This is a genomic window from Mesorhizobium sp. BH1-1-5 (genome assembly GCF_020165615.1).
Taxonomy (GTDB): domain Bacteria; phylum Pseudomonadota; class Alphaproteobacteria; order Rhizobiales; family Rhizobiaceae; genus Mesorhizobium.
In genome coordinates, this window is sequence record NZ_JAIUIM010000008.1 from 1 (window position 1) to 57,201 (window position 57,201).

Annotated in this window: 54 protein-coding genes (1 of these 54 only partly in view); 27 read left to right on the plus strand and 27 right to left on the minus strand. The window is 64.3% G+C overall.

Features of this window, described 5'->3' with window-relative positions:
• Positions 1-99: 99 nt before the first annotated feature.
• From LB572_RS12550 to LB572_RS12570, 5 genes are all read right to left on the minus strand, one after another.
• Positions 100-951 carry a tetratricopeptide repeat protein gene (locus tag LB572_RS12550; protein WP_224667918.1) on the minus strand — a complete coding sequence of 284 codons (852 nt, stop codon included), beginning with the start codon at positions 949-951 and terminating at the stop codon, positions 100-102.
• 132 nt (positions 952-1,083) lie between these two features.
• Entirely contained in the window at positions 1,084-1,350 is a 267-nt protein-coding gene (gene rpsU / locus LB572_RS12555) for a 30S ribosomal protein S21 (RefSeq protein ID WP_027165252.1), read from the minus strand.
• Between the two features lie 179 nt (positions 1,351-1,529).
• Positions 1,530-1,916 carry an SET domain-containing protein gene (locus LB572_RS12560; RefSeq protein ID WP_140808287.1) on the minus strand — a complete coding sequence of 129 codons (387 nt, stop codon included), beginning with the start codon at positions 1,914-1,916 and terminating at the stop codon, positions 1,530-1,532.
• A 109-nt stretch (positions 1,917-2,025) separates the two neighbouring features.
• Positions 2,026-2,784: an SDR family oxidoreductase gene (locus tag LB572_RS12565; RefSeq protein ID WP_224667919.1), complete on the minus strand. Its 759-nt coding sequence runs from the start codon at positions 2,782-2,784 to the stop codon at positions 2,026-2,028.
• A gap of 100 nt (positions 2,785-2,884) precedes the next feature.
• The gene (locus LB572_RS12570) at positions 2,885-3,253 is read right to left on the minus strand and encodes a DUF2568 domain-containing protein (protein WP_224667920.1); all 369 of its coding nucleotides are present in this window, start codon (positions 3,251-3,253) and stop codon (positions 2,885-2,887) included.
• A gap of 220 nt (positions 3,254-3,473) precedes the next feature.
• Here LB572_RS12570 and LB572_RS12575 point away from each other — a divergent pair, with 220 nt between their 5' ends.
• The 6 genes from LB572_RS12575 (at position 3,474) to LB572_RS12600 (ending at position 9,840) form a co-directional block, all read left to right on the plus strand.
• Positions 3,474-4,259, plus strand: a complete 786-nt coding sequence (locus tag LB572_RS12575) for a hypothetical protein (protein WP_224667921.1) — start codon at positions 3,474-3,476, stop codon at positions 4,257-4,259.
• An 81-nt stretch (positions 4,260-4,340) separates the two neighbouring features.
• Entirely contained in the window at positions 4,341-5,594 is a 1,254-nt protein-coding gene (locus tag LB572_RS12580) for a sarcosine oxidase subunit beta (RefSeq protein ID WP_224667922.1), read from the plus strand.
• A 72-nt stretch (positions 5,595-5,666) separates the two neighbouring features.
• Positions 5,667-5,963: a sarcosine oxidase subunit delta gene (locus LB572_RS12585; RefSeq protein WP_224667923.1), complete on the plus strand. Its 297-nt coding sequence runs from the start codon at positions 5,667-5,669 to the stop codon at positions 5,961-5,963.
• Positions 5,960-8,953, plus strand: coding sequence for a sarcosine oxidase subunit alpha (locus LB572_RS12590; protein ID WP_224667924.1), 2,994 nt, complete (start codon positions 5,960-5,962; stop codon positions 8,951-8,953). The genes LB572_RS12585 and LB572_RS12590 overlap by 4 nt, the downstream gene beginning before the upstream one ends.
• Entirely contained in the window at positions 8,946-9,530 is a 585-nt protein-coding gene (locus tag LB572_RS12595) for a sarcosine oxidase subunit gamma (RefSeq protein WP_224667925.1), read from the plus strand. The genes LB572_RS12590 and LB572_RS12595 overlap by 8 nt, the downstream gene beginning before the upstream one ends.
• 85 nt (positions 9,531-9,615) lie before the next feature.
• On the plus strand, positions 9,616-9,840 hold the full coding sequence (locus tag LB572_RS12600) for a hypothetical protein (protein WP_140806045.1): 225 nt from the start codon (positions 9,616-9,618) through the stop codon (positions 9,838-9,840).
• An 86-nt stretch (positions 9,841-9,926) separates the two neighbouring features.
• Here LB572_RS12600 and LB572_RS12605 read toward each other — a convergent pair whose 3' ends face one another.
• The 6 genes from LB572_RS12605 to LB572_RS12630 all read right to left on the minus strand — a co-directional run bounded on the left by LB572_RS12605 (position 9,927) and on the right by LB572_RS12630 (position 14,401).
• Positions 9,927-10,160 carry a DUF680 domain-containing protein gene (locus tag LB572_RS12605; RefSeq protein ID WP_140827253.1) on the minus strand — a complete coding sequence of 78 codons (234 nt, stop codon included), beginning with the start codon at positions 10,158-10,160 and terminating at the stop codon, positions 9,927-9,929.
• A 236-nt stretch (positions 10,161-10,396) separates the two neighbouring features.
• Positions 10,397-11,041 carry a TetR/AcrR family transcriptional regulator gene (locus tag LB572_RS12610; protein ID WP_224667926.1) on the minus strand — a complete coding sequence of 215 codons (645 nt, stop codon included), beginning with the start codon at positions 11,039-11,041 and terminating at the stop codon, positions 10,397-10,399.
• Positions 11,042-11,183: 142 nt separating this feature from the next.
• Entirely contained in the window at positions 11,184-11,960 is a 777-nt protein-coding gene (locus tag LB572_RS12615; RefSeq protein WP_224667927.1) for an SDR family NAD(P)-dependent oxidoreductase, read from the minus strand.
• 18 nt (positions 11,961-11,978) lie between these two features.
• Positions 11,979-13,016 carry a phosphotransferase family protein gene (locus LB572_RS12620; RefSeq protein WP_224667928.1) on the minus strand — a complete coding sequence of 346 codons (1,038 nt, stop codon included), beginning with the start codon at positions 13,014-13,016 and terminating at the stop codon, positions 11,979-11,981.
• Entirely contained in the window at positions 13,013-13,492 is a 480-nt protein-coding gene (locus LB572_RS12625) for a MaoC family dehydratase (protein WP_140806055.1), read from the minus strand. Before LB572_RS12625 ends, LB572_RS12620 begins: the two co-directional genes overlap by 4 nt.
• Positions 13,493-13,585: 93 nt before the next feature.
• The gene (locus LB572_RS12630; protein WP_140806057.1) at positions 13,586-14,401 is read right to left on the minus strand and encodes an SDR family oxidoreductase; all 816 of its coding nucleotides are present in this window, start codon (positions 14,399-14,401) and stop codon (positions 13,586-13,588) included.
• Positions 14,402-14,515: 114 nt separating this feature from the next.
• Between LB572_RS12630 and LB572_RS12635 the strand changes: the two genes are divergently transcribed.
• The 6 genes from LB572_RS12635 (at position 14,516) to LB572_RS12660 (ending at position 20,373) form a co-directional block, all read left to right on the plus strand.
• The gene (locus LB572_RS12635; protein WP_224667929.1) at positions 14,516-15,757 is read left to right on the plus strand and encodes an acyl-CoA dehydrogenase family protein; all 1,242 of its coding nucleotides are present in this window, start codon (positions 14,516-14,518) and stop codon (positions 15,755-15,757) included.
• A gap of 5 nt (positions 15,758-15,762) precedes the next feature.
• Entirely contained in the window at positions 15,763-16,800 is a 1,038-nt protein-coding gene (locus LB572_RS12640; protein ID WP_224667930.1) for a zinc-binding dehydrogenase, read from the plus strand.
• Between the two features lie 61 nt (positions 16,801-16,861).
• On the plus strand, positions 16,862-18,196 hold the full coding sequence (locus tag LB572_RS12645; protein ID WP_224667931.1) for a glycosyltransferase 87 family protein: 1,335 nt from the start codon (positions 16,862-16,864) through the stop codon (positions 18,194-18,196).
• The gene (locus tag LB572_RS12650) at positions 18,189-19,157 is read left to right on the plus strand and encodes a glycosyltransferase family 2 protein (RefSeq protein WP_224667932.1); all 969 of its coding nucleotides are present in this window, start codon (positions 18,189-18,191) and stop codon (positions 19,155-19,157) included. Before LB572_RS12645 ends, LB572_RS12650 begins: the two co-directional genes overlap by 8 nt.
• Positions 19,154-19,966, plus strand: a complete 813-nt coding sequence (locus LB572_RS12655) for a ChbG/HpnK family deacetylase (RefSeq protein ID WP_224667933.1) — start codon at positions 19,154-19,156, stop codon at positions 19,964-19,966. The genes LB572_RS12650 and LB572_RS12655 overlap by 4 nt, the downstream gene beginning before the upstream one ends.
• Entirely contained in the window at positions 19,963-20,373 is a 411-nt protein-coding gene (locus LB572_RS12660) for a GtrA family protein (RefSeq protein ID WP_224667934.1), read from the plus strand. Before LB572_RS12655 ends, LB572_RS12660 begins: the two co-directional genes overlap by 4 nt.
• 1 nt (position 20,374) lies before the next feature.
• Here LB572_RS12660 and LB572_RS12665 read toward each other — a convergent pair whose 3' ends face one another.
• The 3 genes from LB572_RS12665 to LB572_RS12675 all read right to left on the minus strand — a co-directional run bounded on the left by LB572_RS12665 (position 20,375) and on the right by LB572_RS12675 (position 25,804).
• Positions 20,375-23,503, minus strand: a complete 3,129-nt coding sequence (locus LB572_RS12665) for an efflux RND transporter permease subunit (RefSeq protein WP_224667935.1) — start codon at positions 23,501-23,503, stop codon at positions 20,375-20,377.
• Positions 23,500-24,654, minus strand: coding sequence for an efflux RND transporter periplasmic adaptor subunit (locus LB572_RS12670; RefSeq protein WP_224667936.1), 1,155 nt, complete (start codon positions 24,652-24,654; stop codon positions 23,500-23,502). Before LB572_RS12670 ends, LB572_RS12665 begins: the two co-directional genes overlap by 4 nt.
• 325 nt (positions 24,655-24,979) lie before the next feature.
• Positions 24,980-25,804: a MurR/RpiR family transcriptional regulator gene (locus LB572_RS12675; RefSeq protein ID WP_140806074.1), complete on the minus strand. Its 825-nt coding sequence runs from the start codon at positions 25,802-25,804 to the stop codon at positions 24,980-24,982.
• Positions 25,805-25,946: 142 nt separating this feature from the next.
• Here LB572_RS12675 and LB572_RS12680 point away from each other — a divergent pair, with 142 nt between their 5' ends.
• The 15 genes from LB572_RS12680 to LB572_RS12750 all read left to right on the plus strand — a co-directional run bounded on the left by LB572_RS12680 (position 25,947) and on the right by LB572_RS12750 (position 42,912).
• Positions 25,947-26,765: an N-formylglutamate amidohydrolase gene (locus LB572_RS12680; RefSeq protein ID WP_224667937.1), complete on the plus strand. Its 819-nt coding sequence runs from the start codon at positions 25,947-25,949 to the stop codon at positions 26,763-26,765.
• A 20-nt stretch (positions 26,766-26,785) separates the two neighbouring features.
• A complete protein-coding gene (locus LB572_RS12685; RefSeq protein ID WP_224667938.1) occupies positions 26,786-28,327 on the plus strand; it encodes an amino acid permease in 1,542 nt (513 codons plus the stop codon).
• 88 nt (positions 28,328-28,415) lie between these two features.
• Positions 28,416-29,972, plus strand: coding sequence for an amino acid permease (locus LB572_RS12690; protein ID WP_224667939.1), 1,557 nt, complete (start codon positions 28,416-28,418; stop codon positions 29,970-29,972).
• 87 nt (positions 29,973-30,059) lie between these two features.
• A complete protein-coding gene (locus LB572_RS12695; RefSeq protein ID WP_224667940.1) occupies positions 30,060-31,430 on the plus strand; it encodes a glutamine synthetase family protein in 1,371 nt (456 codons plus the stop codon).
• Between the two features lie 68 nt (positions 31,431-31,498).
• The gene (locus tag LB572_RS12700; RefSeq protein WP_181179595.1) at positions 31,499-31,999 is read left to right on the plus strand and encodes a hypothetical protein; all 501 of its coding nucleotides are present in this window, start codon (positions 31,499-31,501) and stop codon (positions 31,997-31,999) included.
• Positions 31,989-32,408 (plus strand): type II toxin-antitoxin system VapC family toxin, encoded by a 420-nt coding sequence (locus tag LB572_RS12705; protein WP_140806085.1) that lies wholly within the window; start codon positions 31,989-31,991, stop codon positions 32,406-32,408. Before LB572_RS12700 ends, LB572_RS12705 begins: the two co-directional genes overlap by 11 nt.
• 15 nt (positions 32,409-32,423) lie before the next feature.
• Positions 32,424-33,809, plus strand: a complete 1,386-nt coding sequence (locus tag LB572_RS12710) for an aldehyde dehydrogenase family protein (RefSeq protein ID WP_224667941.1) — start codon at positions 32,424-32,426, stop codon at positions 33,807-33,809.
• Positions 33,810-33,827: 18 nt separating this feature from the next.
• Entirely contained in the window at positions 33,828-35,000 is a 1,173-nt protein-coding gene (locus LB572_RS12715) for an iron-containing alcohol dehydrogenase (protein ID WP_224667942.1), read from the plus strand.
• Between the two features lie 246 nt (positions 35,001-35,246).
• On the plus strand, positions 35,247-36,353 hold the full coding sequence (locus tag LB572_RS12720; RefSeq protein ID WP_140806089.1) for an ABC transporter substrate-binding protein: 1,107 nt from the start codon (positions 35,247-35,249) through the stop codon (positions 36,351-36,353).
• Between the two features lie 64 nt (positions 36,354-36,417).
• The gene (locus LB572_RS12725) at positions 36,418-37,335 is read left to right on the plus strand and encodes an ABC transporter permease (protein WP_412033557.1); all 918 of its coding nucleotides are present in this window, start codon (positions 36,418-36,420) and stop codon (positions 37,333-37,335) included.
• Complete coding sequence (locus LB572_RS12730; RefSeq protein WP_224667943.1) at positions 37,332-38,123, plus strand: ABC transporter permease; 792 nt, start codon at positions 37,332-37,334, stop codon at positions 38,121-38,123. The genes LB572_RS12725 and LB572_RS12730 overlap by 4 nt, the downstream gene beginning before the upstream one ends.
• Positions 38,124-38,138: 15 nt before the next feature.
• A complete protein-coding gene (locus tag LB572_RS12735; protein ID WP_224667944.1) occupies positions 38,139-39,203 on the plus strand; it encodes an ABC transporter ATP-binding protein in 1,065 nt (354 codons plus the stop codon).
• A 268-nt stretch (positions 39,204-39,471) separates the two neighbouring features.
• Positions 39,472-41,025: a cation:proton antiporter gene (locus tag LB572_RS12740; RefSeq protein ID WP_224667945.1), complete on the plus strand. Its 1,554-nt coding sequence runs from the start codon at positions 39,472-39,474 to the stop codon at positions 41,023-41,025.
• Between the two features lie 109 nt (positions 41,026-41,134).
• Positions 41,135-42,070: an endonuclease/exonuclease/phosphatase family protein gene (locus LB572_RS12745; RefSeq protein ID WP_224667946.1), complete on the plus strand. Its 936-nt coding sequence runs from the start codon at positions 41,135-41,137 to the stop codon at positions 42,068-42,070.
• Positions 42,067-42,912 carry an EamA family transporter gene (locus LB572_RS12750; protein ID WP_224667947.1) on the plus strand — a complete coding sequence of 282 codons (846 nt, stop codon included), beginning with the start codon at positions 42,067-42,069 and terminating at the stop codon, positions 42,910-42,912. Before LB572_RS12745 ends, LB572_RS12750 begins: the two co-directional genes overlap by 4 nt.
• A 26-nt stretch (positions 42,913-42,938) precedes the next feature.
• On the opposite strand, the gene LB572_RS12755 is transcribed toward LB572_RS12750, so the two are convergent.
• The 13 genes from LB572_RS12755 to LB572_RS12815 all read right to left on the minus strand — a co-directional run.
• The gene (locus LB572_RS12755; protein ID WP_224667948.1) at positions 42,939-44,186 is read right to left on the minus strand and encodes an MFS transporter; all 1,248 of its coding nucleotides are present in this window, start codon (positions 44,184-44,186) and stop codon (positions 42,939-42,941) included.
• Positions 44,187-44,278: 92 nt separating this feature from the next.
• On the minus strand, positions 44,279-44,599 hold the full coding sequence (locus tag LB572_RS12760; protein WP_224667949.1) for a Dabb family protein: 321 nt from the start codon (positions 44,597-44,599) through the stop codon (positions 44,279-44,281).
• Positions 44,600-44,606: 7 nt separating this feature from the next.
• Entirely contained in the window at positions 44,607-46,235 is a 1,629-nt protein-coding gene (locus LB572_RS12765) for a GMC family oxidoreductase (RefSeq protein WP_224667950.1), read from the minus strand.
• A 6-nt stretch (positions 46,236-46,241) separates the two neighbouring features.
• Positions 46,242-47,003 carry a 3-ketoacyl-ACP reductase gene (locus LB572_RS12770; RefSeq protein ID WP_224667951.1) on the minus strand — a complete coding sequence of 254 codons (762 nt, stop codon included), beginning with the start codon at positions 47,001-47,003 and terminating at the stop codon, positions 46,242-46,244.
• Positions 47,000-48,502, minus strand: coding sequence for an FAD-dependent oxidoreductase (locus tag LB572_RS12775; RefSeq protein WP_224667952.1), 1,503 nt, complete (start codon positions 48,500-48,502; stop codon positions 47,000-47,002). The genes LB572_RS12770 and LB572_RS12775 overlap by 4 nt, the downstream gene beginning before the upstream one ends.
• Before the next feature lie 68 nt (positions 48,503-48,570).
• Positions 48,571-49,686, minus strand: coding sequence for an ABC transporter ATP-binding protein (locus tag LB572_RS12780; RefSeq protein WP_140806111.1), 1,116 nt, complete (start codon positions 49,684-49,686; stop codon positions 48,571-48,573).
• A gap of 23 nt (positions 49,687-49,709) precedes the next feature.
• Positions 49,710-50,654, minus strand: a complete 945-nt coding sequence (locus LB572_RS12785) for a carbohydrate ABC transporter permease (RefSeq protein WP_224667953.1) — start codon at positions 50,652-50,654, stop codon at positions 49,710-49,712.
• Positions 50,651-51,610 (minus strand): carbohydrate ABC transporter permease, encoded by a 960-nt coding sequence (locus tag LB572_RS12790; RefSeq protein ID WP_140806115.1) that lies wholly within the window; start codon positions 51,608-51,610, stop codon positions 50,651-50,653. The genes LB572_RS12785 and LB572_RS12790 overlap by 4 nt, the downstream gene beginning before the upstream one ends.
• Positions 51,611-51,737: 127 nt before the next feature.
• Positions 51,738-52,991 (minus strand): ABC transporter substrate-binding protein, encoded by a 1,254-nt coding sequence (locus LB572_RS12795; protein WP_224667954.1) that lies wholly within the window; start codon positions 52,989-52,991, stop codon positions 51,738-51,740.
• A gap of 58 nt (positions 52,992-53,049) precedes the next feature.
• Positions 53,050-54,561, minus strand: coding sequence for an aldehyde dehydrogenase family protein (locus LB572_RS12800; RefSeq protein WP_224668073.1), 1,512 nt, complete (start codon positions 54,559-54,561; stop codon positions 53,050-53,052).
• A gap of 10 nt (positions 54,562-54,571) precedes the next feature.
• Positions 54,572-55,348, minus strand: a complete 777-nt coding sequence (locus tag LB572_RS12805) for an enoyl-CoA hydratase/isomerase family protein (protein WP_224667955.1) — start codon at positions 55,346-55,348, stop codon at positions 54,572-54,574.
• On the minus strand, positions 55,341-56,942 hold the full coding sequence (locus LB572_RS12810; protein ID WP_224667956.1) for an acyl CoA:acetate/3-ketoacid CoA transferase: 1,602 nt from the start codon (positions 56,940-56,942) through the stop codon (positions 55,341-55,343). The genes LB572_RS12805 and LB572_RS12810 overlap by 8 nt, the downstream gene beginning before the upstream one ends.
• Positions 56,939-57,201, minus strand: the final stretch of a protein-coding gene (locus LB572_RS12815; RefSeq protein WP_224667957.1) for a Gfo/Idh/MocA family protein. The gene runs 754 nt beyond the window's last position; the window shows 263 of its 1,017 coding nt (coding positions 755-1,017); the start codon falls outside the window, past its right edge; its stop codon occupies positions 56,939-56,941. The genes LB572_RS12810 and LB572_RS12815 overlap by 4 nt, the downstream gene beginning before the upstream one ends.

The following is a 57,201-nucleotide window of genomic DNA, read 5'->3' on the forward strand; positions in this document are numbered from 1 at the left end:
GGGGTGCCCGGGGCCCAACCGGGCGCTCGCGGGCGGACCCGTCCGATCGGGACGACGCCTAAGCGTCTTGCAAGATACCCTTGCGGCGCCAGCTTCCGATCAGCTGGCGTTGCCGCCGGTGCGCGACAGGCCGTCCTTGGCCGGCTGGTAGTTCGGGTCGAGATGGATAGCCTCGCGGTAGGACTTGGCCGCCCTTACCTTGTCGCCGCGCTTTTCGTAGATCAGCGCCTGGTTGCCCCACGCCTCGGCGTTCTTGCCGTCGAGCTTGATGGCCATGTTGAAGTCGCTGAAGGCGTTGTCCTCGTCGCCTGTCGCCAGATAGGAGAGGCCGCGGCCGTTGTAAGGCTCGGCGGCGTCCGGCGCCAGCGAGATCGCGGTCGAGAAATCCTCGATGGCGAATTTGTGCTGGCCCTGGCTCTGATAGATCAGGCCGCGATTGTGGTAGGCGCGGGCATCGGTGGTGTCGAGCTGGATCGCCTTCTGGAAGTCGTTGAAGGCATCCTGGGTGCGGCCCGCCTTGCGATAGAGATTGCCGCGGCCGATATAGGCGGCGTCATAATTGGCGTTGATCTGGATCGAGCGGTTGTAGTCGGCTAAAGCGGCATCCTGGTTTCCGAGGAAGCGCTGGATCAGCGCGCGGTTCGAATAGGCCTGGAAGAAGTTCGGGTTGAGCTGGATGGCCTGATTGAAGTCCTTGAGCGCAGCCTGGTATTGGCCGCCGCGGCCATAGGCCGAGCCGCGCACATTGTAGCCTTCGGGGTCCTGCGGATTGCGCTGGATGACCGCCGAAAGCGAGGAGATGTTCTCGCTCGACCCCTGTGCCTTGTCGATCGAGTTGAACTCACCTGTCGGGGACGTCTGGCATGCTGCAAGCACCAGACCCGAAAGCAGGGCCGCCGTCAGGGCGAAGCCGCGAAAGGCGGTTCCGCGCTCTACGGTAATTGCGTTCATCTTTGTCCTCACTGCCGCAACGCCGTCAGTCCGTTCCCTCTCCGAACCGGCTCGAATCTATAAACAAAAAGGTGGCGGCGATTTCGCATCGCGCCACCTTCGGTATCCTTCGAAAAGGACGAAAAATAGGCGTTATGACCGCGGCGAGCGCGATGCGCCGGCAGCACCAGCCGGAGCCGGGCGCGGGGTCATCGGCAGCAGGCCTTCGCGCTGTGCGCGCTTGCGAGCCAGCTTGCGGGCGCGGCGCACGGCTTCAGCCTTCTCGCGGGCACGCTTCTCGGACGGCTTCTCGTAGTGACCGCGCATCTTCATTTCGCGGAAAATACCTTCGCGCTGCATCTTCTTCTTCAGCGCGCGAAGCGCCTGATCAACGTTGTTGTCGCGGACGAGTACCTGCACGGGCAATCCTGTCTTCGGGTTTGAAATCGTTAGGCAAACAGCCATAGCTGAGATGCCTCCGCGGCGAATTGCACCGCGAATTGTGGCGGCTGATAGCAGAATCAGGCTGGGATGTCCACCTCTGATTGCGGGAAACAGCGATCAAAAACCCGAGCGCTGCGCCTGGACCTTGGCCTGGCTTACGCGGTCGCCAGATGGAGGCGCGCAAAGTCCTCGAAAAACTCGCCATAGTCGCAGGTGATTTCCTCGCCGGCGGCGATGTCGCGGGTGGCGGTGGCGCCGCCATATTGCGAGAAATCCGTGTTCGGCCGCTCGGAATGGTTCATGAAGCGGCCATTGTCGACCTCATAGACCATGAAGCCGGGCTTGTCCGGGCTCGGATAGGCGTAGCGGTCGAGCAGTTCCTTGAGATGCGGGGATGCGGCTTCATATTTTTCCATCGGGATCAGCCGGTCGAAATCCGGATCGAGGCGCCAGATCGAAGCGCCTTTGCGGATCGGCTCGGCGGCGAAGACGCCGACGCCTTCGATGGCGCTCTGGGCGACGTAGGTTCTGATCAGCAGCATCGTTCCGGTCCGATTTTCGACGGGAAACCAAATCGTCAAATCGGACCGGAATGCAAGGCCGCATAGCGAGATTTTCGGCGATGAGCACGTCCGCTGTCCGCTAGCCGGATCACGTCCGGTTGATCGATACGCCGCCATCGGCAAACAGGGCCGTGCCGGTGGTGAAGCTCGATGCATCCGAGGCGAGATAAAGCGCCGAGCGGGCGATCTCTTCCGGCTGAGCCATGCGCTTCAGCGCGTGAATGCCTTCGACGAAAGCGCGCGCCTCGGGCGTGGTCGTGGTCGCACCGGGTGTGTCGGTGCCGCCGGGCAGCAGCGCGTTGACGCGCAGACCCTTGGGCCCGTATTCGGCGGCGAGCACCTGCGTCAGCCCGATCAGACCGGCCTTGGCCGCGGCATAGGCCGCCATGCCCGGCATGCCGGCGGTGTAGCCAACGAAGCTCGAGGTGAAGACAAGCGAGCCGCCGCCGCGCTCCAGCATCGCCGGTATCTGATGTCTCGCGGCGAGATAGGCGCTGGTCAGGTTGGTGTCCATCGTCTCATGCCAGGTCGCCGGTGCCATGTCGGGCACCTGTCCCATCGCGCCGACGGCGCCGGCATTGTTGAAGGCGATGTCGAGGCCGCCGAAGCGGGCCATAGCGAGTTCCACCAACGCCTGGGCATGAGCTTCGTCCCTGACATCGCCCGCAAGCGCGGCCGCCGTACCGCCGGCATCCTCGATCTCGCCGACGAGCGCGTCGAGCTCGGCCTGACGCCGGGCCGCGACGACCAGGCTTGCGCCCTGCCCGGCAAACAGTTTGGCGGTGGCGCGGCCGATGCCGGAGCTTGCGCCGGTGACGATCGCGACCTTGTTTGTCAGGGTAAACATGTCTCAGCATCCTTCCTTCGTGCCGACTTGCGGCGGATGGATGCTTGGTCGCAGATGCGGATTGCCGCGGCCACCCGAAACCGGCAACGGCCCTATTGCCCTACTGCCGCAACAGCCAAGCCAGCCGGTCCAGCGAGAAGGCGTAGCTGAGGGCAATCAGCAGAGCCATGGCGATGCCGATGGCCGCGTGGCCGGCCAGATAAAATCCAGCGGCACCGCCGAACAGTACGACGAGTTCCAACACCAGCCGCACCGCGCCTGGCACCGGAACCGGCGCGCGGCCTGAGCGGCTTGGGTCGTCAGGAACCGCGAAGATTCCCCACAGCGCGGCTGCAATAAGTGGCAAGGCCAAGGCGAAGAGCCAGCGCCACCACCCTTCGGACAGGCTCCAGCCTGCCATGCCGAGCCCGAGCAGTGCCGCAAGTTCTAGCAGAAAGCGCAAGGTCAGATTCCACCAGGTGCTGCTCAAGTTCCTGCCTCTTCCTGCCTCCGAAGTTGACGGACGTCAGCGATAGCGATCGAAAGCGCTCCTATCAACCAGCCGGGATGCGTTCTTTGACCTAGCGCAAGCAGGAGGGCTCGCAAATTATCTTGTGCTGTTGACGCGCCACGACAGGCAGGCTACCCAAACAATTATTGAAATTTTGCGGGTGGACGCGCCACCCATACCTATGACCCCCCAAGACATAGTGAGCAAGTTGCTGGAGCCCGGCTTCGAGGGCGACAGCGAGTTGACGTTCGCCCTTCAATCGGAATTTCACAAAGGCTTTCCGCTTGAAAACCTCAGGCCGCTGCTAACGTCCGCCAACCTCTTTACGCAGGCCGCTGCCGTTTATTTGGTCTCCGAAAGCCCCAGGCTAAGCTACAAGATGAATTGCGTGGTCGCGGAGATCGCCGATCTGCTCGACAACGCAGTTTCGGGCATCCGGTTCGACGCAATCGAGGCGCTTCTGGGATGCACGACACCTGCGGATGGGGCTATTCTCGGCCGCCTCATGCTGCGGCTCGATGACGAACATGCCGGCGTTCGCTGGAGGGTTGTCCAGTTCATCCGCCTTGCGCAGCGCTGGCAGCTAAGGCTTGCGGTGGAAAATGCCGCCGCACTGCGCCCGGAATCGGCTTTCAAGGCGCTGGTCGATAGCTATGGTCACTATTTGATGCCGAGTTCCAAGGACCTGCCACGGTTGCTCGACCATCCGGATGCGGTGTTACGACGCTTTGCGGCGGCCGTGGCCATCAGGCCGCGCGAAGTGATCGTCGAGCGCTTCGTGGCCATGGTGGAGCAGTCAGACGATGCGGAAGTTCGCAAAATCGCCGCCGACTGCCGCCAGGGTTATTTGCGGCCGACCTATGCGATCGGGCCGTCTATCTTAAAGCGTGCGTCGGCCGAAACATCGACGGACGGAGCTCAAAACAGCAGTCGTTTTGACCACGGCGCAAAACGGCAAGCGCCGTCGCAAACAGCGCAAGGATGACATCGCCGTTTCGCTAGTGATAAACCTCGCGTGACGGGAGAGGCCCGGACGACATCCGCGATTTTTGGCGCGAGGCTTAACGTGAAGAAATACTCCGTATTCGCCATTGCCCGCGAGGCGATGCGCGGCCACAAGGGCTGGGAAGAGCAGTGGACCTCGCCCGAGCCGAAGAAGGAATACGACGTCATCATCGTCGGCGCCGGCGGGCATGGCCTGGCGACGGCCTATTATCTGGCGAGCGAGCACGGCATCACCAACATCGCGGTGCTGGAAAAAGGCTGGCTCGGCGGCGGCAACACCGGCCGCAACACCACCATCATCCGCTCCAACTACCTCTATGACGAAAGCGCCGGCATCTACGACCATGCGCTGAAGCTGTGGGACGGGCTTAGCCAGGAGCTCAACTATAACGTCATGTATTCGGCGCGCGGCGTCATGATGCTGGCGCACAACGTGCATGACGTCCAGGTCTTCAAGCGCCATATCCATGCCAACCGCCTCAACGGCATCGACAATGAATGGCTGACGCCGGAGCAGGCGAAGGAATTCTGTCCGCCGCTCAATATCTCCAGGGAAGCGCGCTATCCGGTGATGGGCGCGGCGTTGCAGCGGCGCGGCGGCACGGCGCGCCACGATGCGGTCGCCTGGGGCTATGCGCGCGGCGCTTCGGCGCGCGGCGTGCACATCATCCAGAACTGCGAGGTCACCGGCATCAAGCGCGCGGCCAATGGCGCGGTCAGCGGCGTCGAGACGACGCGAGGCTTCATCGGCGCCAAGAAGGTCGGTGTGGTCGCGGCCGGCCATTCATCGGTCATCATGGACATGGCCGGCGTGCGCATGCCGCTCGAAAGCTATCCGCTGCAGGCGCTGGTGTCGGAGCCGATCAAGCCGGTCGTGCCCTGCGTGGTGATGTCGAACACGGTGCACGCCTATATCTCGCAGTCCGACAAGGGCGAGCTCGTCATCGGCGCCGGCACCGACCAGTATATCTCCTATTCGCAGACCGGCGGCCTGCACATATTGCAGCACACGCTCGACGCCATCTGCGAGATGTTCCCGATCTTCACCCGCATGAAGATGCTGCGCTCCTGGGGCGGCATCGTCGACGTGACGCCCGACCGCTCGCCGATCCTGGCCAAGACGCCGGTCAAGGGCCTCTACGTCAATTGCGGCTGGGGCACGGGCGGCTTCAAGGCGACCCCCGGTTCGGGCAATGTCTTTGCCCACACCATCGCCAGGGACGAGCCGCATCCGATCAACGCGCCCTTCACGCTGGAGCGCTTCCGCACCGGCCGTCTCATCGACGAGGCCGCGGCGGCGGCGGTGGCGCATTGATGATGGCTCAGCCGCTTTGCTTTCACCCGGCCGGCGCGCGCGTCGGTCACGGCAAGTTTTAGGATCACCCAGATGCTTCTCATCCGCTGCCCCTATTGCGAGGAAGAGCGCCCGGAACTCGAGTTCCGCAATGCCGGCGAGGCGCATATCGCCCGCTCCACCAACATTGCCGGCGAGAGCGACGACGATTTCGAGAAATTCTTCTTCATCCGCGCCAACCCGAAGGGCGTCATCTATGAGCGCTGGCGGCACATCCACGGCTGCGCGCGCTTCTTCAACGCGGTGCGCGACACCGTCACCGACAAGTTCATCATGACCTACAAGGTCGGCGAGCCGAAGCCCGCGAAATTGCCTGGAGCCGCGAAATGAGCGCCGCATTCCGCATTTCCGGCGCCGGTCGCCTCAGCCAGGCGAAGACCGCCTCGTTCAGCTTCGACGACAAGTCCTACAGCGGCATCGAGGGCGACACGCTCGCCTCGGCGCTGCTCGCCAATGGCGTGCATCTGGTCGGCCGCTCGTTCAAATATCACCGGCCGCGCGGCTTCCTGTCGGCAGGCGCGGAAGAGCCCAACGCGCTGGTGCAGGTCGTGCGCGACGACGCGCGCAAGACGCCGAATGTGCGCGCGACCGTGCAGGAGCTCTATGACGGCTTGACGGCCAATTCGCAGAACCGCTGGCCGTCGCTCGCCTTCGACGTCGGCGCGGTCAACGACATCGCCTCGCCGCTGTTTTCGGCCGGCTTCTACTACAAGACCTTCATGTGGCCGAAATGGGCCTGGAAGGATCTCTACGAGCCGAAGATCCGCGCTGCCGCAGGCCTCGGCGTTTCGCCCGAGAAACCGGATCCGGACCATTATGCCTCCCGCTACGCGCATTGCGAGGTGCTGGTGCTGGGCGGCGGCGCCGCCGGCATTGCCGCGGCGCTCGCAGCGGCCGAAACGGGCGTGCGGGTGATCCTCGCCGACGAGCAGGCCGAGTTCGGCGGTAGCCTGCGCTTCGAGAGCGGCGCGAAGATCGATGGCCAGGACGGCTACGCATGGGCTCAAGGCGCGATCGCCAGGCTCAAGGCGATGGGCAATGTGCGCGTGCTGTCGCGCGCGACAGCCTTCGGCTATTACGCGCAGAACTTCGTCGGCCTGGTCGAGCGGGTCAGCGACCACATTAAAAACCCTGGTCGCGAGCTGGCGCGCGATCGCCTTTGGCAGGTCCGCGCCAATCGCGTGGTCATCGCCACCGGCGCCATCGAGCGCCACATGGTGTTCGCCAACAACGACCGTCCGGGCGTCATGCTGGCTTCGGCGGCGCGCACCTATCTCAACCACTATGGCGTGGCGGTCGGCAGGAATGTCGGCGTCTATACGGCGAATGATTCCGCCTATGCCGCCGCGATCGACCTCAAGAAGGCGGGCGTCAATGTCGCGGCCATCGTCGACCTGCGCGACAATCCGTCGGGACCGGTGATCGACGAGGCGCGGGCGCTCGGCATCGAGATCAATTTCGGTCGCGCCGTGGTCAGCGCCGGCGGCAAATTGCGCGTGTCGTCCATGACCGTGCAGCCGAAGAACGGTGGCGGTGAGCGGACCATCCCGGTCGACGCAATCCTGATGTCGGCGGGCTGGACGCCGTCGGTGCATCTGTTCTCGCAGTCGCGCGGCAAGGTCGCCTTCAACGACGAGACCAGGCGCTTCGTGCCTGGCACCTATGCGCAGGACTGCGTCTCGGTCGGCGCATGCAACGGCACCGATGGGCTCGACGCGACGATCGACGAGGCTTACGCGGCCGGCGCCAAGGCGGCGAAGGAGGCCGGCGGCAAAGTTGGCAAGGGCGCCAAGCCGAAGGTCGACGCCAGCGAGAGCTGGTCGCGCGGCATGCTGGGCGCAGGCCCCGGCGCCGGGCCGGGCACCACGGTCAAGGCCTTCGTCGACTTCCAGAACGACGTCACCGCCAAGGATATCCGCCAGGCGGTGCATGAAGGCATGCACTCGATCGAGCACGTCAAGCGCTTCACCACCAACGGCATGGCGACCGACCAGGGCAAGACGTCGAACATGCACGGCCTGGCGATCGCCGCCGAGGAACTCGGCAAGCCGATCCCGCAGGTCGGCCTCACTACCTTCCGCGCGCCCTACACGCCGGTGACCTTCGGCTCGATCGTCGGCCATGCACGCGGCGCGCTGTTCGACCCGACCCGCCGCACGGCGACGCATGGCTGGGCGGCGTCGCAAGGTGCTGTGTTCGAGGATGTCGGCCACTGGAAGCGCGCCTGGTATTTCCCGAAAGCCGGCGAGGACATGCACAAGGCGGTCGACCGCGAATGCGTGACGGTGCGCAAGGTCGGCGGCCTGTTCGACGCCTCGACGCTCGGCAAGATCGAGGTGGTCGGGCCGGACGCGGCGAAGTTCATGGAGCTGCTCTACACCAACCCGTGGGAGAAGCTGGAAGCCGGCCGCTGCCGCTATGGCATCATGCTGCGCGAGGACGGCTTCATCTATGACGACGGTGTCGTCGGCAGGCTTGCGCCGGATCGCTTCCACGTGACGACGACGACCGGTGGCGCGCCGCGCGTCATGAACCACATGGAGGACTACCTCCAGACCGAGTTCCCGCATCTCAATGTGTGGCTGACCTCGATCACCGAGCAATGGGCGGTGATCGCCGTGCAGGGGCCCAAGTCGCGCGACATCATCGCGCCGCTGGTCGAAGGCATCGACATGTCGGACGAGGGAATGCCGCATATGTCGGTGCGCGAAGGCAGGATCTGCGGTGTGCCGACAAGGCTGTTTCGCATGTCCTTCACCGGCGAGCGTGGTTTTGAAGTCAACGTGCCGGCCGATTACGGCGAGGCGGTCTGGGAAGCGCTGTGGGCCGAAGGCCAGAAGCATGGCGCGACTGCCTACGGAACCGAGGCGATGCACGTGCTGCGCGCCGAAAAGGGCTACATCATCGTCGGCCAGGACACGGACGGCACGGTGACGCCGAACGATGCCGGGCTCGACTGGGCGGTCGGCAAGAAGAAGACCGATTTCGTCGGCATTCGTGGCCTGACCCGCTCGGATCTGGTTGCCAAGGGCCGCAAGCAGCTCGTCGGCCTGAAGACCAAGGACCCGAAGGTGGTGCTGGAAGAGGGTGCGCAGATCGTCGCCGATCCCAAGCAGCCGATCCCGATGAAGATGATCGGCCACGTCACCTCAAGCTACTGGTCGGAAAATTGCGGACGCTCGATCGCGCTGGCGCTGGTCGCCGGCGGCCGCGACCGCATGGGTGAGACGCTCTATGTGCCGATGCCGAACGGCACGATCGAGGTGGAGGTCACCGGCATGGTGTTCGTCGACGAGAAGGGAGAACGCCTCAATGGCTAAGGCCGCCGCCAAGACAAAAGCCGCTGCCGCCGCGCCTTCCGTCGAGCGCCGGCCGGCACTCGCCGGCCGCACGGTTACGGCGCCGGGCGTGAAGGTGGAGATGCTGCCGCCGGCGGAGCGCATCTCGCTGCGCGCGCCGCAGGCTTCGCTCGCCGCGCTTTCCAAGGCGCTCGGCGTGACACTGCCGGTCAAGCCGAAGACTTCGGCGACAAAGGACGGGCGCACGGCGCTGTGGCTCGGACCGGACGAATGGCTGATCATCGACGAGGCCGGCAACGATCCGCTCGCCGACTGCGCCAAGGTGACCGTGCTGCATTCGGCGGTCGGCATCTCGCATCGCAATGTCGGGATTTCGGTTGCCGGACCCGCGGCCGCCGTGACGGTCAATTCGGGCTGTCCGCAGGACCTGTCGCTCGAGGCTTTCCCGGTCGGAGCGGCCTCGCGCACCATTCTCGGCAAATCCGAGATCGTGCTGTTGCGCAGCGCGGCCGATGCGTTCCGGGTGGAATGCTGGCGTTCCTTCTCGGACTATGTCTTTACTCTGCTGTCGGAAGCGGCGAGCGACGCGGCGAACTGATCTCCACACTGCGCCGTCGCAAAGCCGCGCGCCAGGAACCATCGCCGGCCCTGTCCGTTTCCGCAGCTTGCGAGGGAGATTGCCGATGCCGTCCAGAACCGCGCCGAAGTCGCCCAAGAAGACAGCGGCAGTCCGTTCGCTGGAGCACGAAAGGCATCGCGAGGTCGAGGAAGAGGAACTCGAGGAAGGCCTCGAGGACACGTTTCCGGCCAGCGATCCGGTGTCGATCACCAGCAGCGCCATCCCCGGCTCGCCGGCGAAACCGGGCAAGGCCAAGACCGTGGCGGGAACGAAACAGCGCAAGAAATAGGTTTTGGGCAGGCCTCAAGGCGACAAAGCTGGAACGAAAAAGGGCGGCCAAGTGCCGCCCGTTTTCGTTGATTGTGCCGATAGCTGTTACAGGCCGGGCACGAACCACGGGCTGACGTCGATGCCGAGGCGTGGGCTCTTGGTCTGGGTCTTGGAGGCGTCCGCCTTCTCGACCGAGCCGGTCGCGGTGCAATCAAGAACCACATTGGCGTTGGTCTGGGCGCAGGCGGCCGGGGCATGCTTGACCGGCTGGTTCGTGCCGGCAAAAGCGGCGCCCGAGAAAGCCAGCACGGCGGCGAGGGTGAGGATGGTCTTCTTCATTTTCCGTCTCCAGTCATCTCTTTTCGTACATGTACGACTCAACGTACAAATACGGCCACCGGAAACGGAATTCAAGAGAAAATCTGTACGTGTACGACAAATTTTTTTGAACGTAGGAACGCGCCGCCGCGAATCAAGCCGACGGTGGCGCGAGAACGGCGAACCGCTCTAGCCGTTGTTTCACGGAATTCCGGACGGAAAACCGCTCACACTTTTCCTGGAATTGCTCCAGGGGATCAGCAGTCGACCGGGGTTTCGGTGAGCGGCGGGATGTCCTGCTCGGACAGCGAGGCCATCACGAAGTTGCACATGCGCTTCACGTAAGCCTCGGGGTCGCCGAAAGGATAGAAGGGAAAGGTGATCAGCAGCGAAATCGTGCCGTGGCCGACCGTCCATAGCATGGTCGCGATGGCGCGCGGATCGCCCTTGAGCCTGCCGGCGGCGACGCAGGCCTCGACCCTGCTGATCAGCACCTTCATGGCCGGATTGCTCTCTTCCATGTCCTCATAGCTGCGGCCTTCCGGCAGCCGCGTTTTCTCGGTCATGAAGACGGTGCGGTACTCATTGGGATTGCCAAGCCCGAAGGCGGCATATTCGGTCATCACCGCCTTGAGCGCCTCGACCGGGTCGTCGGCGGGATGCTCCTCGATGCGCCGCGCGAGCGTCTCGAAGGCGTCTTCGGCCAGCGCGAAGAGGATGTCCTGCTTGTCGGCGAAATAGGAATAAACCGACATCGGCGCGTAGCCGACCCGCTTGGCCAGCTTGCGGATGGTGAGGCCCTCGTAGCCCTCTTCCTGCACCAGCTTGTGAGCCGCCGCGACCAGTTCTGAGCGAAGCTCTGCCTTCTGTTTTTCGCGGCGTTTCTGAACGCTCAGCGTCAATGTCCGCTGCCTTTTTGTCGTTGGTTGCCTGACGAAATTATATACGCTGTACGGAAACGGACAAGAGAGCGTTCCGGTTCCGCAACGTCCGCTCAAACTCTTCGGTTAACGCGATTGCGGGTGCAAGCCGCTCCCGGCATGCTCAGATCGCGCCAATGCCGCCGTCGAGCGCCAGCGCATGGCCGGTCATGAACGAATTGGCGGGGTCGGCGAGGAACAGGATGCCGGTCGTGATCTCGTCGACCTCGCCGACACGCTTCATCGGCACGCCGCGGGTGAGCTCGGCAAGCGCTTCGGCTTCGGGCGCTCCTGTGTGACGCACGAAGCCATCGACCATCGCCGTGCGGGTGTGGGCCGGGCAGACCGCGTTGATGCGTATCCCCTTGCTGGCATATTCCACGGCCGCCGAGCGCGTCAGTCCAACCACGCCATGCTTGGCGGCGGCATAGACCGAGAGCTTCGGCGCGCCGGAGAGGCCGGCGACCGAGGCGATGTTGACGATGATGCCGCCCTTGCCGCTTTCCTTGAATTGCCGCTCCATGCGCGGGATCTGGTGCTTCATGGCGTAGAAGACGCCGAGCAGGTCGACTTCCACCACGCGGCGCGCCTCTTCAGAGCTTACCTGCGGCAGGCGCACGAAGCTATGCACGATGCCGGCATTGTTGACGGCGATGTCGAGCCGGCCGAATTTCTCGACGGCCAGTTGCACCAGATCCTCCGAGAGCTTTTCGTCGGCAATGTTGCCGGCAAGGTGGACTGTCTCTGCGTCCAGCGTTGCGGCGAAACCGCCGAGCGCAGCCTCGTCGAGATCGGAGAGCACCAGCCGCGCGCCTTCGGCGGCGAAGGCCTTTGCCGCGCCGCTGCCGAGACCACCGGTCGCGCCGGTGATCAGCACCGTCATCCCATCGAAACGGCCCATGGCTCAGCTTTCCTTTCTTCAGTTCTTCCTGCCGATCAGCTCCGCAGCGCGTATCGCGATCAGCTTCACCGCCTGGCCGTAGGTCTTCGCCTTTTCCGGATTGGAAGCATTGCCGTCCAGCGCGCGGCGATAGACGCCCTGGCAGATCGCCGCCAGCCGGAAAAAGGCAAAGGCCAGGAAAAAGGGCCAGTTGTCGATCGCCTCGATGCCGCGCCTGCGGCAGTAAGCGGCGACATAGGCTTCCTCGGAAGGCAGGCCGGCAGCGGCGCGGTCGACACCGCCCAGACCGCGAAAGCCCGAGGCATGCGGCAGACGCCATTGCATGCATTGATAGGCGAGGTCGGCGAAGGGGTGGCCGAGCGTCGACAGTTCCCAGTCGAGCACAGCGATGACTTTCGGCGCGCCCGGGGCGAACATCATATTGTCCACCCGGTAGTCGCCATGGACAAGCGAAACGCGGCCATCATCGGCCGGAATATGCGTTTCGAGCCACGCAATCAGCCCGTCGATATCGGTTATGGTTTCGGTTTCGGAGGCGCGGTACTGGCCGGTCCAGCGCGCGAGCTGGCGCTCGAAATAGCTGCCGGGCTTGCCGAAGTCGCCAAGGCCGACGGCGTCGACATCGACATCGTGCAGGGCGGCAAGCGTCGCGTTCATCGCGTCGTAGATCGCGGCGCGCTCCTCATTGCCGGAAACGTCCGGCAGCGACGGATCCCAGAAGATGCGGCCGTCGAGATATTCCATGACATAGAACATGCGGCCGATCGGCGATTCTTCACCCGACAGATGCAGCATGCGCGGCACCGGCACTGCGGTGCCGGCAAGCGCCCGCATGACCCGGAATTCCCGGTCGACCTGATGCGCGGATTTCAGCAATTGTCCCGGCGGCTTGGCGCGAAGCACATAGCGGCCGCTGGCGGCTGTCAAAAGGTAGGTCGGATTGGACTGCCCAGACTTGAATTTTTCAATACCGGCAAGGCCGGCGAAGCCCGGAATACGCGCTTCGAGATAGGGCGCAAGCGCCGCTTGGTCGATGGCACCGGCCTCGCCGCTCATGCGTTCTCGGGCTGGCGTTCGATCAGCGTCAAAGTCAGCCAGCGGGCCGTCAGCGCCGGCTTCTTCGAACCCTCGATCTCGATGGTCACGTCATGCGCCGTCTGCACCCAGCCAGAGGGCCTGACCTTGACGTCGGCAAGCACGAAATGGGTGCGGATGCGCGAGCCGGTCTTCACCGGCGCCAGGAAGCGCAGCGTATCGAAACCATGGTTGACGCCCATCTTGCCATTTTCCAGCGGCGGCATGGTCTCGAAGGTCATGGCCGACAAAAGCGACAGCGACAGGAAACCATGCGCGATGGTGCCGCCGAACGGCGTCTCGCGCTGGGCGCGCTCCGGATCGCAATGGATGAACTGGTGGTCGTCGGTCGCATCGGCGAACTGGTCGATCATGCGCTGTGTCACCGTTCGCCAGGGCGAGACGCCGACCTCCTTGCCGACGCTTGCCAGAAGCGTATCGAGACTGATCGGTTCCACGCTGATGTCCTCCGCACCCCCGCCCGGATTACGATTCCCAGAACCGGACGCCTTATTCCTTGAACCCCGCCCGGATTCCCTGAATCGGGCGTCTTATTCCTTGAATAACGTCATTCCATGCTGCACCGACTGGCCGCCGTCGATGGGCAGGATGGCGCCGGTTACATAGCTCCCGGCACGGCTGCACAAATAAAGCGTTGCGCCGGCAATGTCATCCGCCACGCCGATGCGGCCGAGCGGAACATGGTTACCAACATGTTTCGACTGCTCCTCGGTCGCGGTGGCGAAGGCCGTCATGCGGCTCTGGAAAGGACCCGGCGCAAAGGCGTTGACAGTGATGCGGCGGGCGGCGAACTCGATCGCCAGCGTGCGCGTCAAATGATGCACCGCCGCTTTCGAGGCCGCGTAGGAATAGGCGTCGTCGGCCAGCGGCTGGGTGCCCATCACCGAGCCGAGATTGATGACGCGGGCAGGATCCTGGTCGCTCGCGGCGGCGTCGAGCAACGGCAAAAGCTCCCGCGTCAGGTGGAAGACGGCGGTGACGTTGACGCCGAACACCTTGGCCCAGGCGTGGTAGGGGAAATCCTGAAGCGGCGCGCCCCAGGAAATGCCGGCATTGTTGACCAGGATATGCAGGCGCTGCGTGCGCGCCTTGGCCTCGGCGACGAGCGCCGCGATGCCTGCTTCGCTGGAAACGTCGCCGGCAAAGCCGTCGGCATGGCCGGAGCCGCCGAGCGCGTTCAATTCGTTGGCGACCTTGATGCAGTCCTCGCCCTTGCGCGAGGCGATCATCACATGGGCGCCGGCGCGGACCAAACCGGTCGCCACCATGCGGCCGATGCCGGTCGCCGCGCCCGTCACCAGCGCGGTCTTGCCGGCGACCGAGAACAGCTTGTCCAGATAGCTCATTGGATTCCTCCGCACACCTCTGCCAAACGGCGAGGGACTCGCGTTGACAAGGCTAGCCGAAGTACGGTCATCCTTGCCACGGGTAAAGATTTATCTTCGGAAAGGCTGGAAGCGATGGCGGACATGAATCTCGGCATGACCGAGCGGCTGAAGCCGATCCACCAGGGTGTGGCGGCGATGGTGCGCGACGAGATCGCGCCGCTTGGCGAAGAATTTCTCGCCGAAGTCGGCAAGGGGGGCGACCGCTGGTCCTACACGGCCAGGCAGACGGAAATCCTGGAAGGCTTGAAGAAGACGGCGCGGGAGCGCGGCTTGTGGAACTTCTGGCTGACCGATTCCAAGCGCGGCTACGGCCTTTCCACCGTCGAATACGCCTATCTGGCGGAGGAGATGGGCAAGACCCATCTCGGCGCCGAGACCTTCAACTGCTCGGCGCCCGACACCGGCAATATGGAGGTGCTGGAGCGTTACGGCTCGGAAGCGCACAAGCGGGACTGGCTGGAACCGCTGCTCGAGGGAAAGATCCGCTCGGCCTATCTGATGACCGAGCCGGACGTCGCCTCCTCGGACGCCACGAATATTTCGATGCGCTGCGAGCGGCAAGGCGGCGATTATGTGCTGAACGGCGAGAAATGGTGGGCGTCGGGCGCCGGCGATCCGCGCTGCGCCATCTATATCGTCATGGTGAGGACCGGATCGGACGAGGCGCCGCAGCATCGCCGGCATTCGATGATCCTGGTGCCCTCCGACAGCAAGGGCATCACCAGGCTGCGGCCCATGCAGGTCTATGGCGACGACGACGCGCCGCACGGCCATATGCATCTGAGATTCGAGAATGTGCGGGTGCCGGCGGCGAACCTGATCCTCGGCGAGGGCAGGGGTTTCGAGATCGCGCAGGGGCGGCTGGGGCCTGGCCGCATCCATCACTGCATGCGCGCCATCGGCCAGGCCGAGATGGCGCTGGAGATGCTGTGCCAGCGCTCGGTGCGGCGCGAGGCCTTCGGCCAGTCGCTGGCAAAGCTCGGCGCCAATTTCGACATCATCGCCGAATGCCGCATGGAGATCGAGATGGCGCGGCTGCTCTGCCTCAAGGCTGCGTGGATGATCGACCAGGGCGACCCGCGCGCCGCCGCCCCCTGGATCAGCCAGATCAAGGTGGTGGCGCCCCGCATCGCGCTGAAGGTCACCGACGAGGCGGTGCAGATGTTCGGCGCGCAAGGCATCAGCCAGGACACGCCGCTCGCCCGCTCCTGGACGCATCTGAGGACTTTGCGGCTAGCCGACGGGCCGGACGCCGTGCACCGGCGCCAGGTGGCGCGCACGGAACTGAGGAAATACACGCAGGAGAAGGTCTGACAGCCATGGCGCTTCCATCCGAAATGCGGGGCTTGCTGCTCGTCGGCCACGGTTACACCAGGACGCCTTCGGCGGCCGCGCTGGAGGCGATGGAGCCTTACCTCCGGCCCGGCAGCATCGCGGTGCCGGAGCCGGGGCCGACACAGGCGCTGATCAAGGTCAGCCTCGCCTCGATCAACCCGTCCGACATCGCCTTCATCAAGGGCCAGTACGGCCAGCCGCGGGTCAAGGGCCGTCCGGCCGGCTTCGAAGGCGTCGGCGTTGGCGGCGCCACTGGCGACGACGCCTATGCCCGGAGCCTGGCGGGAAAGCGCGTTGGCTTCGCCACCGGCGTGTCGAACTGGGGCGCATGGGCGGATTATGCGGTTGCCGAGGCCGCGTCCTGCATCCCGCTCATCGACACGGTGCGCGACGAGGACGGCGCCGCGATGATCGTCAATCCTCTGACCGCCTTGGCTATGTTCGACATCGTCAAGCAAGAGGGCGAAAAAGCCTTCGTCATGACCGCGGGCGCCAGCCAGCTCTGCAAGCTGATCATCGGGCTGGCGAAGGAGGCGGGATTCCGGCCGATCGTCACCGTGCGCCGCGACGAGCAGATCCCGCCTTTGAAGGAGCTCGGCGCCGCCCATGTGCTCAACGAGAAGGCGGCGGATTTCGAGGCGACGTTGCGCGAGGTGATGAAGGCCGAGCAACCGCGCATCTTCCTCGACGCGGTCACCGGGCCGCTGGCCTCGACGATCTTCAACGCCATGCCGAAACACGCCCGCTGGATCGTCTATGGAAGGCTCGACGCCGAGCCGACGGTGATCCGCGAGCCTGGCCAGTTGATCTTCCAGCACAAGCGCGTCGAAGGTTTCTGGCTGGCGGAATGGATGCGGCAGTTCCGCGACAGGCTGGGTCCGGCGGTGCTGGAGGCGCAGAAGCGCTTTTCCGACGGACGCTGGTCGACCGACGTCACGGCGGTCGTGCCGCTGGGCGAGGCGATGGCGCGATTGCCGGCCGAGCTCGCCAAGCCCAATGGAAAGGTGTTCATCAAGCCGTGAAGCAATCCGGGCGCCGATCGCGGCCGGTGGGATCGGAGGCGATGCCTTCGAACACAAAGCCGTGATCGATGAGAGGGTGGCGGAAAAATGTCGTTGTTCCAACGTCCTTTGCGTCGCGCCGGTAACAGTCACGCTTGGATGTTCTATTTCATTTCGTTGTGATATCTCGCCGGCGGTGAAGGCCGGGTGGCGATGGGAAAGCCGCCCTGGTCGGAGCGCGGGGTGTGCTATGACGGTAACCAAGCCGGTTTTCGACCGTTTGGGGTTTTGGCTTTGGGTCGGGGCGTTTGTGATTGTGCTTGGCCTGGCGCTGTGGTCGCCCAATGCGCGTTCGGTGGTCCATATCTATAGACATGGCAGCGAAGCTTTCCTGGACCGCCAACCGCTGTACCAGGTCGAAGTCGCCATGGGCTATCTGTACGCTCCCGCCTTCGCCGTCCTCTATGTTCCCCTGCTGAAGCTCGGGCCGCATCTGGGCAATATTTTGTGGCACATGCTCGGCTTTTCGGTGCTGACCTTTGCCGCGATGCGTCAGGTGCGCAGGCTCGGCGGCCAGGAGCAGACATGGCTGCTGTCCTTCGGTCTTTTCCTTGCCCTGCCGGTGGCGCTGGCAGCGCTTCGCAACGGTCAGGCAACGATCTTGCTCGCCGGGGCGTGCTGGTTGCTGGCGCTGTCGACACTCGAGGGGCGCCGGGCCGAAAGCTTCTTCTGGGCCACGCTTGCGATCATCGCCAAGCCGACCGCGATCATCATGCTGCTTCTGGCGGGGGCGCTGCGTCCCAGGCTGATACCGGCGCTGGTGCTGGCGGTCGTTGTCGCTTTGGCCATCCCTTATGGCTTTGCGCCGACCGACTACATCAACGCGCAGTACCATGATTTCTTCCTGCTGCTGACGTCGATGACCGTCGACCCAACCGGCCCCTTTGTTCCGGCCGACTTCACGGCGCCTTTCACGCGGTTCGGGATGCCGATCCCTGAATCCGTGGCGACGATCGTGCGCGTCGTCGCTGGTCTGCTCACACTTTGGCTGGTGCTCCAGTTCGACCGCAGGCTGGACTCCAACATCAGCGGGCTGGCTATCTTCCTCGCCGCGGCATTCTACATGTGCGTCTTCAATCCGCGGGTCGAGCAGAACACCTATGCCATGGTCGCGGTGCCTGCCGGTCTCTCCATCGCCCTTTTGTGGCGGGAGAAGGGAGCCGGGACCATGTGCTGGTTTTTGGCAATGCTCCTCTTCGTCACCGGACTGACCAGTGTCGATCTGCGACTGCACGATCTTTTCCACCTGTGGTTCCGACCGATCAGCATCAGCATAATTGCCTCGATGCTCATCGGCTGGTTCTGGACGCAAGACAGACGGAAGGTGCCTGCCGCCGGAGCCGTCGCGCATGGCTGAGATGCTCGACATCATCGCGCCGTTCTTCAACGAGACCGAATCCGCGATCGCCTTCGTCGGGCTGCTCGACAGGCTGGAAGTGGCCGTGGCGGAGCGTTTCGGCATGACGGTCCGCAAGATACTCGTCGACGACGGCAGCCGCGACGGCAGCGCCGAGACGTTCGCGGCCGCGCTCTCCGGCTCCTGGGAGATCGTGCGGCTCAGCCGCAATTTCGGCAAGGAAGCGGCGGTCCTCGCCGGCCTCGACCATTCCCGCGGCGACATGGTCCTGATCATGGACTCCGATCTCCAGCATTCCATGGACATCAGTCTGAAAATGATCGGCGAACTGGTCGAGAATCGGGAGATCGATGTCGTCTACGCGCAGAACGACCGGCGCGAGGGAAGCTGGCGGCGCAGCCAGCTGGCGCGGCTGTTCTACCGGCTGATCAACAGCAGCCAGCGTTTCGATATTCCCGAGAATGCCGGAGACTTCCGCGTCATGCGCGGCGCGGTGGCGCGTGCCTTGACCAGCGTGCGGGACAAGCGGCGTTTCAACAAGGGCCTGTTCGCCTGGGCCGGCTTCCGCCAGAAGGCGGTGCTGTACTCGCCGGAAAACCGCGCCGGCGGCACGTCGAAATGGACCAGGTTCAACCTGATCGCATTCTCGCTGGAAGGGTTCACTTCGTTTTCCGTGATCCCGCTGCGCGTCATCAGCCTCATCGGATTGCTGGCGGCGTTTGCCGGTCTGGCCTATGGCGTGAAGGTGCTCTTCGAGGTGCTGTTTTACGGCATCGCCGTGCCCGGCTACCCCAGCATCATGGTCGCCGTCGTGCTTTTGGGCGGCCTCAACCTGGCGCTGCTCGGCCTGATCGGCGAGTATGTCTGGGTCACGCTCAGCGAAAGCAAGGACCGGCCCGTCTACATCGTGCGCGACGTGCTGCACGGCAATGCCGCAGAGCAGGTCGCGCACGACAAATGACCAGGTCGATCCGACTGATCGCCGACGATTACGGCCTGGCGCCGGGGGTATCGAGCGCGATCCTCGACCTCATCGAGCGTGGCCGCCTGACCGGAACCGGATGCATGACCGGTTTTCCCGAATGGGACGAGGCGGCGGCGCGCATCAGGCCGTTCCGCCAACAGGCCGCTATCGGGCTGCACCTGACCCTCACCGACCAGATCGCCGTGACCGGTGCGTCCAGCCTGGCGCCGGAAGGCAAGTTGCCCGGGCTCGCCTCGCTTGCCCTGCCGATGCGGCGCGGGCGTATCGACGAGCAGGACGTCCATGCCGAGCTCGACGCGCAATACAGCCGCTTCGTCGAAGCGCTGGGCGGCCCGCCTGACTATATCGACGGACACCAGCATGTGCATTTTCTTCCAGCGGCACGCCGTTGGTTGCTCGCCCGTTTTGAGCGAAGCGCGCACAAGCCGGCGCTACGAGGCGCGCCCGGGCTCGCCGGCCTGGATGCCAAGATCGCGGTGATCGCCGCTCTGGCCGCCGGTTTCAACAGGTCGATGCAACGGGCCGGTTTCAGCGTGATGACGCCGCTTTCCGGGATCTATGACTGGCGCCAGCCGGAGAAATTCGCCCCAACGCTGCGCGCCGCAGTCGATACTTTGCCCGAACAAGCCGTGTTCATGTGCCATCCGGGCCACGTCGATGACATTTTGCGCGGGCGCGACCCGATGCAGGGCGTGCGCGAAGTCGAATTCGGCTTCCTGGCCTCCGGCGATTTCGGCGCCAGCCTCGACAAGGCCGGAGCCCGCGTCATGGACGGCCGTGCATGAGCAGCGCCGGCCAGCCGCAGCGTTCGACCGGCAACAAGATCGTCCGTTTCGCCCTGGTAGGGCTGGTCAATACCGGCATCGACCTCGCCGCTTTTTTCCTGCTGCTCAAGCTCGCGGTACCGGCTTTGGTCGCCAATATCGGCGCGTGGTTCGCAGCGGTTCTCTTCTCCTTCGTGGCGAATGGCTTCTGGTCGTTCGAACGGGACCCGGATATCCGGCTGCACCGCTCCTTCCTGCGCTTCGTCTCGCTGGGCGCGCTGATTTCGCTTGGCGTTTCCAGTCTTTCAATCGCCGTCCTGGCCGGGACCATCGGCGTGTGGCCGGCAAAGATCATCGGCGTCGTGGTGGCCGCCGTGCTGAATTTCCTGGCGGCGCGCTGGTCGATCGAGGGCCGTTTGTTGAAGTAATCTACTCGGCCGGCTCCGCGTCGATATAGACCGCTTCCTCGAGCTCGCGCTTCAGCCGGGCTTCCTCATGCGCCTTGGGCGTGACGAAGCGGCCAAGCAGCAGATAGGCGACCGGGGTCAAGAACAAGGTCGAGACGGTGGCCAGCCCCAGGCCGCCGACGATGACCCAGCCCAGCGCCACGCGCGCCTCGGCGCCTGCGCCGGCGGCCAGCACCAGCGGCACGCCGCCGAGCACGGTGCAGATCATGGTCATCATCACCGGGCGCAGGCGAATGGTCGACGCCTGTTCGATCGCTTCGCGAACGCCCAGCCCACGGTCGCGCAGTTGGTTGGCGAACTCGACGATCAGGATGCCGTTCTTGGCCATGACGCCGACCAGGAGCACCAGGCCGATCTGGCTGTAGGCGTTGAGGCTGGTGCCCGACAGAAGCAGCGCGAAGATGGCGCAGGCAAGCCCCAGCGGCACCGTCGCCATGATGATGACGGCGCTGACGAAGCTCTCGAACTGGGCCGCCAGCACCAGGAGGATGATGATCAGCGCAAAGCTGAAGACGGCGATCATGGCGTTGTTGCTCTCGCCGAGCGTGGCGGCTTCGGCGAGCGGCAGGATGCGCGCGCCCGGCGGCAGCAGCGGTGTCGCGATCGCCTCGGCCCTGGTCAGCGCCTCGCCGAGCGCGAAGCCGCTGCCGAGGTTGGCGGTGATCGCGACCGAGGGCTGCTGCTGCTCGCGCGTCAGCGACGGCGGTACGGCGCGTTCGGTCAACGTGGCGATGGTCGACATCGGCACGAAGCGACTGTCGGAAGTCTTCAGGAAGATGTTTTCGAGATCCGTCGGATCGTTGATCGGGTTGGTGGTCGAGACCAGCTTCACGCCATAGCTGCGGTCGGCGATGTAGACGTCGACGACATCGTTGCCGTCGAGCATGGCCTGCAGCGTGTCGGCGAGCCCGGTGATGTCGATGCCGAGATCGGAGGCGCGCTCGCGGTCGATGGCCACCGCCAACTGCGGCTGCGTCGGATCGACGGAAAGCCGCGGCGTCTGGAAGCGCGGGTCCTGACGCATCTCGTCGACGACCTTCACCGCCGCTTCGCTCAGCGCCTTGCGGTCGTTGCCGACCAGCGCGAATTGCAGGCCGTTGCCGGCGCCGCGAATGCCGAGGCTGTTCGGCTGCACCGGGAAGACGCGCACGCTCGGCACCTGCTTCGTCAGGCGGCTGATGTCGGCCATGATCTCCTGCTGGCTGCGGCTGCGCTCGTCCCAGGGCGCCAGCGTCATCACCATGAAGCCCGAATTGTAGGAGCCGTTGTTGCCGGCGTTCTCGAAGGTCGAGCGGATCTCGCCGGAATCGCGCAGCGGCTGGATCAGCCGCTCGATCTTGCGCATCTGCTCGGTCGTGTAGTCGAGGCTGACGCCTTGCGGCGCGTTAATGCGCAACAGCACCACGGCGCGGTCTTCCGTGGGTGTCAGTTCCTGGCGGATGGTGCCGAATAGGGTGAAGGCGGTACCGGCGAAAATCAGCGCGACCAGCACCACGATCCACGGCGCGTCGAGGCAAAGACGCAGGCAGCGCTTGTAGAGCCCGTGCAAGGCGCCGCCGATGCGCGCGCCGATGCCGGTGCCGCCTTCATGGTGAAGCGACGCGGTGGTCAGCATGCGCGAGGCAAGCATCGGGCAGAGCGTCAGCGCGACCACGCAGGAGAGCAGCACCGACATCGCCAGCACGAAGCCGAATTCGCGGAACAGGCCGCCGGTCTGTCCCGGTAGGAAGGAGATCGGCACGAAGACGGCGACCAGCGTCAGCGTGGTGGCGACGACGGCGAAGAACACTTCCTGGGTGCCGAGCACCGCCGCGGCGCGCGGCCCCATGCCTTCGTTGCGGCGGCGCACGATGTTTTCCAGCACGACGATGGCGTCGTCGACGACAAGGCCTGTCGCCAGCACCAGCGCCAGCAGCGTCAGGATGTTGACGGAGAAGCCGGCGAGATAGATGGCCGCGATGGTCCCGATCATGGCCACGGGCATCGACAGGCCGGGGATCAGCGTCGCGCGCCAGTCGAGCAGGAAGGCGTAGATGACGATGAGCACGATCGAGACCGACAGCGCCAGCGCGATCTCGACCTCGTGCACGGCGCCGTCGACGAAGACGGCATCGTCGCTGGTCACCTTGATGGCCATGCCCGCGGGCAGCGTCTCCTGAAGTTTCGAGACGGCGGCCCTCACGCCGGTCGAGATGTCGAGCGTGTTCGATTCCGCCTGGCGGATGATGCCCAGCCCAATGCCGGTCTTGCCGTCGGAGCGCAAAGAGGTCTGGCCGATATCGGGGCCGAGCGTCACGGTGGCGACGTCGCGGATACGAGTGGCGCCGCCGATGACGATGTTCTCGAACTCCTCCGGCGTGGTCACGTCGGCGGTCGTGCGCACGATGAGGTCCTGGTTCGTCGTGGTGATCGAGCCGGCCGGGGAATCGAAGGCGACCGAGGCAAGCGCCTTTCTCAGGTCGGCGACGGTGAAGCCCTGGCTCGCCAGCTTGTTCTGGTCGACGTCGATGCGGAAGATCTTGTCGCGGTCGCCGGAGACCTGGACGTCGGCGACGCCGGGAACCGCGGCGAGCTCGTCCTCGATGCGGTCCTGGACCAGCACAGTCATGTCCTGGACCGACATGGTGTCGGAAGTGACCGCCAGCCGCATCACCGGGTCGGAGTTCGCGTCGGCCTTGACGATACGCGGCGCGTCGGCGGTTTCGGGAAGCTGGTTGGTGATGCGGCTGACGGTATCGCGCACGTCGGAGGCGGCGACGTTGAGGTCGACGCCGTCATTGAACTCGATGGTGACGCGGCTCTGGCCGAAGGAGGAGGTGGACGAAATCGACTTGACGCCGGAGACGCGCGCGACGGCGCCTTCGATCGCGTCCGTCAGCTCGCGGTCGACGGTTTCGGCGGCCGCGCCCTCAAAGGTGGTGTTGACGGTGATGACGGGCCGGTCGACATCCGGCAATTCGCGGATCTCGACGCCCCAGAAGGCGGCAAGTCCGGCAACCGCGATCAGCGTGTTGAGCACGAAGGCCATGACCGGCCTGCGGATGAAAAGCGCGGTCAGGCCCGATCCCGAGGCGGCGTCGCCGGCGCTCATGAGCCTTCGGCCTCGGCGGCGCGATCCTGGCCGGCGATGCGGACATCGCCGCCTTCGCTGACGCTCTGCGTGCCTTCAGTCACCACCATGTCGCCGCTCACGACCGGCGCATCGATCAGCACCGTCTCGGTGTTGCGCTGGATGATGCGCACCGGAACACGCTTGGCCTTGCCGTTGGCGACGGCCCAGACATAGGCGCCGTCGGTGCCCCACTGGATGGCGAGCGGGCTGACCGCCGGATAGGTATCGCCGGGGAACCGCATGCCGATCTGGAAGGACATGCCGGCGCGCAGCGAATCGGCGGGGTTGGCGATCGTCGCCTTGACGAGCAGGGTGCGGCTGTTCTCGTCGATGTGGTTGTCGATGGCCGAGACGGTGCCGGTGTAGACCTGGTTGGGGTTGGCCAAGGGCGTGGCCGACAGCTGGGCGCCGACCTTGACGGCGGCGGCGAAGCGTTCCGGCACCCAGAAATCGACCAGGATCGAGGAGCGGTCATCGAGCGTGGCGATCGCCGACTGGCTGGTGACGTAGTTGCCGGCGGCGATCGGCAGGATGCCGACAGTGCCTTCGATCGGCGCCACGACCGAACGGCGCTCGAGCGCGAGCTCGGCGTCGCGCAGCGCCAGCCTGGCGTTGGCGAGCGTCACCTGGGTATCGGCGACGGCAACGGGCGTGGCCGCATTGGACGCCCTGAGCGATTTTACCCGGTCGAGCTTGGACTGCGCATCCTCGATCGCCACCCGGGCGCGGTCGCGCGCGATCACTTCCGTTTCGGAATCGAGCCTGGCGATGACATGGCCCTTTTCGACATGCGTGCCGGACTGGACCAGCAGTTCGGTCAGGCGTCCGGACGAGTATGGGTTGACGGTGACGGTGGCGTTGGCGCGGCCGGTGCCGATCGCCTGCAGCCTGTCGTTGATGGTGGCGGTGCCGGTGGGAGAAGCGACGATGGTCACGACCTGGCCGGCGCGGTTGCGTCCGGACTGGCCGGTGCCGGCGGCGCTTTCCGTCGCGGGGGGTGTCGCGGCGATGACGCCGTCCATTCCCCAGCGCGCCAGTGTCTCCGGCGCGCCGGGATAAAAGCGCGCCCAGGCGGCCACGGCGGCGACCAGAATCACAAGCGCTGCAACAATCTGTTTCCAGCTCGACATCGACACTCCAGCGGCAGGACTCGTCTGCCGGATTCCCAATGGAAGCAGGCGCTTCGACGATACGGGCTGGGGGCAAAAACCGGCCACGCCACACCCCGATATCAGCGGTTTATGGCAATTATCACGCAATCGTGCACATTAAATCTCGGTAACGTGAGGTCCGGATATGGTTCGGACCCTTGCGTTTTGCCGCGTTTCGCCAGCGGCAACCGGCTTTCACCGGGCTAGGGTGTCTCACCGTTTTACGGAAACGGCGAACCGCTCTATCTCCTTGTTTTTACGCAATTCCGAACGGAAAACCGCTCACACTTTTCCTGGAATTGCTCTAGCGAAGGCTTTCGAGGTCGCGGATGCGCTTGGCGCCGGCCGCTTCCAGCTGCCTGGTCACGGCGCCGATCAGGGTTTCGGCGACCACGAACAGAGCGGCGGACGAATCCCACGCCGAAGGCACGGCCGTCCGCCCGGCGATCACATGGCGGGCAAAACGGGCGATCGGCGACAGCCACTGGTCGGTGAAGAGAATGATCTGCACGCCGCGGTGATGGGCCTTCTCGGCAAAGCGGACCAGGCTTTCCTGGTAACGGCGGATGTCGAAGATCACCAGGACGTCGCGCTTGCCCATGTCGATCAGGCGGTCGCGCCAGATGCTCTCCTGGCCGGCGAGGTGATAGACATCCGGCTGGATGATGGCCAGGTGAGCGGCCATGTAGCGCGCCAGCGGATCGGTGAAGCGACCGCCGATCAGGAAGGTCTTGCCGCGCCGCTCGGCAAGCCGCGCGGCTATGTCGGCAAGCTGTTTGTCGGTCAGGTGCCGGAAGGTCTCGCGCATATTGTCGAGCGTCGCCTCCAGCATCGGCGAGGCTGCGCCGCCGACCGAGCCTGGATTGAGCGTGCGCGAAGCCGGCGATTGCAATTGCGCCGCCAGCTCATCCTGCAGCGCCGACTGGAACTCGGGGTAGTTCTGGAAGCCGAGCCTGGCGACGAAACGCAAGATCGTCGGCGAGGACACGCCGGCCGCGGCCGAGAATTCGGCGACCGTCTTCAGCCCGGTCAAAGGATAGTTGGCAATCAGCGTCTGGGCGGCGCGGCGCTCGCCGGCCGGCATCGAGCCGATGCGGTCCGAGATCAGTTCGGCAATGCTGGAAATCATGTTTTCCCCCGCCCGTTGACCCGCCGCCGCCGTTTTCCCGAATTCGCGTTTGACAAAGCCGGGTAAACTGTATGAAATCATTCACACGGACGCAATGAGACAAAATACGTAACATAAGATACAGCGTTCCGCAGGGGACGATATGGAGAAAGCTCGGCCCGCTAGCCTTGCCCCGTCTGAAACCGCGAGGGTGACCAATCCCGGCGGCTCCAGCCCCTTCGTGTTCACCTGCGATCACGCTTCCAACTTCCTGCCCGCCGAATTTGGAACGCTTGGCCTGCCGGCCGAGGCGCTTTCGCGCCATATCGCCTGGGACCCGGGCGCGCTTCCCGTCGCCAGCCGCATGGCCGAGGCGCTCGACGCGACCTTGATCGAGACGCGCGTGTCGCGGCTCGTCATCGATTGCAACCGGCCGCTCGACGCGCCGGACCTCGTCCCGCCGGTCAGCGAGACGACGGCCATTCCCGGAAATTCGAACCTGTCCGACAAGCAGCGCGCCGCGCGCATCGACCTTGCCTGGCGTCCGTTCCACGACTCGATCGCCGAGATCGTCGAGCGGCGGCTGGCGCGCGGCCAGGAGACGCGGCTGGTGTCGGTGCACTCCTTCACGCCGGTCTACAAGGGCAAGAGCCGGCCATGGCACATCGGCATCATCCACGATGACGACCGCCGCCTGGCAACGCCCCTGGTCGCGGCGCTGCAGCGGCTTGCCGGCGTCGCCGTCGGCGTCAATGAACCCTATTCGCCGGCCGACCGCGTCTATTTCACGCTGGAACGGCATGCGCGTTCGCGCGGCCTTGCCTGCGCGATGATCGAAATCCGCAACGACGAAATCGCCGGCGAGACCGGGCAGCGGAAATGGGCGGATCTGCTCTCCGGCATTTTTTCCAATCTGGAGCCCGAGGAGGCCAGGGACTCCCGACGAAGCGCAATGGGAAAGTCAGCACAATCGGCCAGCTAAGAAAATAAGGGGACTTCCAGATGGCTACACCGGATCACACCGACAAATCGGAGGATGTAAAGATCCTTCACAGCATGGGTTACGCCCAGGAATTGGCGCGCCGCATGAGCGGCTTCTCCAACTTTGCCATTTCCTTTTCGATCATCTGCATCCTGGCCGGCGGCATCACGTCTTTCCCGCTGGCAATGGCCACCGGCAGCGGTTTCGAGGCCACCGTCGGCTGGATCATCGGCGGCGTCTTCGCTCTTGTGGTCGCTGCTTCGCTCGGCCAGATCGGCTCAGCCTATCCCACCGCCGGGGGCCTCTATCATTGGTCCTCGATTCTCGGCGGGCGTGGCTGGGGTTGGGCGACGGCCTGGATCAACCTGCTCGGCCTGATCTTCGTCGTCGCGTCGGTGAATGTCGGCGTCTATCTGCTCTTTCAGGGTCTCGTCGCGGGACCGATCTTCGGCTGGGACACCTCGACCTGGGGCTTCTGGCAGCAGACGCTGGCGGTCGTTCTCATCACCGTCACCCAGGGCCTCTTCAATCATCTCGGCATCAAGACGACAACGATGTTGACCGACTTTTCCGGTTACCTCATCCTGGTTGTCGCGGTCATCCTGACGCTGACCTTCCTGATCTGGGGCGCGCATGGCTTCGAGCTGTCGCGGTTGACGACCTTCGTCAACACGACCGGCGATCTCGGCGGTGGCTATGTTCCGACGGCCCGCACGGCGCTCGTGGCCTTTCTGATCGGTCTTCTTTATCCGCTTTATACGATCACCGGCTTTGATGCTTCGGCCCACACCGCCGAGGAAACGCACAATGCCCGTGTCGCGGTGCCGAGAGGCATGATCCACGCGGTGTTGTGGTCGCTCGTCTTCGGCTTCGTCATGGCGGTGTCCTTCGTGCTGGCGAGCCCCGATCTGGTGGCAACCGCCAAGGACGGCGGCAATGCCTGGTTCAACCTGTTCAACAACCTGCCGGCGCCGACCTGGCTCAAGGCCCTGCTCGGCATCGCCATTGTGCTGTCGAACTATCTGTGCGCGCTCGCCGGGCTCACTTCGACCTCGCGCATGATCTTCGCCTTCTCGCGTGACGGAGGCCTGCCGGGGTCGTCTTTTTGGAAGCAGGTTTCGCCGACCTGGCGCACGCCGGTGCCTGCCATCTGGCTGGGCGTCGTGCTGGCGATTGCCGCCACGCTCTATTCGCCGGCTTTCGCGGCGCTCGCAGCCGGCTGCGCTCTCTTCCTCTATGTCTCCTACGCCATGCCGATCGCAGCCGGACTTCTTGCGGAAGGCAAGACCTGGACAGAGTTCGGTCCGTTCCGCCTCGGCGTCTGGTCAAAGCCTTTCGCCATCGTCACCGTGCTCGGCGTCCTGGTGCTGATGTATGCCGGCATCCAGCCACCCTTCGACATCCTGATCAACTACGCCGTCGGACTGATCATCCTGCTCGTGGCGCTGTGGTTCGGTATCGAATCGCGCCGCTTCAAGGGCCCGCCGATCGGCGCCGACATCGCTCGCCGCGCGGCGGAGATCGCGGCCGCGGAAAAAGCCGTCGGCCAGACAGCAGGCTAACGGCAAAGCAATATCGCCCGGTCGGCTCAGGTCGATCGGGCATCGATATGCAGGACCGGCCAGCCAAGAACCATAGGGGAATGCCAACATGACGACACCGGGTTATACAGAGTCGGACAAGGCGGAGGATGTAAAACACCTCCACAGCATGGGCTACGCCCAGGAACTGGAACGGCGGCTCAGCCGCTTCTCGAATTTCGCGGTTTCGTTCTCGATCATCTGCATCCTGTCCGGCGGCATCAATTCGCTGGCCCAGGCGACGTCGGGCGCAGGCGGCATCGGCATCGGCATCGGCTGGCTGGTCGGCTGCTTCGTCTCGCTCACCTTTGCCGTCGCCATGTCGCAGATCAGCTCGGCCTATCCGACGGCCGGCGGCCTCTATCACTGGGGCTCGATCCTCGGCAATCGCGGCACCGGCTGGGTGACGGCCTGGCTCAACCTGCTCGGCCTGATCACCGTGCTCGGCGCCATCAATGTCGGCACCTGGACCTTCTTCATCGGCGCCTTCGGACCGGCGCTCGGCATCGAGGGCACGCTGACCAACCAGATGATCTTCCTGGTCATCATCACCGGCGCCCAGGCGCTGATCAACCATCTCGGCATCAAGCTGACGGCCAAGCTCACCGACTTCTCCGGCTATCTGATCTTCTTCGGCTCGATCCTGATCGCGGTGGTCTGCCTGCTTTCGGCCGAGACCTGGGATTTCAGCCGCCTCTTCACCTTCCATAACTATTCGGGCGACTCCGGCGGCGGCGTGTGGCCGTCTGTCTCGAACGCCTGGGTGTTCGCGCTCGGCCTGCTGCTGCCGATCTATACTATCACCGGCTATGACGCCTCGGCGCATACGTCGGAGGAAACCATCAAGGCGGCGTCTTCGGTGCCGCGAGCCATGGTCATGTCCGTCATCTGGTCGGCCGTCTTCGGCTATCTGTTCCTGGCCGCTTTCGTGCTGATGATCCCGAACATGGACGATGCCGCCAAGCAGGGCTGGAACGTGTTCTTCTGGGCTTTCGACCAGCGCGTCAGCCCCGGCCTCAAGGAGTTCGTGTATCTCGTGGTGTTCGTCGCGCAGCTGCTGTGCGGTCTGGCGACCGTCACCTCGGCCTCGCGCATGATCTTCGCCTTCTCGCGCGACGGCGGCTTGCCCGGTTCGTCGGCACTCGCCAAGGTCAGCCCGACCTACCGCACCCCGGTGGCGGCGATCTGGACGGCGTCGATCCTGTCGGTGCTGTTCGTCTGGGGCTCGACGCTGGTCTCGGTTGCCGGCACCTCTGCCTACACCATCGTGGTGTCCTGCACCGTCATCTTCCTGTTCCTGTCCTTCATCGTGCCGATCGTGCTCGGCATGCTGGCCTGGGGCACGCCGAAATGGGACAAGATGGGCCCGTGGAATATGGGCCGCGGCATCTTCATGCTGTTCGGCGTTCTCTCGATAATCTCGATGATCCTGATCTTCGTCATCGGCATCCAACCACCGAACGACTGGGCGCTCTACATCACCGTCGGCTTCTTCATCCTGACGGCGATCGTCTGGTTCGCCTTCGAGCGCAACCGCTTCCAGGGCCCGCCGCTCGGCGACATCATCGCGGCCCGCCAGGCGGCGATCAAGGCGGCCGAGCAGGCGGTCGGCGAGACCGGCCACTAAGACTTCGCTTCACGGCCATGGCCGGCGCAACGCCGGCCATGGCCATGTTTCTCCCTTTCAATCGACAAGCGCTGGAGTGCCAAAGGAATGGCCGGGAATTTCTCGTTCGATCAGTTGAAGAAAGCGGTCTCGAATGGCGAGATCGACACGGTGCTGGCCTGCATCGTCGATATGCAGGGCCGGCTCGCGGGAAAGCGCTTCCTGGCTCAGTATTTCGTCGATTCCGCGCATGGCGAGACGCATGGCTGCAACTATCTCTTGGCCTGCGACATCGATATGGAGCCGGTGCCGGGCTACAAGGCGGCGAGCTGGTCGAAGGGCTATGGCGACTTCGTCATGAAGCCGGACCTGGCGACGCTGCGGCGCATTCCATGGCTGGAGAAGACGGCGCTGGTCATCTGCGACGTGCTCGACCATCACACGCATGAGGATCTTGGGCACTCGCCCCGCGCGATCCTGAAGAAGCAGGTCAAGCGACTGCAGGAGCGCGGCTATATCGGCTATTTCGCCTCCGAGCTCGAATTCTACCTGTTCAGCGAGACCTACGATTCCGCCCGCAAGAAGCACTGGCAGGGGCTCGACAGCGCATCGCCTTATATCGGCGACTACCAGATCGGCATCACCTCGAAGGAAGAGGGCGTCATGCGCCGGCTCCGCAACGAGATGGAAGCCGCCGGCATCCCGATCGAGAATTCCAAGGGCGAATGGGGTCCCGGCCAGGAAGAGATCAATGTGCGCTATGCCGAGGCGCTCGACATGGCCGACCGCCACGTCATCCTGAAGAACGGCGCCAAGGAGATCGCCGATTCCGAGGGCAAGGCCATCTCCTTCATGGCCAAGTACAATTATGGGCTCGCCGGCAATTCCAGCCACATCCACAATTCGCTGTGGAGCGCCGACGGCAAGACGCCACTGTTCTTCGACAAGAAGGCGGATTGGACGCTGTCCACGCTTGGCCAGCAATGGGCGGCCGGGCAGCTCAAATATGCCAAGGAGTTCACCTGGTTCCTGGCGCCCTACATCAATTCCTACAAGCGCTTCCAGGCCGGCACCTTCGCGCCGACCAAGATCATGTGGAGCGAGGACAACCGCACCGCCGGCTTCCGGCTCTGCGGCGAGGGCACCAAGGGCATCCGCATGGAATGCCGCATCGGCGGCGCCGATCTCAATCCCTATCTCGCCTTCGCCGCCCTGATCGCTTCCGGCCTCGCCGGCATAGACGAGAAGCTGGAATTGCAGAAGCCGTTCGTCGGCGACGCCTATCAGGCATCGCGCCTGCCGGAGATCCCGAAGACGTTGCGCGACGCCACCGAGACGCTGGCCAAGTCGAAGATGCTGAAGCGGGCCTTCGGTGACGACGTGGTCGAGCACTATGTGCACACCGCCCGCTGGGAGCAGTTCGAATACGACCGTCGCATCACGGATTGGGAACTGCACCGGGGGTTCGAGCGGTACTAAAGCTGTAATCTGCGTTGACCGAGCTTAATTGAAGCTGTAATTATTCAGTTAAGCTTAGGGAGCGTGAAATGGGAAAATATTCGCCTTTGCGTACGTATCTCATGGCTCAGACCCGTGAACGGGTTCCGATGTCGTTCAAGGATATCGAGAGGCTGCTTGGTGAGAAGTTGCCGGCGTCCAAGCAATATCCGGCTTGGTGGAGCAACAATCCCAGCAACAATCCGATGACAAAGGAATGGCTCGCTGCGGGGTTTCAGACGGAGTCGGTCAATATCGCCGGCGAAAATCTGGTCTTTCGGCGTGCTCCGCAAGGAAGTGCTCAAGCCTATCGCAAATCTTCCGGCGGGCGAGTCGGGGAAAGGAGTTCGGGGCACCGGCCAGGCTTTATGGAGGATAAGGTGGATTTCAAGAATGCTCCAAATATGAGCGGCAAGAGCGAGGACTATATCGTGCCGACGCGCGGCGCCGATCCGCTGTTTGGATGCATGGCCGGGACGCTCACGCTTCTTCCGGACGTCGACTACACCGCCCCCGCGGATCCGGACTGGGGCAAAGTGTATGACGACTGACGGAATATTGCTGGACACGTGTTTCATGCTGTGGCTGTCGACCGAACAGCCGGTCACAAGAGTGGCGGTCGACAAAGTGGCCAGCACGCGAAAGAACGGTGGCGTCATTGCCGTTTCGATCATGTCGGCTTGGGAGATCGGAATGCTCGTCTCCAAGGGCCGGCTTCCGTTCATCAAGTCGCCGCTCGCCTGGTTCGAAGGGTTCGTGAAAGCGGGCGCAACGAGCGTGGAGGGGATCGACAGCGAGCTTCTGGTGGAGTCCTCGTTCCTGCCTGGCGCCGTTCATAACGATCCGGCGGACCGGATCATCATAGCGACGGCCCGTTCGAGGAACCTGGAAATCATCACCCGCGATCGCGCCATCCTTGCCTATGGCGCGGCCGGCTTTGTCAAAACAGTACCTTGTTGATTTGGAGATGCCTTCTTGGAAACCGTAAAACTCAAATCCCCGATCGACGGCTCGATCTATGCCGAACGGCCGATCGCTACGGACCAGACGATCAACGCCGCGGTCGAGCGTGCCCGGGCGGCGCAGGAGAAGTGGGCCGAGACACCGGTCGTCGAGCGCGGCAAATACATGCTTGCGATGCTCGAGGCGCTGGTCGCCATGACCGACGAGATCGTGCCCGAGATCGCCTGGCAGATGGGGCGGCCGGTGCGCTATGGCGGCGAGTTCGGCGGCGTCAAGGAACGCACCAACTACATGGTCGAGATCGCCGAAGCCGCGCTGAAGCCGGTGCTGGCTTCCAATCCGAAGGACGGCTTCCGCCGCTATGTGAAGAAGGTGCCGCTCGGCGTCGTGCTGGTGATCGCGCCGTGGAACTATCCCTATCTCACGGCGGTCAACACCATCGTGCCGGCACTGATGGCGGGCAGCGCCGTCATCCTCAAGCACGCAGCGCAGACGCTGCTGGTCGGCGAGCGCTTCAGCCAAGCCTTCGACAAGGCGGGCCTGCCCAAGGGCCTGTTCCAGAACCTGGTCATGAACCACGCCCAGACCGAGAAGCTGCTCGGCTCCGGCAAGATCGACCATGTCAACTTCACCGGCTCGGTCGGCGGCGGCCGCGCCATCGAGAAGGCCGCTGCCGGCACCTTCATGACGCTTGGGCTCGAGCTCGGCGGCAAGGACCCGGCCTATGTGCTGCCCGACGCCAAGATGGACCACGCGGTCGCCAACCTGGTCGACGGCGCCTTCTACAATTCGGGCCAGTGCTGCTGCGGCATCGAGCGCGTCTATGTGCATGAGAAGGTCTATGACGAGTTCGTCGAGGGTTTCATCGCCGAGACGAAGAACTATGTCGTCGGCAATCCGCTGGAGCAGGCGACCACCATGGGTCCGATGGCGCAGGCGCGCTTCGCCGACCTGATCCGCGAGCAGAAGGCCGAGGCGCTGCGCAAGGGCGCCAAGGCGCATATCGCCATGAAGGTCGAGAACGACAGGGCCGGCTCGCCCTATCTGGCACCGGAAGTGCTGACCGGGGTCGATCACCAGATGAGCGTCATGCGCGAGGAGAGTTTCGGCCCCATCGTCGGCATCATGAAGGTGCGAGACGACGAGGAGGCGATCGCCCTGATGAACGACAGCCCCTATGGGCTGACGGCCTCGATCTGGACGCGCGACACCGAGCGCGCGGTGGCGATCGGCGACCGCGTCGAAACCGGAACGGTGTTCATGAACCGCTGCGACTATCTCGACCCGGCGCTGGTTTGGACCGGCGTCAAGGACACCGGCAAGGGCGCGGCGCTCTCGGCCATCGGCTACGACAACCTGACCCGGCCGAAATCCTATCACCTGCGTGAAGCGATCTGACCTTTCGAAAGACAAAAAATGTCCAAGCTCATCTCCAAATGGAACTACCCCACCACCGTCCGCTTCGGCGCCGGCCGCATCAAGGAACTGCCGGATGTGCTGGCTGCCGCCGGCATCAAGCGCCCGCTCTTCGTCACCGATCCCGGCCTGGCCAAGCTGCCGGTCGTCGCCTCGACGCTGAAGATCCTCGACGACGCCAAGGTTCCCTATGGCGTGTTTTCGGAGGTGAAGCCGAATCCGGTCGAGTCCAACCTCACCGCGGGCATCGCCGTGTTCAAGAAGGGCAAGCATGACGGCGTCATCGCCTTCGGCGGCGGCTCGGCGCTCGACCTCGGCAAGCTGATCGCCTTCCAGGCCGGACAGACACGGCCGGTGTGGGACTTCGAGGACGTCGGCGACTGGTGGACGCGCGCCAATTCCGATGCGATCGCGCCGATCATCGCGGTGCCGACCACGGCAGGAACCGGCTCCGAGGTCGGCCGCGCCGGCGTCATCACCAATGAGGCGACCCACACCAAGAAGGTGATCTTCCATCCGAAGCTTCTGCCGGCGATCGTCATTGCCGATCCGGAGCTGTCGGTCGGCATGCCTGCCTTCATCACCGCCGGCACCGGCATGGATGCGCTGGCGCACTGCCTGGAGGCATATTGCGCCCCGGGCTACCATCCGATGGCCGACGGCATCGCGGTGGAAGGCATCCGGCTGGTGTTCGAGAACCTGCCCAAGGCCTTCGCCAACGGCAAGGACCTCGTAGCGCGTGCCCATATGATGAGCGCCGCCGCCATGGGCGCCGCCGCCTTCCAGAAGGGGCTGGGCGCCATACATTCGCTGTCGCATCCGATCGGCGCGCTCTACGACACCCATCACGGCATGACCAATGCCGTGTTCATGCCCTATGTGCTCGCCTTCAACAGGGAGAGCATCGAGGAGCGCATCGCCCGGCTCGCCGCCTATTGCGGCATCAAGGGCGGCTTCGACGGCTTCGCCAAGGCGATCATCAAGCTGCGCAAGGAGCTCAAGGTGCCGCACACGCTGCCCGGCCTGATCAAGGGTCTCGACATGGACAAGAAGCGCAAGGCGCTGATCGCCGACATGGCGGTGGTCGACCCGACCGCCGGCGGCAATCCGGTCAAGCTCACCAAGAAAGCGGCGCTGACGCTGCTCGAAAATGCGATCGCCGGCTCGGTCTGAGAGCCGGCTTTCAATGCCGAAGAGTTGAATGAAGGGGCGTTCCAGAAGGGAAGGGAGATGGCAAAAGGCAAGGTGGCTAACCATTAGCCGGAAAATTAAGCGCGGGCTAATTGCTACAGTCCGTTAAAAAGAGTTAACTTTTTTGGCCGCGGGGCTCCGGTTTCAAAAAGCCTTCATCTGGCTGTCACACGAAAACGATACCCGCATCGCAGGCGCTTAAACGCGCCAGTTCAACGGAGAGAACACATGTTCAAGTTCACGGGGAAAGTGCTTTCCCTCTCGGCCGCGGCGCTCTTCGCGTCGACGGTGATTTCGTCCGCCGACGCGCTGGACGATCTCGTCAAGGCCGCGAAGGCGGAAGGCCAGCTCACCACCATCGCGCTTCCGCATGACTGGTGTGGCTATGGGGCAGTGATCGACGCTTTCAAGGCTAAGTATCCGGAAATCAAGATCAACGAACTCAACCCGGACGCCGGCTCGGGCGACGAGGTCGAGGCGATCAAGGCCAACAAGGACAACAAGGGTCCGCAGGCGCCCGACGTCATCGACGTCGGCCTCTCGTTCGGCCCGACCGCCAAGGCCGACGGCCTGCTGATGCCTTACAAGGTGTCGACCTGGGACTCGATCCCGGACAGCGCCAAGGATGCCGACGGCGCTTGGTACGGCGACTATTACGGCGTGCTGTCGTTCATGGTGAACAAGGACCTGATCAAGGAATCGCCGGCCGACTGGGCCGACTTGCTGAAGCCGGAATTCGCCAACTCGGTCGCGCTCGCGGGTGACCCGCGCGCTTCGAACCAGGCCATCCAGGCGGTCTACGCCTCCGGTCTGTCGTCGGGCGCTGCCGCCGGTGAAGCCGCCGGCACCGCTGGCCTCGACTTCTTCAAGAAGCTCAACGCCGCCGGCAACTTCGTTCCGGTCGTCGGCAAGCCGGCGACGCTGGCCCAGGGCCAGACGCCGATCCTGATCAACTGGGACTACAACGCGCTCGCCGGCCGCGACACGCTGAAGGGCAATCCGCCCGTCGACGTGATCGTGCCGAAGACCGGCGTCGTCGCCGGCGTCTATGTGCAGGCGATCAGCGCTTACGCGCCGCATCCGAACGCCGCGAAGCTGTGGATGGAGTACCTCTATTCCGACGAAGGCCAGATCGGCTGGCTGAAGGGCTACTGCCACCCGATCCGCTTCAACGATCTCGCCAAGAACGGCAAGATCCCGGCGGACGTGCTGGCCAAGCTGCCGCCGGCCGAGTCCTATGCCTCGGCCGCTTTCCCGACGCTCGACGAGCAGGGCAAGGCCAAGGAAGCCATCAGCAAGAACTGGGACGCCACCGTCGGCGCCAACGTCAAGTAAGACTTGAAATGCGCCGGGCGGCCGCTTGGCCGCTCGGCTTTTCCTCGAAGACGGTGCCTGGCGCATGACCGATCTATCGCTTTCAAATCAGTCTATTGCCACGAAGCCCGCGCCGCCGACCGAGGCGACCGCTTTCCGTCTGCCGACGCAATGGATCGGTGTGGCGCCGTTCTTCGTCTTCACCCTGATGTTCCTGATCATGCCGACGCTCTATCTCGTCATCGGCGCGTTCCAGACCGGGGAAGGCGGTTTCACGCTCGACAACATCCTGCAGTTGGTGAGCGATCCTTCGATCAGCAATTCCTATTGGGTTTCGATCAAGATCAGCTTCTGGTCGGCTATCGTCGGCGCATTCGCCGGATTGGCGATCGCCATCGCCATAGTGCGCGGCGGCCTGCCCAACTGGGTGCGCTCCGCGACGCTGACCTTCTCGGGCGTCGCCTCGAATTTCGCCGGCTTGCCGCTGGCCTTCGCGTTCATCGCCACGCTCGGCCGCGTCGGCATCGTGACGGTGCTGTTGCGCGACATATTCAACCTCAACATCTACGCGTTGGGGTTCAATTTCCTGACCACGTGGGGCCTTATCGTAGTCTATCTCTTCTTCCAGATCCCGCTGATGGTGGTGATCATCGTGCCGGCTATCGACGGCTTGAAGAAGGAGTGGAACGAGGCGGCCGCCACGCTTGGCGCGACCCAGTGGCAGTACTGGCGCATGGTGGTGATACCGGTGTTGTTTCCGAGCTTCCTCGGCACCGTGATCCTTCTGTTCGCCAACGCCTTCGGCGCCATCGCGACGGCCTACGCGTTCGCCGGCCCGCAGCTCAACATCGTCCCCATCAAGCTCTATTCACAGATCAACGGCGACGTGCTGCACAATCCGCAACTCGGCTACGCGATCGCCTTTGGCATGATCGTCATCACCGGACTGGCGAACGTCTTCTACATCTGGTTCCGGACCCGCTCCGAGAGGTGGCTGAAATGAAGTCGGGCAAATTCTGGGCCTGGGTCGTCTTCGGCATCGGCACGGCCTATTTCTTCATTCCGCTGCTGGCGACGTTCGAGTTCTCGTTGCGCATGCGGCGCGGCGTCCATTCCTTCGACGCCTACCAGGTCGTGCTCGGCGACCCCCGCTTCCAGGCAACGTTCCTGTATTCGGTGATCGCTGCGATCTTCACCATCATCCTCGGCGTGCTGGTCGTGGTGCCGGCGGCCTATTGGATCCGACTGCGGCTGCCTCAAATCAGGCCGATCGTCGAGTTCATCACACTGCTGCCGCTGGTCATTCCGGCGATCGTCATCGTCTTCGGCTATATCCGCATGTACGGGTCGAACTCGCCGCTGCCGTTCCTGGCCAGCGATCTCGGCGCAAGCGCCCTCCTGGTGATCGGTTACGCGACGCTGGCGCTGCCCTATATGTACCGCGCCGTCGACACGGGCCTTCGCACTATCGACGTCAGGACGCTGACCGAGGCGGCCCAGATCCTGGGCGCAGGCTGGACCACGATCATAACCCGCGTTATTCTGCCCAATGTCCTGATCGCGGTGCTGTCGGGCGCGTTCCTGACCTTCGCCATCGTCATCGGCGAATTCACGATGGCGAGCCTGCTCAACCGTCCGGCGTTCGGGCCGTATCTGCAGAACATCGGCGCCAACCGCGCCTATGAGCCGGCGGCCCTTGCCATCATCGCCTTCGCCATTACCTGGGGCTGCATGTCGCTGATCCAGATCCTGTCCCGTTTCGCGCCGAAATCGGCGAACCGACCGAATTGACCTGAGAGAAAAGCCATGGCCGAGCCATTCCTGTCCATCCAGCATGTGCGAAAGTCCTACGGCGCCAACACCGTCGTGCAGGATTTCAACCTCGATGTAGAGCCCGGCGAGTTCGTCTCCTTCCTCGGCCCGTCCGGCTGCGGCAAGACGACGGTGCTGCGCATGGTCGCCGGCTTCGAGGAGCCTTCGGCCGGCAAGATCGTCGTCGCCGGCAAGGATATCACCAGGCTGAAGCCCAACCAGCGCAATGTCGGCATGGTGTTCCAGGCCTATGCGCTGTTCCCGAACCTGACCGTGGCGCAGAACATCGCCTTCGGCCTCAAGGTCGCCGGCATGCCCAAGGCGGATTCCGACAGGCGCGTCGCCGAGATGCTCGGCATCATCAAGCTGCCGCAAATGGCCGACCGCTATCCCTACCAGTTGTCCGGTGGCCAGCAGCAGCGTATCGCGCTCGCGCGGGCGATTGCCCCGAAACCCAAACTGCTTCTGCTCGACGAGCCGCTGTCGGCGCTCGACGCCAAGGTGCGCGTGTCGCTGCGCGAAGAGATCCGCTCGATCCAGAAGAAGCTCGGCATCACTACCATCTTCGTCACGCATGACCAGGAAGAGGCGCTGTCGATCTCCGACCGCATCGCGGTGATGTATGGCGGCAAGGCCGAACAGGTCGGCACGCCGTTCGAGATCTACAACCGGCCGGCCACTAAATTCGTCGCCAACTTCGTCGGCACGCTCAACGTGCTCGAAGGCACGGTGACCGATGCCGGCGCTGGCAGGGTGCGCGTGAACAGCCAGGAGGTCGCTCTCAAGGGCAAGCTCAACGGCTCGAAGTCCGGCGATACGCTGTCGCTGGCGCTCCGGCCCGAGGCCATCTCGCTGGCGCGCCAGCCCGGCCACGACACCAGCCTGTCGGGCGAGATCGCCGAAGTGCATTTCCTCGGCTCGGTCATCCGTGTGCGCGTCGGCATCGGCGGCAACACGGTGTCGCTCGATACCTTCAACAATTCGACGACGCCGCCGCCGGCCGTCGGCGACAAGGCGGATATCTCCTTCGCGTCCGGAGACATGCTGGTCCTGCACTAGGCCATGTCGATATTCAGGTGAGGCCGGCCTGCAAATGGCGGCTTCCTGCGCTTCCGGTGCTCACGTACGAAAAGTACGCTCCGCTCCGGTTCTCGGAAACCACCATTTTCGACTCGGCCTGACCTGAATCTCAACACAGCCTGAGCCAACTGGACTGAAGCTCTTTGAGCATATGCATATAGCCGGCCAATATCGACGCGTCCGACAAATCAACAGTATCCTGGCTCGGGGTACTGCCAAGCTTCGCGCTTCGCCGCTACGATAAGCCATGGCGCTGTTCGAACTCACCCTTGTCCTGCTTCTGATCGCCGTCGCGCTGACGGCGCTGTCGCGACGGCTGGAGGTTCCCTATCCGTCGCTGCTGGCGCTTGCGGGCGTTGGGCTGGCCTTCGTGCCGGGCGCGCCGACGATCGAGATCGATCCCGAACTGGCGCTTGCGCTGTTCATCGCGCCGGTGCTTCTCGATGCCGCCTATGACACGTCGCTGCGCGACCTGAAGCGCTATCGGCTGTCGCTGGCGCTTTTGGCGCTTGGCGCTGTCGTCTTCACCACGGTGGTCGTTGCCTTTGTCGGCTGGAAGATGGCCGGCCTGCCGATCGCGGCGGCGATCGCGCTCGGCGCCATCGTCGCGCCGCCTGATGCGGTCGCGGCAAGTGCTGTGCTCAACCAGTTCAAGGTGCCGCACCGTCTCACCGCGATCCTGCAGGGCGAAAGCCTGCTCAACGACGCCACGGCGCTGTTGATCTACCGGATATCGGTTGCGGCGGCAGTCGGCACCCTCATGCTGAAGGACGCAGTGCCCGTCATCCTGCTTGCAACGGTCGGCAGCGTCGTCGCCGGCTATCTGTTCGGCCGAGTGTCGCTGCTCACGCTGACGCGCATCGAGGATGCGGCAAGCAGCACCGTGGTGCAGTTCGCTGGAACCTTCGCCGTCTGGATCATTGCCGACAAGCTGGGCCTCTCCGCCATCATCACCATCGTCGTCTATGCCATCACCATCGCGCGCACCGCGCCGCGCCGGATGTCGGCGAGGCGCCGCGTCAGCACCTATTCGGTCTGGGAGTCGGCCGTGTTCGTGCTCAATGTGCTGGCTTTCGTGCTGATGGGCCTGCAGGCACGGTCGATCGTCGGGCGGCTCTCCGGCGACGGCCAAGGCGAGGCCTTTCTCTTCGCCGCAACGGTGCTGGCCGCCGTCATCGTGGCGCGTCTCGTCTGGGTGATGGGGTACGTTGCGGTGATAAGGCAGTTCACGCGTTTCGACGACGAAGGGCAGAAGCGGGATGCGCCGACATTTCGCGGCGCGGTGCTGGTCGGCTGGTGCGGCATGCGCGGGCTGGTTACGCTGGTGGTGGCGATCGCGTTGCCGGCAGACTTCCCCGGCCGCGACCCGATCGTGCTTGCCGCCTTTGCTGTCGTCCTCGGAACGCTCGTGCTGCAGGGCATGAGCCTGAAGCCGCTGCTGCGTTGGCTCAATTTCGACCGGGATACGACGGTCGATCGCGAGGTAGCCGAGGCGCGCGTCGCCATCATGCAGGCCGCGCTCGACGTGCTGAACCGCAAGACCTCGGCCGCTGCCGCGGTCGTGCGCGAACAGTACGAGGCTCAACGCCGGGTCGCCGAAAATCCCGACGACGCGCAAGCCGCAACGGAATACGACCGGCTGCGCCTCTACGCCATCAAGCGGCAGCGCGACAGGCTGGAGGAGCTGCGCGGCAACGGCACGATCGGCGACGAGGCCTATCATCGGTTGGAAGAGGAGATCGACTGGTCGGAACTGGCGGCGTCGCCTGCCGGAAGCTTCCAGCCGCTGACGACTTACTAGAGCGCCGGTTCGCCGATTTCCATTGGACTATTTCCCCTTGCCCTGGCGGTCCATTGCAACACTGCCGGCTGGGCGCTACTGCGATCACCAGAAGTGAGCCGGTTAATCAATGAAGCTGATCAGCTACAACATCCAGTACGGCTACGGCAGCGACGGGCGCTACGATCTCACGCGAGCCGCCAGGCTGGTGGACGGCGCCGACATCATCGCGCTGCAGGAGGTCGAGCGGCATTGGCAGCGCAGCAATGAGGACGACCAGCCCGAGATCCTGTCCAGGCTGCTGCCCGACTATTACTGGGCCTACGGCCCCGCCTTCGACATGGACGCCAGCGAGAAGCGGGATGGCCGCATCGTCAACCGCCGTCGGCAATTCGGCACGATGGTGCTGTCGAAGCTGCCGATCGCCTGGTCGCGGCTGCACACGCTGCCGCTGCGACGCACGGCAAGACCGCTCAACACCCGCAACGCGGCGCTGGAATGCATGATCCGCACGCCGGCCGGACCGATGCGGGTGCTCTCGCTGCATCTGGCGCATATCGCGGCCGAAGAGCGGCTGGAGCAGATCGATTACTTGCTCGCCGAGCATCGCCGCGCGCCATCGGACGGCGGTCCCTGGAGCGGCGTCGACGACGAGCCGCAGCGCAACTGGTCGAACGGCCAGACGGAACCGGAAAATCCGTTGGCGGCGATCTGGCTGGGCGACTTCAACATGGAGCCGGGCAGCGCCGAACACGGCCGTATCGTCGGCTCGACGCCCTATCACCGCGGTGCCGCTTATATCGACGGATTTGTCGATGCCGCGGCGGTTGCCGGCGAGTCCGGGCCGGACTTCCATACGCACGAAAAGATCATCGACGGCAGGCTGGGGAAACGACGGCTCGACCATTGCTTCATCGGCGGCGGGCTGGCCGATCGTGTGCGTTCGATCCGGGCCGATGTCGGCGAGGTCGCCTCGGATCATTTTCCGCTCAGGATCGATATCGATCTCGAAACGCCTTTCGGCTCGACAAGATCCATGAAACCGGGGTCGATGAAACCGACATGACGCTGTTCGTCTTCCTCGCCGTGCTTTCGGCGGCCGCCATGCACGCGATCTGGAACGCGCTGGTCAAGGTGCATCTCGACCGCTTCATGTCGATCACGCTGATGACGCTCGGCATGGGCTTTGCAGCACTCTTCGCGCTGCCTTTCGTCGAGGTTCCCAAGGCCGAAGTCTGGCCCTACATCATTGCCTCGGTGATCTTCCACATAGGGTATCGCACCTTCCTGGTCGGCGCCTACAAGGCAGGCGATTTTGCCCAGACCTATCCGCTGGCGCGCGGCACCGCGCCGCTGCTCTCGGCGCTTGGCGGCATCTTCGTGGTCGGCGAAGTCCCGGCGCCGTTCGCCATTTTCGGCATACTGCTGTTGTCGGCCGGCACGCTGGTCATGTCGTTCCGGGGCGGTGCGCATCTGGAGAAGCTCAATCTGCGCGCGGTCGGCTTTGCGCTCGGCACGTCGATCTTCATCGCCAGCTACACGCTCTCCGACGGCAGCGGCGCGCGGCTGGCGGCAACCGCGCAGAGCTATGCCGCCTGGCTGTTCGTCTGCGATGCGTCGTCGGCGCTGCTCCTGTGCATGGTCTTCCGCGGGCCGCGATCGCTGCCTGTGCTGGCGCGTGACTGGAAGGCCGGATTGTTCACCGGCGTGCTCAGCGGCGCGGCCTATTGGATCGTGATGTGGGCGATGACCAAGGCGCCGATCGCCTCGGTCGCGTCGCTGCGCGAGACCTCGATCCTGTTCGCCATGCTGATCTCGGTGCTGGCGCTGGGCGAGAAAATGACGGTCTGGCGGGCGGCCGCGGCGCTCGGCATCATTGCCGGCGTCGCAGCGCTCCGACTCGGATAGGGCGGTTCGTCGCCGAGCCTGACCGTTCACACTTTTCCTGGAACGGCCCCAACCTCATGGTCCAACACGGTCATCACCTGGCCGCGCTTCTCAGGGCTGAAGCGGATGACCACGATGATGCAGACAGCGACCACGCCGGCGAACAAGGCCAGCGCATAGCCGTAGCTGCCGCCGGGAGCCTCGGCGATGCCGGCCTGATAGGGGCCGCCATAGGATGCCGCCAGATTGCCGGCCTGGTAGATGAAACCGGGCAAGGTCGCGCGCACCGCGCCTGGCGAGAGCTCGTTGAGATGCACCGGAATGACGCCCCAGGCGCCCTGCACCGCCACCTGCATGACGAAGGCGCCGACCGCCAGCATGAAGGGTGTGGTCGAATAGGCCCATAGCGGCAGCGCCGGCAGGGCGATCAGGCAGGCGAGCGTGATGGCATTGATGCGGCCGATCTTCTCGGACAGCGCGCCGAAGGCCAGTCCGCCGACGATGGCGCCGATGTTGGCGACGATGGTGATCCAGCTCACCGTGTGCGGGTCAAAGCCATGCTGCTTCTTCAGGAAGGTCGGATAGAGATCCTGCGTGCCATGGCTGAAGAAGTTGAAGAACATCATCAGCACCACCGCATAGAGCGCGATGCCCCAGTGCTTTTGCAGCGTCTCGAGCAATCCTGGCTTCACATGCTGGCGAGCCTCGAGGAAGGCTGGCGATTCCGGCACATGCGAGCGGATGAAGAGCACGATCAGCGCCGGTATGAAGCTCAGGAGGAACATGGCACGCCAGCCGAAGGTGAAGTCGCCGATCTTCTGGCCGTAGAGCAGACCGTAGACCACCGCGGCCAGCAGATAGCCGGCCGGATAACCGCATTGCAGGATGCCCGAGACCATGCCTCGCGCGCTCGGCGGAATGGATTCCATGGCAAGCGAGCTGCCCAGGCCCCATTCGCCGCCCATGGCGATGCCGAACAGGGCACGCAGCGCCAGGAATATGCCGAGGTTCGGCGAGAAGGCGGCCAACGCGCCGATCACCGAATAGCTGACGATGTTCAGCATCAGAATGGGCTTGCGGCCATATTTGTCGGCAAGCATGCCGAAGAAGAACGCACCGATGAAGCGCGTCGCCAGTGTCAGGAACAGTGCTTTGGAGACCGCCGGCACGTCGGTCTGGAACTCAGCGGCAATATCGGTGAGCAGGAAAGTCAGAAGGAAGAAATCAAAAGCGTCGAGCGTCCAGCCGAGGAACGATGCGGTTACGGTTTTCTTCTGTTCGGTGGTGAGGTTCAAGGCGGTCCTCCTTTGTATCCCCCAAAGGAACGATATGTTTCATAGGGTGCAAAAGAGAACGGGACAGCCGCCGGTTTTAAGCCGACGAGCGGTCACATTTGCGTCACCTCGAGATCAATGACCATCAGCCCGTCGGTGCCGCCCTTGAGCGCGGCGACCAACCGCGCGCCGGCGCGCTGATGCGCCTCGTGAACGAGATAGGCGTCGCGGGCCGCGGCATCGTCAAAGTCGATGGTGAAGCCGTGGCCGAAGCCGCGCGCGAACGGCTCCGGGCTGACATTGGCGCTGAACTCCACCTTGCCCATGCCGTCGACGACGGTGCGCAACGCTTCGAGATCGGCATGGATCGCCGCGCGCTCGGTTGCAGGAACGTCGTCGCGAAAGCGGAAGAAGACGCAATGCCGGATCATCATTTGTTCCTCAAGCCGCCTGGTTGCCCTTGAACACGGCCGGCGGCAACGGCTCGCGGCCGAGGATGAGGTCGGCACCCTTTTCACCGACCATGATCGTCGGCGCATTGGTGTTGGAGGAGGGGACGCGCGGCATCACCGAAGCGTCGCAGACGCGCAGGCCCTCGATGCCGCGCAGCCTGAGATCCGGCGTCACCACGGCCATCGCATCATGGCCCATGCGGCAGGTGCCGACCGGATGGTGGTCGGTCTTGGAGGTGCGGCAGGCATAGTCGAAGAGGTCGGTGTCGCTTTGCAGGTTCGGCCCTGGCAGAACCTCGCGCAGCACATAGGGCTGCAGCGCTTTCTGCCGCATGATGTCGCGCGCCAGCCTGAGCCCCTTGATCGACATGTCGCGATCATAGGGGTCGGACCAGTAGTTCGGATCGATCAGCGGATGGTCGGCCGGGTCGGCGCTTTTCAGCCGCACGGTGCCGCGCGAGCGCGGACGCAGGAAGGCGGAGTTCAGCGTCACGCCAGGGTTCTTCAGCTTCTCGACGCCGGCCTCGATGCCGGAGCCGAGACCGAGGTGGAACTGGATGTCGGGCGAGGCGGCGGTCGGATCGGCGTACCAGAAGCCGCCGGTCTCGAAGAGGCTCGAGGCGACGGGACCCTTCTTAAACAGCAGATACTGAAGGCCCGCCCACATGGTGCGGTGCAGCTTGGCGTAATTGTCGTAGGTGTGGTCGCCGGTGCATTCGGCGATGACGAACAGGTCGAGATGGTCCTGCATGTTGGAGCCGACGCCGGGCAGGTCATGCACCGGCGTGACGCCAACCGACTTCAAATGGTCGGCCGGGCCGATGCCGGACTGCATGAGGAGCTTCGGCGAGCCGATGGCGCCGGAAGAGACGATCACCTCGCGTTCAGCGCGCAGGACGGTCTTTTCGCCGCCCGGTTTGTCGACGACCTCGACGCCGATCGCGCGGCCCTTCTCGACGACGACGCGGGTGACCAGCACATCGGTCCTGACGGTCAGGTTCTTGCGGGCGCCGATCGGCTTCAGATAGGCAACGGAGGCCGATGAGCGCCGCGCATTCTTTTGGGTCAGCTGATAGTAGCCGACACCTTCCTGGCTCGCGCCATTGAAGTCCGGATTGAAGGGTATGCCCATTTCCTGGCCGGCGCGGAAATAGGCCTCGCAGATCGGCAGCGGCGAGATCGGGTTCGACACCCCGAGCGGACCCTGGTCGCCATGGAAATCGTTGGCGAAGCGCTGGTTGTTCTCGGCGCGCTTGAAATAGGGCAGCACGTCGCGATAGCCCCAGCCGGTCAGCCCCTCTTCCTTCTCCCAGGCGTCGTAGTCGCGGGCGTTGCCGCGCGTATAGATCTGGGCGTTGATCGACGAACCGCCGCCGACGACCTTGGCCTGCGTGTACCAGAAGACGCGATCCTTCATGTGCTTCTGCGGCACGGTCGACCAGCCCCAGGAGGCGATGCCCTTGGTCATCTTGGCGAAGCCCGCCGGCATGTGGATATAGGGATGCCAGTCCTTGCCGCCGGCTTCGAGGAGCAAAACGGAATTGGACGGATCCTCGCTCAGCCGGTTGGCGAGAACGCAGCCGGCCGGCCCGGCGCCAACGATGATGTAGTCAGCCATGGTTCCTCACAAGCGCGGCACGGAGAGCGCGCCGTCGACATCGATGACCGATCCGGTCGAAAAGCCGAATTTGCCGGAGGCGAGCGCGGCAACGACGGCGCCGATGTCGCCGGCCTCGCCCCAGCGTTTGGCCGGCACCAGGCCACCCTCGATGAGCGCGTCATATTTGGCGGAAACGCCCGCCGTCATGTCGGTGCGGATGATGCCCGGCCGCACCTCGAACACGCCGATCGCTTCAGCGGCAAGCCGCAGCGCCAGGTTCTTCACCCACATCGAAAGCCCGGCCTTGGAGATGCAGTAGTCGGGTCGTTCCGGCGACGCCATGGCGGCGCTGACCGAGGTGATGGTGATGATCGACCTGGCTGAACCGGCAGGCGTTGCCAGCATGGCCTTGGCGACGGCCTGGCTAAGGAAAACCGTGCCGCGCAGGTTGATGTTCAGGGCGCGGTCGAAATTCTCCGGCCTCAGTTCCAGCAGATCGCCGCGCACCACGGCGCCGACGCCGGCATTGTTGACGAGGCAATCGATGCGCCCGAAGGCGTCCATGGCCGCTTCGACCAGTTTCGAATGGCCGGCGAGATCGGCGATGTCGCATTGGGCGTAGGCGAATTTCGCACCGCGCCCGGCGATCTTCTCGGCCAGCCCGTGTGCAGATTTTTCGGCAAGGTCGGCGACAAGGATGTCGAATCCGGCATCGGCCAATGCCTCTGCACAAGCGAGCCCGATGCCGCGCGCGCCGCCGGTGACGATGGCTGCGGGGCGGCTCATGCGGCAAGCTTCGTCTTGCGGATATGATCGGCAACGCGCAGCGCCTGGGCCGCGATCGACAGCGCTGGGTTGACCGCGGCCGATGTCGGCAGGAAGCCGCCGTCGACGACGTAGAGGTTGCGGTGGTCATAGGCGCGGCAGAATGGGTCGAGCGGCGACGTTGCCGGGTCGTTGCCCATCTTCACCGTGCCGCATTGGTGCGAGGGCGTGCGCTTGTCGAAGGGTCGCGACAGCACGATCGGATAGCCGCAGGCGCGAAGGTTCTCGCGCATGACCTTGCTCAGGCCTTCCAGCGACTGCATGTTGGAGCGGCGCCATTGCATGACGATCTCCTTGCCGTCGACCAGGATGCGGCTTTCGGGATCGGGCAGGTCCTCGCACATCAGGTACCAGTCGACCGCGTGGCCGGCCATGTAGTCGAGCGCGAATTTCGGCATCGTCTTCACATTGGCCTTGAGCATGTTGCCGTCGATCTTGCCGAGCAGCTGCACGTTGCCGAGCGGCTTGCCGCCCTTGCCGTCGGACAGGTAGTAGTCGTTGAGCATCAGCGTCTTCTGGTAGACGCTGTCGTTGCGGCGGCGCGGGTCGATCGCCAGCATCGCGCTCGAATTGTGGTTCATGAAATTGCGCCCGACCTGGTCGGAGCTGTTGGCGAGGCCCTTGCCGGTCGCGGAAGGCGAGCGCAGCAGGATGGCGGCCGAGTTGATCGCGCCGGCCGACAGGATGACGAGCTTCGGCGACAGTGTCTTCTGCGAACCGTTTTGTGTGTAGTGGATGGCGGTGATCGACTTGCCGTCCGGCGAGGTTTCGAGCCAGTCGACATGCGCGCCGGTTTCGAGGCGGATGTTCTTGTCGGTGAGCGCCGCCGCTAGCGGGCCGGTCTGGGCGTCGATCTTGCCCTGGCCGGTGTTGGGGAACGCGTCCCAGCCTGTCTTGCCTTCCTTTAGCCAGGTCTCGATGTCGACGCCGAGCGGCAGCGACGCGGGATGCAGTCCAAGGCCCTTCAACTCGGCGCGGGCGCGCGCGATCGGCGGCTCGTCCGGCACCGGCTTGAAGGCGTAGGGAAGCGAATGGAACGGTTCGGTCGGGTCCTCGCCGAGCGTGCCGCGCACCCGAAAAAGCTGCTCGGCCTTGGAGTACCAGGGCTCGAATTCGTCATAGGAAAACGGCCATGCCGGCGAGACGCCGCCGAAATGCTCGAGCTCGGAGAAATCCTCCTTGCGGTAGCGGATCAGGACGGCGCCGAAGAACTTCGAATTGCCGCCGACATAATAGTAGTTGCCGGGGTTGAAGGCCGCGCCGCCGGCCTCGCGCCACATCTCCTTCGGCCGGTAGTGCTCGTCGATGAAGATGGATCGCGTCGAGCGTGCATGCGGCGTCGCGGGCAGCGGCTCGCCGCGCTCCAGGATCAGGATCGAAGCGCCGCTGCCGGCCAAGCCGGAGGCGATCGTGGCACCGCCGATGCCGGAGCCGATGATGACGATATCCGGGTTTGTCATAGTCTAAGGATCTTTGTTTCGATGCATGTCGTCGCCCCAAAACCGGAGCCACTTTTGGGCGACATGCATCAGAGGATGCGCTTCTCGGTCGCCGGATCGAAGAACACAGCCTTGCTGAGGTTGAAGGCCAAGGGCGTGCTGGTGCCGGGCTGGATCTTGGCATCGGCCCTGAGCCGCGCCACCACGCCCTTGCCGCCAAGATTGGTGACCGCGAAAGTGTCCGATCCCGCCGGCTCGACCACTTCGATGTGGCAGTCGGCGGTGGCAATGCTGGAGCCGTTGCGCTCGGCACCCTCCGGATCGGTCAGCGCTTCGGGTCGGACGCCGAAGATCACTGGCTTGTCCTTGAAGGCCGCAAGGCCGGCGGGCGCGCCGGGCATCGGCAGCACGATCGGCTGGCGCGCCTCGCGGTCGAGCACCACGGAAAGCCCGCTGCCATTGCCGTCGATCTTGGCCGGGATCAGGTTCATCGCCGGCGAGCCCATGAAGTCGGCGACGAAGATGTTGGTCGGATTGTTGTAGATCTCGGCCGGCGTGCCGAACTGCTGCACCTCGCCGTCGCGCATGACGGCGATCTTGGTCGCCAGCGTCATCGCCTCGATCTGGTCGTGCGTGACATAGACGATCGTCGTGCCGGTCGTGGCGTGCAGGCGCTTGATCTCGATGCGCATGTCGACGCGCAGCTTGGCGTCGAGATTGGAGAGCGGCTCGTCGAACAGGAAGAGTTTCGGATCGCGCACCAGCGCCCGGCCCATGGCGACGCGCTGGCGCTGGCCGCCGGAAAGCTGGCTGGGCTTGCGGTTGAGGAGGTGGCCGATCTGCAGGATCTTGGCCACCTTGTCGATCGCCGCCTGGCGCTGCGCCGCAGGCACGCCGCGCATCTCCATGCCGAAGGCGATGTTGCCGGCAACCGTCATGTTCGGATAGAGCGCGTAGCTCTGGAACACCATGGCGATGTCGCGCTTCGAAGGATGCAGGTCGTTGATCGCGCGGCCCTCGACGCGGATCTCGCCCTCGGTGATCTGCTCCAGCCCGGCGATGGTGTTGAGCAGCGTGGACTTGCCGCAGCCGGACGGGCCGACCAGGACGAGGAAGCCGCCCTTTTCGAGCTCGACATTGATGCCCTTCAGGATCTCGACATTCCCGAAGCGCTTCTTCAGCCCATCAATTTCCAGAAAAGCCATGGTCGTTCCTTCAGAAAATAGGGTCAGCCCTTGACCGCGCCGGCCATCAGCCCGCGCACGAAATAGCGGCCGGCGACGACATAGACGATCAGGGTGGGGAGGGCGGCGATCATCGCCGCCGCCATGTTGACGTTGTATTCGACGACGCCGGTCGAGGTGTTGACAACATTGTTCAGCGCCACCGTCATCGGCATCACGTCGCCGGTGCCGGCATAGGCGGAAGCGAACAGGAAGTCGTTCCAGATGTTGGTGAACTGGTAGATGACGGTGACGACGAAGATCGGCATCGAGTTCGGCAGCATGATGCGGCGGAATATCTGGAAGAAGGAGGCGCCGTCGACCTGCGCGGCCTTGACCAGCTCGGTCGGGAAGGCCTCGTAATAGTTGCGGAAGAACAAGGTGGTGAAGCCGAGGCCGTAGACCACGTGGACGAAGGCCAGGTTCACCGTCGAATTGCCGAGGCCGAAGTTGAAACCCGTCGCGTTCTGCAGGGTGACGCCGAAGCGGCCGAGACTGCCGAGGATGGTCGCCATCGGCAGCAGCACCGACTGGAACGGGATGAAGCAGGCGAACAGCATCATCGCGAAGACCAGCGTGTGGCCGCGGAAGCGCCATTTGGTCAGCACATAGCCGTTCAAGGCGCCGAGCAGCGTCGAGATCAGCACCGCCGGGACCACCATCTTGATGGAGTTCCAGAAGTAGCCCTTGATGCCGGCGCAGGTGAGGCCGACGCAGGTCTCGCCCCAGGCCTTGAACCACGGCTCGATGGTCGGCGATTGCGGCAGCGACAGCATGTTGCCGTTCTGGATCTCGTCCATGGTCTTGAACGAGGTGACCAGCATGACGAAGAGCGGCATCAGGTAGAAGATCGCGAACAGCGCGAGCAGGCCGTAGATGACGATGCGGTTGATCGTCCTGGCGCTCATGCCGCTCGAAGCCGGACGGGCAGGCGAGGTGACAGCGCTCATCGCGGCTTCTCCCTGAGCTCGGAATAGAGATAAGGCACGATGATCGCGGTCAGCGTCATCAGCATGATCACCGCGCTTGCCGAGCCGACCGCCATTTCGTTGCGCTTGAAGGTGAACTCATACATGAAGTTGGACGGCAGCCAGGCCGAGCCGCCGGGGCCGCCGCTGGTCAGCGCGACGACCAAGTCATAGGACTTGATGGCGAGGTGCGCGAGCACGATGAAGGCCGAGAGAAACACGGGCCGCAGCAGTGGAATGACGATGCGGCGGTAAAGCTGGAAGGTGGAAGCGCCGTCGATCTGCGCCGCCTTCATGATCTCGCCGTCGATGCCGCGAAGCCCGGCCAGGAACATCGCCATGATGAAGCCCGAGGCCTGCCAGACACCGGCGATCACCACCGTGTAGATGACGAAATCCTTGTTCTTGATCCAGTCGAAGTGGAAGCTCGTCCAGCCCCATTGGTGCAGCGTCTGCTCGAGGCCGAGGCCGGGGTCGAGGAACCATTTCCAGGCGACGCCGGTGACGATGAAGGAGAGTGCCATCGGGTAGAGATAGATCGGCCTCAAGACACCTTCGCCGCGGATCTTCTGGTCGAGCAGGATGGCCAGGAACAGGCCGAGCGCCAGGCAGATACCGATATAGAGGAAGCCGAAAATGCCCATATTGGTGATCGAGGTGTACCAGCTCGACGGCGGGTCGCTCTCGAAGGTCCAGCGCCATAACCGCTGATAGGCGCGGGGGCCGGTGATGTCATAGGACGGGAAGGTCTTGGAATTGGTGAAGGACAGATAGATCGTCCAAAGGATGAAGCCATAGACGAAGACGATCGTCGCCGCGAAGCTCGGCGCCAATACGATCTTCGGCAGCAGGTCCTGCAGCCGCGACCGGACCGATGCGCCGGGACGGGCGTCGTGCTCCGGTGTCAGCTTGATCTGGGTTTCGGCAACTGTGCTCATCGGCTCGTCCAGTACCGGTTGGTCGGAGACGGCCCGGCGCTAAAACGCACCAGGGTCTTTCCCACACCTTTTTGTCGACAGGAGACCTCCCCCGCCGAAGCAGGGGAGACCTGAGTTCAAGCGAAGCTTACTTGGCGTCGTCGATCGCCTTGACCAGCTCGGTCACGGCTTCGTCGGAGGTCTTGATCTGACCATGGACGAACTTCGACACGACATCCTTGTAGGCGTTGGCGACGGCCGGCGGGGCGCCGTAGCCCTGCGCCAGCGAGCCGAACAGCGTGCCGCCTTCATTGGCCTTCTTCAGGTCGGCGATGCCCTTCTTGCCGCAAGCGTCGAAGTCGGTGTCCGGCACGTCGGTACGGGCCGGGACCGAACCCTTCACCACGTTGAAGGCCGACTGGAAGCTCTTCGAGAGCGTTGCGGTGGCCAGAGCGACCTGGGCGGCCTTGCGGTCGTCCGGAACGTTGAACATGCCGAACATATCGGAGTTGTAGATCACAGAGCCGTCGGTGCCGGGGAAGCGGTAGCAGAGGAAGTCGGTGCCCGGGGTCTTGTTGGCGGCGTGGAACTCGCCCTTGGCCCAGTCGCCCATGACCTGAACCAGCGCGTCGCCCTTGATGACCATCGCGGTGGCGAGGTTCCAGTCGCGGCCCGAGAAGTTCGGGTCGACATAGGTGACGAGCTTGGCGAGATTGTCGAACGACTTCTTCATCGTATCGGACTTGAGCGACGCGTCATCGAGGTCGTTCATCGCCTTCTTGTAGAATTCCGGCCCGCCGGTCGACAGCACGACGGAGTCGAACATGGTGGCTTCCTGCCAGTTCTGGCCGCCCAGAGCGAGCGGGGTGACGCCGGCAGCCTTGGCCTTGTCGAGCAGAGCGATGAAGTCGTCGAAGGTCTTCGGCTCGGTGCCGCCGATCTTGTCCATCACCGCCTTGTTGATCCACAGCCAGTTGACGGAGTGGACGTTGACCGGAGCGGCAACCCACTTGCCGTCATAGACGGAGAACTTCTGCAGGGCGGCCGGAACCGACTTGTCCCAGCCTTCCTTCTTGGCGGTCTCGGTCAGGTCGCCCATGACGCCGGCGGCGGCATAGTCGAGCACGGTGTAGCCGAGCATCTGCGAGGCGGTCGGGTAGTTGCCGGCCGCGACCATCGCCTTCAGCGCGGTCATGGCGGCGTCGCCGCCGCCGCCGGCCACCGGCACGTCCTTCCAGGCATAGCCTTCCTTGGCCAGATCCTGCTTCAGCACGTTCAGAGCAGCCGCTTCGCCGCCCGACGTCCACCAATGCAGCATCTGCACTTCCTTGACGTCCGCGGCATGCGCCGAGAACGCAAAGCTCGTCGCAAGAGCCGTTCCGATAAGCAGTTTGCGCAACATGTACTACCTCCCTTGTTGCATACACATAACCGGCGGGTGTCCGCCGGGGTTTCCCAACTCAGCCGACCCACCAACCGGTGCGCTGGCCGCGATGAAACTGGATTGTCTTTTCCTCGGTATAGTCCTCGACGGCGCGTTTGCCGAGTTCGCGTCCGAGACCGGACTGCTTGTAGCCGCCGAAGGGCAGTTCGGGATAACCTTCCATGAACGTATTCACCCAAACCGTCCCCGAACGCACACCGCGCGCCACCGACATGCACGTGTCGACGCCACCGCTCCATACCCCTGCAGACAGACCATAGGGCGTGTTGTTGGCAATGTGCAATGCCTTTTCAATCGTTTCAAAAGTGAGCACGGACAGCACCGGGCCGAACACTTCCTCGCGTGCGATCGCCATATCCTCTGTAACGTTACGGATGATGGTCGGATCGAGGTATTGCCCGGCATTGGATGCAAGCCGGGCGCCGCCGGTGAAAACGTTGCCGCCCTCGATTTTCGCCGCCGTTACATAGCCGGCTACCTTTTCCACATGATCGGCCGAGATCATCGCGCCGACCTTGGTGCGGTCGTCGAGCGGATCGCCGACGCGGACCTTCTGGGACAGCGCCTTGACTGCGTTCAGGAAGTCGTCGGCGATCGCCTCATGCACGATCAGGCGGCTGCCGGCATTGCAGCATTCGCCTGCGTTGAAGAAGCCGCCGAACACCGCGGCATCCGCTGCTGCATCGAGGTCGGCGTCGGGGAAGACGATCTGGCCGTTCTTGCCGCCGAGTTCCATCGAGACTTTCTTGAGCGAATTGGACGCCGTGGCCATGGTCATCTTGCCGACGCGGGTCGAGCCGGTGAAGGAGACCATCTCGACGAGCGGATGGCTGACCATCGGCGCGCCGACATCGGCGCCGAAGCCGGCGAGGATATTGACGACGCCGGCCGGCAGCCCGGCTTCGAGCAGGATGTCGCCGAGCACGAAGGTCGAGGCTGAGGTCATCTCGCTCGGCTTGACCACCGCCGTGCAGCCGGCGGCGAGCGCGAAAGGCAGCTTCTGGCTGACGATCAGGAACGGGAAGTTCCACGGCGTGATGATCGAGACGACGCCGATCGGTTCGCGCAGCACGACGCCCAGCATGGAGTCGCCGAGATTGGCGTAGCTTTCGCCATGCAGCGTGCGGGCGAGCGAAGCGGCATAGCGCCAGATGTCGATCGCGCCGCCGATCTCGCCGCGCGCCTGGGCGATCGGCTTGCCGGATTCCAGCGCGTCGAGGCGGGCGATCTCTTCCAGCCGGATCTCGATCAGGTCGGCGGCCTTCAGCAGCACCGCCGCGCGTTCCGACGCCTTCATGCGCGGCCAGGGGCCGGTCTCGAAGGCCTTGTGCGCGGCCAGCACCGCCGCCTCGACGTCCGCCGCGCCCGCCTGCGCATAGCGGGAGACGACGAAGCCATGGCCGGGGCTGACGCGCTCGATACCGCGGCCGTCGCGGGCGTCGACATGCCTGCCGTCGATCAAGAGCTTGTAGGCCTTCGGCGCCTGGGACGCCTCGGCCGGCATGGCAATGTTGAGCGGTGCGTTCATCATGTCTTCTCTAGGATCTCGTAAAGGCCGGCTTCTGCTTGGCCTTGAAGGCGCCGACGCCGGCTTTGAGGTCGGCCGTGAGCGCAATGAAGCCGCTGGCCAGCGCCTCGGCCGCGGCTGCGTCTTCCTCGCCTTCGGCAACGCCGATCATCAGCTTGGCGGCCTCGGTCGCCAGCGGGCCGCGCTCGGCGATCTTTTCGGCCCAGGTCCTGGCTTCGTCGAAAGCCTTGCCGGTTTCGACCAGCCGGTCGACGATGCCATGCGCGAGGGCATCGGCCGCCAGGAAAATCTCGCCGCCAATCGCCATCCGGCGCACGATCTGTGCACCGAAGCGGCGCACGGCGCGCTGTGTGCCCGACCAGCCTGGCACGACGCCGATCGAGGTTTCGGGGAAGCCGAGCTTTATCTGCGTCTCGGCGACGCGGAAGTCGCAAGCCGCGGCCAGTTCCAGTCCGCCGCCGAGCGCATGGCCGGACAGAACCGCGATGGTCGGCTGCCGAAGCCGCGCCAGGCGGTCGAAGACGCGGTGGCCGTAGCGGACCCATTGCACCTGGAAATCGGCGGCGCTCATCGCGCCCCAGGCCTCGACGTCGCCGCCGGCGCAAAAGCCCTTGCCTTCGCCGCGGATGAGCACGGCGCGGACGCCCTCGGCCAGTTCCGCGTCGTCGAGCACCGCTTCGAGCGCGCGCAGCATCGGGATGTCGAGCGCGTTGAATTTATCCGGACGGCGCAGCGTGACGATGCCGATGGCGCCTTCCCGCTCGAAAGTGACGAGACGCTCAGCCATGCGCGCCTCCGAGCGAAGCGCCGCCATTGAGCGACAGGCCGATCGGCCGGTCCTGATAGAGCGCGGCGGGTGTGGTCTTGAGGTCGTTGGCGACGCCAAGCGGGATCTCGGCCTGCGCCAGCACATCGCGTTCGAGGTCGATGCCTGGCGCCAGCTCCGTCACCATCAACCCGTCTGGCGTCAGCTTCATCACGCAGCGCTCGGTGACATAGGTGATGTCCTGTCCTTGAGCGACGGCGCGTTTTCCCGAGAAGGAGATGTGCTCGACCTCCTCGACCACCTTCTTGACCTTGCCTTCCTGGTCGATGCGGACGCCGCTGTTCGCCAGCGAGAGCTTGGCGCCGGCATTGAAGAAGCCGGAAAAAACGATCTTCTTCGCCCGCGACGTGATGTCGACGAAACCGCCGGCGCCGGCGGTGACATGCGGCCGCGCCGAAAGCTTCGAGACGTTGACCGAGCCATGCCGGTCGATCTGCAGGAAGGAGAGCAGCGAGGCATCGAACCCGCCGGCCTGGAAATAGATGAACTGGTGCGGCGAGGGCATGATCGCCTCGGCATTCGAGGCACAGCCGAACTTGAAGTCGAGCAGCGGCACGCCGCCGACCGCGCCCTGCTCGATCACCCAGGTGACCTTGCCGTGCTGGCCTTCCTCGAGAAGGATGCGCGGCACATTGGCCGAGATGCCGAAGCCGATGTTGACGGCCATGCCGTCGCGCAATTCCATGGCGACGCGGCGTGCGATCACTTTCTGGACGTTCATCTCGGCATTGCGGAAGCTCGATAGCGGCCGGAAGATCTCACCCGAGATCGCCGGATCGTAGGGCGTCAGCGTCGTCTGCAACTGATCCGGCGCGACGACGATATGGTCGACCAGCACGCCCGGCACGCGCACGTCATGCGGCTTCAGCGTGCCGTTCTCGACGACGCGCTTGACCTGCGCAATGACGATGCCGCCATTGTTGCGGGCCGCCAAAGCCTGTTCCAGCCCGCCGAGATAGGCGCCTTCATGCTCGTAGGTGAGATTGCCGCGTTCGTCGGCCGTGGTGGCGCGGATGATCGAGATGTTGGGCACGATGGCGCGGAAATAGAGCCATTCCTCGCCGTCGAACTGCTCAACCGAAACGACCGGCTCGCTGGCCGCGGCGTTCATGGCGCAGCCCTGGTGGCGCGGATCGGCGAAGGTGTCGAGACCGACCTTGGTCAGCACGCCCGGCCGCTTGGCGGCGGCCTCGCGATGCATGTCGAACAGGATGCCGGAGGGCACGTTGTAGGCGGCAACGGAATTGTCGCCGATCATCTTCCAGATCTGCGGCGGCTCGGCGGAGGAGGGGCCGGACGGATAGGAGCCGCAGAGCGTGCGCTTCAACAGACCCGGCTTGGCGAGATGGTCGATGCCCTTGATGCCGTACATGTCGCCGGCGGCAATAGGGTGCAGCGTGGTGATCGCCTTCGGATGGCCTTCCGTGTCGAAGCGCTCGCCGATCGCCGCAAGCACGGCGTCCGGGCAGCCGAGGCCGCTCGACGACGATACCGAGACGACCATGCCGTCCTTGATCAGGCTGGCCGCCTGGGACGCGGAAATGACCTTGCTCAATTTCCGCTCCCGAGTTTCGGATCGATCGAAACAGTCTTGCCGGTCTTCGCCGACTGCAGAGCCGCCTCGGCGGAAGCCAGCGACCAGATGCCGTCCTCGCCGGTGGCGGAAGGCTGGCCCTCGCCGCGGATCGCGGCATGGAACTGGCGCAGCGAACGCGTGTAGAGATCCTCGCGGTCGAAATTCAGTTCTTCCTCGCCGCTCGCGCTGCGCAGCAGCACAGAGCCGACCGGCTTCTGCGTCATCACATTGGTGGCGA

Excerpts from the sequence above, each read along its gene's own strand:
- LB572_RS12550 (WP_224667918.1), bottom strand. The coding sequence starts at position 951 with ATGAACGCAATTACCGTAGAGCGCGGAACCGCCTTTCGCGGCTTCGCC.
- LB572_RS12560 (WP_140808287.1), bottom strand. The coding sequence starts at position 1,916 with ATGCTGCTGATCAGAACCTACGTCGCCCAGAGCGCCATCGAAGGCGTC.
- LB572_RS12565 (WP_224667919.1), bottom strand. The coding sequence starts at position 2,784 with ATGTTTACCCTGACAAACAAGGTCGCGATCGTCACCGGCGCAAGCTCC.
- LB572_RS12585 (WP_224667923.1), top strand. The coding sequence starts at position 5,667 with ATGCTTCTCATCCGCTGCCCCTATTGCGAGGAAGAGCGCCCGGAACTC.
- LB572_RS12590 (WP_224667924.1), top strand. The coding sequence starts at position 5,960 with ATGAGCGCCGCATTCCGCATTTCCGGCGCCGGTCGCCTCAGCCAGGCG.
- LB572_RS12595 (WP_224667925.1), top strand. The coding sequence starts at position 8,946 with ATGGCTAAGGCCGCCGCCAAGACAAAAGCCGCTGCCGCCGCGCCTTCC.
- LB572_RS12600 (WP_140806045.1), top strand. The coding sequence starts at position 9,616 with ATGCCGTCCAGAACCGCGCCGAAGTCGCCCAAGAAGACAGCGGCAGTC.
- LB572_RS12605 (WP_140827253.1), bottom strand. The coding sequence starts at position 10,160 with ATGAAGAAGACCATCCTCACCCTCGCCGCCGTGCTGGCTTTCTCGGGC.
- LB572_RS12615 (WP_224667927.1), bottom strand. The coding sequence starts at position 11,960 with ATGGGCCGTTTCGATGGGATGACGGTGCTGATCACCGGCGCGACCGGT.
- LB572_RS12620 (WP_224667928.1), bottom strand. The coding sequence starts at position 13,016 with ATGAGCGGCGAGGCCGGTGCCATCGACCAAGCGGCGCTTGCGCCCTAT.
- LB572_RS12630 (WP_140806057.1), bottom strand. The coding sequence starts at position 14,401 with ATGAGCTATCTGGACAAGCTGTTCTCGGTCGCCGGCAAGACCGCGCTG.
- LB572_RS12635 (WP_224667929.1), top strand. The coding sequence starts at position 14,516 with ATGGCGGACATGAATCTCGGCATGACCGAGCGGCTGAAGCCGATCCAC.
- LB572_RS12640 (WP_224667930.1), top strand. The coding sequence starts at position 15,763 with ATGGCGCTTCCATCCGAAATGCGGGGCTTGCTGCTCGTCGGCCACGGT.
- LB572_RS12650 (WP_224667932.1), top strand. The coding sequence starts at position 18,189 with ATGGCTGAGATGCTCGACATCATCGCGCCGTTCTTCAACGAGACCGAA.
- LB572_RS12655 (WP_224667933.1), top strand. The coding sequence starts at position 19,154 with ATGACCAGGTCGATCCGACTGATCGCCGACGATTACGGCCTGGCGCCG.
- LB572_RS12660 (WP_224667934.1), top strand. The coding sequence starts at position 19,963 with ATGAGCAGCGCCGGCCAGCCGCAGCGTTCGACCGGCAACAAGATCGTC.
- LB572_RS12665 (WP_224667935.1), bottom strand. The coding sequence starts at position 23,503 with ATGAGCGCCGGCGACGCCGCCTCGGGATCGGGCCTGACCGCGCTTTTC.
- LB572_RS12670 (WP_224667936.1), bottom strand. The coding sequence starts at position 24,654 with ATGTCGAGCTGGAAACAGATTGTTGCAGCGCTTGTGATTCTGGTCGCC.
- LB572_RS12675 (WP_140806074.1), bottom strand. The coding sequence starts at position 25,804 with ATGATTTCCAGCATTGCCGAACTGATCTCGGACCGCATCGGCTCGATG.
- LB572_RS12680 (WP_224667937.1), top strand. The coding sequence starts at position 25,947 with ATGGAGAAAGCTCGGCCCGCTAGCCTTGCCCCGTCTGAAACCGCGAGG.
- LB572_RS12685 (WP_224667938.1), top strand. The coding sequence starts at position 26,786 with ATGGCTACACCGGATCACACCGACAAATCGGAGGATGTAAAGATCCTT.
- LB572_RS12690 (WP_224667939.1), top strand. The coding sequence starts at position 28,416 with ATGACGACACCGGGTTATACAGAGTCGGACAAGGCGGAGGATGTAAAA.
- LB572_RS12695 (WP_224667940.1), top strand. The coding sequence starts at position 30,060 with ATGGCCGGGAATTTCTCGTTCGATCAGTTGAAGAAAGCGGTCTCGAAT.
- LB572_RS12700 (WP_181179595.1), top strand. The coding sequence starts at position 31,499 with ATGGGAAAATATTCGCCTTTGCGTACGTATCTCATGGCTCAGACCCGT.
- LB572_RS12705 (WP_140806085.1), top strand. The coding sequence starts at position 31,989 with ATGACGACTGACGGAATATTGCTGGACACGTGTTTCATGCTGTGGCTG.
- LB572_RS12715 (WP_224667942.1), top strand. The coding sequence starts at position 33,828 with ATGTCCAAGCTCATCTCCAAATGGAACTACCCCACCACCGTCCGCTTC.
- LB572_RS12720 (WP_140806089.1), top strand. The coding sequence starts at position 35,247 with ATGTTCAAGTTCACGGGGAAAGTGCTTTCCCTCTCGGCCGCGGCGCTC.
- LB572_RS12725 (WP_412033557.1), top strand. The coding sequence starts at position 36,418 with ATGACCGATCTATCGCTTTCAAATCAGTCTATTGCCACGAAGCCCGCG.
- LB572_RS12730 (WP_224667943.1), top strand. The coding sequence starts at position 37,332 with ATGAAGTCGGGCAAATTCTGGGCCTGGGTCGTCTTCGGCATCGGCACG.
- LB572_RS12735 (WP_224667944.1), top strand. The coding sequence starts at position 38,139 with ATGGCCGAGCCATTCCTGTCCATCCAGCATGTGCGAAAGTCCTACGGC.
- LB572_RS12740 (WP_224667945.1), top strand. The coding sequence starts at position 39,472 with ATGGCGCTGTTCGAACTCACCCTTGTCCTGCTTCTGATCGCCGTCGCG.
- LB572_RS12745 (WP_224667946.1), top strand. The coding sequence starts at position 41,135 with ATGAAGCTGATCAGCTACAACATCCAGTACGGCTACGGCAGCGACGGG.
- LB572_RS12750 (WP_224667947.1), top strand. The coding sequence starts at position 42,067 with ATGACGCTGTTCGTCTTCCTCGCCGTGCTTTCGGCGGCCGCCATGCAC.
- LB572_RS12760 (WP_224667949.1), bottom strand. The coding sequence starts at position 44,599 with ATGATGATCCGGCATTGCGTCTTCTTCCGCTTTCGCGACGACGTTCCT.
- LB572_RS12765 (WP_224667950.1), bottom strand. The coding sequence starts at position 46,235 with ATGGCTGACTACATCATCGTTGGCGCCGGGCCGGCCGGCTGCGTTCTC.
- LB572_RS12770 (WP_224667951.1), bottom strand. The coding sequence starts at position 47,003 with ATGAGCCGCCCCGCAGCCATCGTCACCGGCGGCGCGCGCGGCATCGGG.
- LB572_RS12775 (WP_224667952.1), bottom strand. The coding sequence starts at position 48,502 with ATGACAAACCCGGATATCGTCATCATCGGCTCCGGCATCGGCGGTGCC.
- LB572_RS12780 (WP_140806111.1), bottom strand. The coding sequence starts at position 49,686 with ATGGCTTTTCTGGAAATTGATGGGCTGAAGAAGCGCTTCGGGAATGTC.
- LB572_RS12785 (WP_224667953.1), bottom strand. The coding sequence starts at position 50,654 with ATGAGCGCTGTCACCTCGCCTGCCCGTCCGGCTTCGAGCGGCATGAGC.
- LB572_RS12790 (WP_140806115.1), bottom strand. The coding sequence starts at position 51,610 with ATGAGCACAGTTGCCGAAACCCAGATCAAGCTGACACCGGAGCACGAC.
- LB572_RS12795 (WP_224667954.1), bottom strand. The coding sequence starts at position 52,991 with ATGTTGCGCAAACTGCTTATCGGAACGGCTCTTGCGACGAGCTTTGCG.
- LB572_RS12800 (WP_224668073.1), bottom strand. The coding sequence starts at position 54,561 with ATGAACGCACCGCTCAACATTGCCATGCCGGCCGAGGCGTCCCAGGCG.
- LB572_RS12805 (WP_224667955.1), bottom strand. The coding sequence starts at position 55,348 with ATGGCTGAGCGTCTCGTCACTTTCGAGCGGGAAGGCGCCATCGGCATC.